Raw genomic sequence first — 55,039 nt, forward strand, 5'->3', positions numbered from 1 at the left:
CGCCCATGTTGAAGGTTCGCTCCAGCTCGGCGCGCTCGATGCGGCCGCGCTGGCCGATCAGCGCGAACACCGGCGCCGGCGTCCACGTGCCCCGATCGAGCTGCGCGGTCAGCCCGCGCGGCATCACGCGCTCCAGGTTCGCCGCGAGCCCGCCGCCGGTGACGTGCGCGAACGTCCGCACGTCGGCCTCCGCGGCCAGTGCGAGGCAGTCCTTCGCGTAGATCCGGGTCGGCTCCAGCAGCTCCTCTCCGAGCGTGCGGCCGAACTCCTCGACGTGCCCGCCGAGCGGCATCCGCGCGATGTCGAGCAGCACGTGTCGCGCGAGCGAGTAACCGTTGGAGTGCAGGCCCGTGGAACCCATGGCGATCACGACGTCACCCGGACGGACCAGGTCGGGGCCGAGGACGTCGGCTGCCTCGACCACGCCGATGCCGGTCGCGGAGATGTCGTAGTCGTGCTCGCCCATCATGCCCGGGTGCTCGGCGGTCTCCCCGCCGAGCAGCGCGCAGCCCGCCTGCACGCAGCCCTCGGCGATGCCGGAGACGATCGAGGCGACCTTCTCGGGCACGACCTTGCCGACCGCGATGTAGTCCTGCAGGAACAGCGGCTCCGCACCGGTCACCACCAGGTCGTCGACGACCATCGCCACGAGGTCGATGCCGACGGTGTCGTGCTTGTCCAGCGCCTGCGCGACCGCGATCTTGGTGCCGACGCCGTCGGTGGACGACGCGAGCAGCGGCTCCTTCCAGCGGCCCGGCTTCAACGAGAACAGGCCGGCGAACCCACCGACACCGCCCACCACCTCGGGCCTCGTGGCGCGGGCAGCGTGCGGCTTGAGCAGCTCGACGGCGTGGTCACCGGCGTCGATGTCGACCCCGGCGGCGGCGTACGTAGCGCTCGTGGACTCGCTCACGGAAGCGGACTCCATCCCTGATCCTGAAAGCTCGAAACGACTAGGGCAGCGCCCTAGGGACGCCGAACGGCATCCTCGGCACCGTACCCCGCCGGACTGACGGTCAGGGAGGAAGCGGTGGTTCCAGGAGCAGCACCGTTTCCGGAGAGGCCCTCCAGGAGGTGCTTGCCGATGAGCGCGTCGTCGGGCAGCTCGATGGGGTACTCGCCGTCGAAGCACGCGGCGCACAGTCGCGACCTGGGCTGTTCCGACGCGGCGACGAGCCCGTCGAGCGACACGTAGCCGAGCGAGTCGGCGCCGATGGAGCGCCGGATGCCGTCGAGGTCGGCTCCGTTGGCGACGAGCTCGGCCCTCGACGCGAAGTCGATGCCGTAGAAGCACGGCCAGCGCACCGGCGGCGAGGCGATGCGCACGTGGACCTCCAGCGCGCCGGACTCTCGCAGCATCCGCACCAGCGCGCGCTGGGTGTTTCCGCGCACGATGGAGTCGTCCACGACCACGAGCCGCTTGCCGCGGATCACCTCGCGCAGGGGGTTCAGCTTGAGGCGGATGCCGAGCTGGCGGATCGTCTGCGACGGCTGGATGAAGGTGCGGCCGACGTAGCCGTTCTTCACCAGGCCCGAGCCGTACGGGATGCCGGAGGCCTGCGCGTAGCCGATCGCGGCGGGCGTGCCGGACTCGGGGACCGGGATCACCAGGTCGGCGTCCGCGGGGTGCTCCTCCGCGAGCCGCCTGCCGATCTCCACGCGGGTGGCGTGCACGCTGCGGCCCGCGATCGTGGTGTCGGGCCTTGCCAGGTAGACGTACTCGAAGACGCAGCCCTTCGGCTCCGGGTTGGCGAAGCGCGAGGACCGCAGTCCGCCGGCGTCGATGGCGATCAGCTCGCCCGGCTCGACCTCCCGGACGAACGACGCGCCGACGATGTCGAGCGCCGCGGTCTCGCTCGCGACCACCCAGCCGCGCTCGAGCCTGCCGAGCACGAGTGGGCGCACCCCGTGCGGGTCGCGCGCCGCGTAGAGCGTGTTCTCGTCGGCGAACGTGAGGCAGAAGGCGCCGCGCAGCGTGGGCAGCAGTTCTATCGCGGCCGCCTCGATGCCCTTGTCGGCGGCCGCCTCGGCGAGCAGGCCGCTCACCAGGTCGGAGTCGGTGGTGGCGCCGTTCTTGCCGACGACGCCGAGCTCACGGGCGCGCTCGAGCAGCTCGTGGGTGTTGACGAGGTTGCCGTTGTGCCCGAGCGCGAGCCCGGAACCGGTCGGCGTGGTGCGGAACGTTGGCTGGGCGTTCTCCCAGCTACCGCCGCCGGTGGTGGAGTAGCGGCAGTGTCCGACGGCGATGTGCCCCTGCAGCGAGGAGAGCACCTGCTCGTCGAAGACCTGGCTCACCAGGCCGAGGTCCTTGAACACGACTATCTGGTTGCCGTCCGAGACGGAGATCCCGGCGGCCTCCTGCCCGCGGTGCTGCAGTGCGTACAGGCCGTAGTAGGTCAGCTTCGCGACGTCCTCACCTGGCGCCCAGACACCGAACACGCCGCATTCCTCGCGCGGTTCGGTTTCGAGCTGATCGCCGGTGGCTTCCCCAGTGGACGACTGGTCGGTGTGCACCGAAAGGCTCCCTGCGTACGAGAACGGGCCGCCTCCAGTGTAGGTCGCCGGAGGCGGCCCGACTCGGTGATGTAGCGCTCAACGAGCGAGCGTCACGCGGTGGCCACGAGCCACTTCGCGCGACCTTCGCGGCCGCTGGGCACCCAGCAGCCACGGGTCTCGGGCTTGGCTCGCGGCGCGAAGTCGTCGTCCGCGAGGCACAGCAGGTCGGCGACCACGGTGTGCATGGCGCCCGACCGCTTCCATAGAACGGTCTCGGGGGCGAGGATGTTCTGCTCGTCACCGGGCATGCGCATGGCGAGGACGTCGTCCTCGGCGTCGAGCCGGACGATGTCGATCACTGTGCCGTGCGCGCGGACGCCGACGACGGTGATGATCTCGCCGCGCTCATCACGCGGGTGCACGAACCGGTAGCCCCGCTCGATCAGCTCGCCGAGGACGTCCTCGACCGTCGTCTCACGCGACCATGTCATCGAACTCGCCGTCCTTGGCTCCCGCGAGGAACGCCTCGATCTCGGCGCGCGTGTAGATCAGCGCAGGGCCGTGGGGGTCCCGGGAGTTGCGCATCGCGACCTGCCCGTTGCCCAGCGGCGCCACCTCGACGCAGTTGCCCATGGCACCGCTGTACTTGCTCTTTCGCCAAGCCGCCTCGGTCAGCAGCTCCGAAGAGATCCCGTTCCGGATCGCCTCCGCCATGATCCTCACCTTCCCGACTTACACCTGGAGGATGCATCTGCACGTGCATTCACTTGTGCACCGACCGTAGCACGCGCCGATGCAGGTGTGAATGCACGTGCATCAGCAAGTTCGCCGATTGAACGACGCCCCGCTTTCGGGTGAATTCGGAGGGAGGGAACTACGCCGCTGCGTGTGCCTTGAGCAGCATCTGCCGTGACCGATCGGGTGTCTCGGCGTCGACCGCGAGCCGGTCCAGTGACCGGCCGATGAGCTCGATCTCGTCAGGGCGGTCCAGATAGAGGCCGCCCGCGATGTGCTCGATGTAGGCGATGTTCGGCAGCTCCGGCTCGGAGAACCGCAGGAGCGTGAACGCACCCTCGGCCGCATAACCACTGCGCTCGTACGGCACGACCTGGAGCGTGATGTGCGGCATCTTGGTCAGTTCGAGGAGCTGGTCGAGCTGTCTGCGCAGCACGTCGCGGCCGCCGATGGGCCGGTGCAGCACCGACTCGTCGATGACCGCCCACAGCCGCGGAGCGTTCGGCCGGAACAGCAGCCGCTGGCGGCGCATGCGCAGCGCGAGTCTGCCCTCGGCGGCGGCGTTCGCCGTCTCGGGGAGACCGTGGGTGACGATCGCCCGCGCGTAGTCCTCTGTCTGGAGCAGACCCGGCACGAACTGCAGCTCGTAGGTCTGGATCCGGCTGGCGGCCTCCTCGAGTCCGACATAGTCGTCGAACCACTTCGGCATGTACTCGTTGAACTTCTGCCACCAGCCGGGACTGTTGGACTGCTTGACCATGGTGAGGAAGCTGGAGCGCTCCTCGGGGTCGCCGATGCCGTACATGGTCAGCAGGTCGGTGACGTCGCGTTCCTTGAAGCCGACCCGGCCGAGTTCGAGCCTGGAGATCTTCGATTCGGACGCGCGGATGTGGTAGCCGGCTTCGGCCCTGCTGATGCCGGCCTGCTCGCGCAGCCTGCGCAGCTGGGCGCCCAGGATCATGCGACGAGCGGTAGGACCGGCGGATTGCTCGCCGGCGGCACCCTCAATCGCAGCCATCACCCGGACCCAATCCTCTCATCGCCGCCCCTGCTCAAGACCCGCCATCGTACCGGAGGAAGTCGCCCGACCACTCAAAGTACCGCTCACCGCCGGTCAGTCAAGACACCCCCGTTTACCGCGGGGGCACGAGCCCCTACTCTACGTTCAGCCCCGCGACCACCCAACCCTGCGCTGTGAGGTTCCCCATGGCAGGCCCAGTGCCCCAGTCCGAGCGTGCCCCTGTCGGCGTCGACCCCACGAGGGCGAGCATCGCGCGCGTCTACGACGCGTTCCTCGGCGGCAAGGACAACTACGAGATCGACCGGGAGGTCTTCCGCGGGGTGCAGAAGGCCGCGCCCGAAGCGCAGGACCTCGCCGTCGAGAACCGGAACTTCCTGATCCGCTGCTGCCGGTTCCTGGCGCTGCAGACCGACATCCAGCAGTTCCTCGACTGCGGGTCGGGGCTGCCCACCGCGGAGAACATCCACCAGGTCGTCCAGCGCATCAAGCCCGAGGCCAGGGTTGTCTACATCGACAACGACCCGGTGGTGCTCGCGCACGGCAGGGCGCTGCTGGAGGAGAACGACAACACCCACTTCGCCGCGGCCGACATCTTCCAGCCGAAGGAGATCCTCTCCAACGAGACGGTGCGCAAGCACATCGACTTCTCGGAGCCTGTGGCGTTCCTCCAGCTCGGCACCCTGCACCACTACGAGGGTCCAGCGGAGAAGCCCGCCGAGATCATGAAGGAGTACATCGACGCGCTGCCGTCCGGCTCCTACGTCGCGATCAGCCACTTCCTCGATCCGGAGAACGAGCACAGCGCCGTCGCAAGGAAGATGGAGGGCGTCTTCCGGCACAGCCCGATGGGATCCGGCACCTTCCGCACCCTCGCCGAGATCGAGCAGCTGTTCGACGGGCTCGAGATGATGACCCCGGGCGTGATCCGCTGTGCCGACTGGTACCCGGATGGTCCGCGGCTCAAGCCGCTGAACCAGGTGCAGCACTGCATCGCGGGCGGTGTCGGCCGCAAGCCCTAGCGCCCGCGCCTGCCTGCGTTCAACGCAGTGAAGGCCACCTTCACTGCGTTGAACGCAGGCAGGGTGGCCTTCACTGCAGAGGGGGTCGGGCTAGAGGCGGGCGATCGGGAGCCAGTGCGACAGGTCGGCGCGCGTGCCGGAGGCGGTGACCCTGCCGTCGGCGAGCGCGTCGCTCCACTGTAGACGCCCGGTGGCGAGCTCCAGCCAGGTTCGCGGGTCCGTCTCGACCACGTTCGGCGGCGTGCCGCGCGTGTGCCGGGGACCCTCGACGCACTGCACCGCCGCGAACGGCGGCACTCGCACCTCCACGCTGCGGCCCGGGGCCACGGAGGCGAGCGTGCGCAGGCTCAGCCGCACCGCGGCGGCCAGTTTCGGCCTCGCCGGTTCGGCGCCGGATCGGGTCAGCCAATCCGCGATCTCCGCGAGCGCGGCTCGTAACTCAGCGGGGTCGACCGTACGCGAACTGGACATGCATCAACAGTAGAGTGAACGCCGAGAACGAAACACGGCACGGCAGGAACGTGGGGATCGCACATGACGCAGCGGGATGAGGCAGACCGGCTGGTACCCAACGAATCCGCGCTGAAGAAGAAGCCCAAGATCACCAGGGAGATGCGCGCCAACGCCAGGGCCAACCCGAACAGCTGGCTCTACGTGATCGACGAGGCCTTCGACCCCAACGGAAGCGTGCCGTCCTGGGCGGTCGTCGGTGCCTACCCGGTGAACGCGTCCGGCGAGATCGTCGAGGACTTCCACCCCAACGACCGGTACCGGCCCTCGCCGAAGGCGCTCGGCTACCCGGAGCCGGCCAACGAGCTCGAACGGCTGCTGCAGCTCGTACGGACCAAGCACCGGCCCGCGGAGGACCTGCCGCCGCTGGTGCTCGACTCGACGTTGTTCGTCTACGCCATCTCACCGGTGCAGCGCACCGTGATCGGTTTCCACAACACCGACGGCCGTGTGATGGTGCCCGCCTACACCACGAAGTCGCTCGTGCCCTCGGAATGGCCGCACGCCCGCGCCGTGCTCGGCAGGGACATCGTCGAGCTGCTCGGCGGCCACGCACTGGTGATCAATCCGCACGACGTCGTCACCGCCGTCGTGCCTGCTGAGCACCTCGAGCACGCACTTTCGCAGGAGCGCTGAGTCCACTCTGGCGGGTGACACCGGTTCGCGCACACCGCCTTGTCAGGGCAAGGTGACGCCTGAACGGGGAGTCGCACGAAGGGGCGGGGTGTCGGTGTGAAGCGTCGCAGTTCTCACAGGTGCCGCAATACGCTGGCGGGTTCGGTCGTCGCGGTGCTCGCGGCGAGCACGTTGACCTTCGGGGGCCCTGCCGTCCCCGCGGAGGAGAAGGCGGACTACCGCGGCGCCGAGCAGCGCCACGCCGGCTCGCAGATCGCGAAGCACGAGGGAGTGCACGGCGCCCCTTCCCCCGACGCCTACACGTCGGGGACCAATGTGCTGGGCCACGACGTGAGCGGTTGGCAGGGCGACGTCGACTGGCCCGCGGCGACCAAGGCCGGGGCCAAGTTCGTGTACGTCAAGGCCACCGAGGGCACCGGGTTCACGAGCGACCACTTCAAGCAGCAGTACAACGGCTCCTACGCGGCGGGCATGATTCGTGGTGCATACCATTTCGCCAGGCCGGACATCTCAACGGGAGCGAAGCAGGCGCACTACTTCGTCGACCACGGCGGCGGCTGGACCAGGGACGGCCGGACGCTGCCCGGCGCGCTCGACATGGAATACAACCCCTACGGCGAGGCGTGCTACAACCGCTCGCCCAAGGTGATCGTCGCCTGGATCAGGGACTTCTCCAACGCCTACAAGGCCCGCACCGGCCGCACGCCGGTGATCTACACGTCGACGAGCTGGTGGAAGAAGTGCACGGGCAACAGCCCCGCGTTCGGCAGGACCAACCCGCTGTGGCTCGCCCGCTACGCGCCCCAGATCGGCGAGCTGCCCGCGGGCTGGGACTTCCAGAGCATCTGGCAGTTCTCCGACTCGGGCAAGCTGCCGGGCGACCAGAACTTCTTCAACGGCGGCCCCGGACAGCTCACGGCGCTGGCCACCGGGTGACCCACCGCAAGGCAGCGAACGGGGCATTAAACATCACCCAGGGCCCGCAATTTCACCCGTAAATCACCCACTTGTAGCGGGTATTTCATGCCAACTAGTGACAAAGCAGGCATCCTGCGATAACAATCAACGCCCGGGCGGCTACCTGCAGTGAGCCGTCCGGCAGCGAGGGCAATTGTTAATCGTGAAGGGATGCTTCTCATGTCCACTGCACGAAGAATCTGGCGGCGGGCCGTCACCGCCGCCGCCGTCGGTTCGGCCGGCGCGCTCCTGCTCGGCGCGCTGACCCCGGCCGGCGCCGCTCCGTCCAAGAGCGACGCCGTGCCGAGCCGGATCGACGGAATGCCGGTCGCGGAGTACGTCGAGAAGTACGACCACCCGATGGGCTCCCAGATCGCCAAGGCGGAAGGAGATCGGTCGACGGAGGCGAGCAAGCGGGCGGCCCTGCGGCCGCAGGGCCTCAACTCCGACGGCGCGGAGGCGCAGGCGACGGTGCCCGGCATCGACGTCAGCGGGCACCAGCAGAACGTCGACTGGAACTACTGGTGGGGGCAGGGCAAGCGGTTCGCCTTCGTGAAGGCGACCGAGGGGACGGGCTACAAGAACCCCTACTTCGCGCAGCAGTACAACGGCTCGTACAACGTCGGCATGATCCGCGGCGCGTACCACTTCGCGCTGCCGGACCGTTCCTCCGGCGCGGCACAGGCCAACTACTTCGTGGACAACGGCGGCGGCTGGTCGGCCGACGGCAAGACCCTGCCCGGCGCGCTGGACATGGAGTACAACCCCTACGGCTCCACGTGCTACGGCAAGAGCCAGTCGGCCATGGCGGCGTGGATCCGCGACTTCCACGACACCTACCACGCCCGCACCGGGCGCTGGCCCGTGATCTACACGTCCACGAGCTGGTGGAACCAGTGCGTCGGGACCGCGCAGAGCTTCGGCGACACCGTTCCGCTCTGGGTGGCGCGGTACGCCTCGTCGGTCGGAACACTGCCCAATGGCTGGGGATTCCACACGTTCTGGCAGTACACGTCGAGCCCGATCGACCAGAACTCGTTCAACGGCGCCTACGACCGCCTGAAGGTGCTGGCGACCGGCTGAGCGGGGCTCGGTGACACCGGTGAGGCTCCCGATCCCGCGACGGATCGGGAGCCTCCTGGTGCGCGGAGAAGGATCACCAGGCACAATGCGCTCTGATCGAACGCATGACCTGGGGGAACCACACCTTCCGGCAGCGCGTCCGAGAACCGGAGCGCACCACTGGGGGCGCCGCAGCGACGGAAGGTTTGGCCCATGACGTATCCACCTCAGCCCGGGCAGCCCTATGGCCAGCAGCCCGATCCGTACGGGCAGGGCGGCTACCAGCAGCAGGGCGGTTACCCACAGAGCGGCGGCTACCCCCAGCAAGGCGGCTATCCGCAGTCGGGCTCGTTCCCGCAGCAGGGCTACCCGCAGCAGGGTGGGTACCAGCAGCAGGGCTACCCCCAGCAGGGATACGGCTACCCGGGTGGCGGCGGCTACGGCCCGCAGCCGCCGAAGAAGAAGACCGGCCTGATCGTCGGGCTCTCCGCGGCGGCCGTGGTGGTGATCGCGTTCGTGATCACGGCGTTCGTCGCGCCGGGCTTCCTGCTGAGTGACGACGAGGAGGGCGGCAACACCAACGCCTCCGGCAACAGCCAGCAGGAAGACGGCGGCGCCCGCGCGTTCGCGCAGCAGATCATCGACGGCCTGAACAACCAGGACAGCGCGGCGCTCTCCGGCATGAAGTGCGCCGACGCCGAGGCCGACATCGACGAGGTCATCAGCTACGTCAGCCAGGTGGAGAGCGCCAAGCTGGGCGACGTGACCGAGAACGGCAACTCGGCGACGGCGACGGCGACGATCACCGCGGCCGGGTCGACCTACCCCGCGAGCGCCGAGCTCACCAAGAACGGCGACAAGTGGTGCTGGGCGAGCGTCTCGATGGACGAGGGCGGCTCGTCGTCGGACTCCACCGGCTCCACTGACTCCACCGACTCGACCGGCATCGCGAGCGGGGACAGCGCGGTCGCCGACGCCGACCCCGTGATCGGCGAGTTCGTCGACGCGCTCAACAACGGTGACAAGGCCGGCGCCGAGGCCGTGATGTGCGCCGACTCGATGAGCCTCAACGAGTACGACATCGAGAGGGCCACCCAGGGCGACACCAACCTGAGCGCGGGCCCGGCCGAGGGGTCGCAGTACTACGTCGAGTCCAAGCTCACCGGCACGATCGACGGGGAGACGATCGACGGCTCGATCAACGCAGACAACTTCGACGGCACCGGCTGGTGCGTGAGCCTGATCTTCCTCTGACGAACGGCTCCGAAGAGGCCGGTCCCCGCGCGGGGACCGGCCTCTTTCACGTCGTGAAGCGGGTGCCGGCGTCACGCGGGCGCATGATCAGGGCGGCGACGTAGTAGGTGCACGGTTCGGCGGAGCGATTCGCGTACTCGAGTGTCACGTCGGCGGCCAGGTAGATCGAGTCGCCCTCGCTGAGTGCGACCGTGCGCTCGCCGTCGATCGTCAGTTCGACGGAGCCCGACTCCACGAAGATGAACTCGTGCGAGCCCGGCGCGTAGGCCGGGTAGCTCCCGGGTGTGCAGCCCGGCGGCAGCGTGGATCGGATCCACTCGAAGTTCACACCGGGCACCACCGGGGTGAGGATGGTGCGCTGCCATCCGCCCGGCTCGTCGACCACGTCCTGCTCGGCGGCCCTGCGCACGATCACGCGCTCGGCCTCGGGTTCGGAGACGAGCACCGAGAGCCGCACGCCGAGCCCGCCCGCGATGCGGTCGAGCACCACCACGGTGGGCGCCTTGTCACCCCGCTCGACCGCGGACAGCATGCTGACGCTGACACCGGAGTGCTCGGCGAGTTCCTGCAGCGTCATGCTCCGCTCGCGGCGAAGCCCTTGAATGCGCTGGCCAAGTGCGCCCAAATCCACCTACACTATAGTAGTGACCAATTCTTCTATAGTGCAATCCAGGGTGGTCCGGGACGCGGTCACAACCGATCTGGCCGCGATCGCCGAGATCTACGCCCACTACGTCACCGGCAGCGTCGCCACCTTCGAGCTCGAGGCGCCGGACGCCGAGGAGTGGCAGCGGCGCTTCACCTCGGTCACCACCGCGGGCCTGCCGTTCCTGGTCGCCGAGCACGAGGGCGCGGTCGCCGGGTACGCGTACTGCACGCCGTGGAAGACCCGGCCCGCCTACCGGCAGACCGTGGAGGACTCGATCTATCTCGCGCCGTGGGCCCACGGCCGCGGCATCGGCGGCGCACTGCTGGACGAGCTGCTGGCCCGCTGCGCGGCGGCGGACATCCGCGAGGTCATCGCCGTGGTCGCCGACTCTGGCGAGGAGGCATCGCTCGCCCTGCACGGCAAACGCGGCTTCACCGAGGCGGGCAGGCTGCGGCGCGTCGGCCACAAGCACGGGAAGTGGCTGGACACCGTGCTGCTGCAACGAAGCCTTGGCCCCCTCTGATGGATCTTTCCGTCGCGAGCGGGGATCGGCGCGGTGTCTGACAAGGCGGAGCGCGGGCGTCGTGGCGGGCGCAGGCCGTTCTACGGGTGGGTCCAGGTCGGTGGGCTGAGTGCCACCGAGCTGGTGTCGTGGGGCGTGCTCGTGTACGCGTTCTCGGTGTTCGTGGTTCCGATGCGCGAGGAGCTGGGCTGGTCGGTGGGCTGGCTCAACGCGGTCTACGCGACGGGCGTGGTGGTGTCGGGCCTGCTCGCGATGCCGGTAGGGCGGGTGCTGCAGACGCGGGGGCCGAGGGGCGTGATGACCGTGGGCAGCGCGGGCGCGGTGCTCATGCTCCTCGGCTGGTCGCAGGTGGACTCTCTGCCGATGTTCTTCGTCGTCTTCGTGCTCGGCGGATTCGCGATGGCGACGACCCTGTACGAACCCGCGTTCGCGGTGACGGCGGTGTGGTTCGCGCGAGATCGTGCCCGCGCGGTGCTGGTGCTCACGATCTTCGGCGGGCTCGCCAGCGCCGTGTTCGTTCCGCTCACGGGCGTGCTCGTCTCGTGGCTCGGCTGGCGCGACGCACTGCTGGCGCTCGCGGTGATCACCGCCGTGGTGACGCTGCCGGTCCACGGCCTCCTGCTGCGCAGGCATCCCGCCGACCTCGGCCTGCACCCCGACGGCTCCGACGAACCGCCGCCGCCGAGGGAGGCCGCGCCGGCACCGCCCCGGCAAGCGGTGCTGCGCAGCGCGTCGTTCCGCAGGCTGACCGTGTGCTTCGTGTGCGGCACCTCAGCGAAGCTGGCCGTGACAGTGGTGCTGGTCGCCTACCTGACCGAGCGCGGCTACCCGCTGGGACTCGCGACGCTCGCGGCCGGTGGCGTGGGGCTGTTCCAGGTGACCGGCCGGGTGCTGGTGACCGCGCTACGGCGCTGGGTTCCCGAGCACAGGGCGGGCGCGGCGCTCTTCGCCGCGCAGGGCGTCGCCATAGCGCTGCCGCTGACCACCTCCGGGCACGGAACCGCGGCGACCGTGTCGATCATCGTGTTCGTGGTGCTCTTCGGGCTCGGTTACGGGCTGGCCGAGCTGTTGCGCGGCACGCTCGTCGCCGACTACTACGGGCCAGGAGAGTACGCCCGGATCAACGGCGTGCTGGCCGCCTTCGTCGTCGGTGCGCGGGCGGCGGGACCCGCGCTGGCCGGGGTCGCGGTCGCCGGCTTCGGCTACACCCCGGTGTTCGTGGGCTCGGCGCTGCTCGCCGCGGTGAGCGCCGGTGCGTTGCTGTTGGCCCATCGTGCCCACGGCGAGGAGCTTGATCGCCTAGATTCCTTGCCATGAAACGGCTGCGCTCGGCGTTCCGGTCTCCCTTGTTCGGCACCATCGCGATCGCGGTCGCGCTGCTGCTCGGCATCAGCCTGTGGCTGCTCACCGACAGCAGGACGTCCCGCAGCGACGCGCTCCGCACCGGCGGGCTGGCCGGTGCGTCGGTGGTGGCGCTCTATGCGCTGTGGCTCAACGACCGGCGCCGCCGCGTCGAGGAGGCACGCCAGGACATCGAACGACGCCGTCACGACCTGGAGACCAACCGCATCTCCGACGAGCGCTTCGCCCGCTCCGTCGAGCTGCTCGGCAACGAGGCCGACCAGGTCAGGGTCGGTGCGATGCACGCGCTCGCGGGGCTCGCGCGCAGCCGGGCGGGTTACACGCAGACGGTGCTCGACGTGCTGTGCGCCTATCTGCGCAGGCCGTTCACGCACCCACGCTTCGGCAAGACTCCGAACCCCGAGGATCCCGAGGCCGAGCGCGAGCTGCAGGTCCGGCTCACCGCGCAACGGCTGATCCACGACCTCCTGCCGGTGCGCGACGACACCGAGCGCCCCAGCTACGACCTCGACCTCACCGGTGCCGCGCTGGAGTACCTCGACCTCTCCGGCCGCCGCATGGGCAGCGTGATCCTGCGCTACACGTACCTGCACAGCAGCACGAACCTCAGCGACTGCGTGTTCACCGGGCCCGTGTGGTTCACCGCCGCGGCCACGGGCACCGGCAGGCTCTCCGGCCGCTTCCGCTGCGCGGGCACGACGTTCCGCGACCGGGCGTGGTTCAGCGGCACGACCTTCAACTCGCTGGCCGACTTCACCGGCACCGTGTTCGACGGCGAGGCGAACTTCAAGGACGCCGCCTTCCGAGGCGAGGCGCGGTTCCGCGACGCCACGTTCGGCGACGCGTTCACGCTGCGCGGCACCACGTTCCACGACGACGTCGAGCCGCCGGAGGGCTGGGTCGCCGAGGAGCAGCGCGACGACACCACGAAGCTGCGCCCAGTGGGCTAGTCGAACAGGGCGGGCAGCGTGCCTTCCCAGGCGGTGCTCAGCTCGTCGAGGCCGAACGTCGCGACGTCCTGGATCTCCAGCGCACCCGCCTCGGGGTCCACGACACCGGCCCGGCGCCACGGCAGCCCGCGCGCGTCGCACATCTCCGTGAACCGCAGCTCCTCGCTGCGCGGCACGGCCACCAGCACGCGGCCCGCCGACTCGGAGAACAGCTGCACGAACGGGTCCTGGTCGTCGGCCAGGATCGCCCTGGCGCCGCACTGTCCGATGAGGACCATCTCGACGAGCGCCTGCGCGAGCCCGCCGTCGGAGAGGTCGTGCGCCGCGGAGATCATGCCGTCGCGAGAGCCCGCGACCAGGATCTCGGCCAGCAACCGCTCCCGCTCCAGGTCGACCTTCGGCGGCAGCCCGCCGAGGTGCCCGTGGATGACGTGTGCCCACGCGGAACCGCCGAACTCGTCGTGGGTGTCGCCGAGCAGCAGGAGCGTCTCGCCCGCCTCGTTGCCGATGCCGGTGGGGATGCGCCGCGTCACGTCGTCGATCACGCCGAGGACGCCGACCACCGGCGTCGGCAGGATCGCCGTGTCACCGGTCTGGTTGTAGAAGCTCACGTTGCCGCCGGTCACCGGCACACCGAGCTGCGCGCAGCCGTCGGCGAGGCCGTGCACGGCGCGCTCGAACTGCCACATCACACCGGGATCGCGGGGGGAGCCGAAGTTGAGGCAGTTGGTGACCGCCACCGGCATGGCACCGCTCGTGGCGACGTTGCGGTACGCCTCGGCGAGCGCGAGCTGCGTGCCCGCGTACGGGTCGAGGTAGACGAAGCGGCTGTTGCAGTCGGTCGCGACGGCGACGCCGCGTCCGGTCGACTCGTCGATCCGGATCACGCCGGAGTCGGAGGGCTGCGCGAGCACGGTGTTGCCACGCACGTACCGGTCGTACTGCTGGGTGACCCATTCCTTCGAGGCCAGGTTCGGCGAGGAGACGAGCTTCAGCAGCGTGTCGCGCAGCTCGTCCGGAGTGGACGGACGCGCGAGCGAGTCGGTGGTGTTCGCCTGCACGGTGTCCTGCCCGGCGGGGCGCGCGTACGGTCGGTCGTACACCGGGCCCTGGTGGGCGACGGTGCGCGGCGGCACGTCGACCACGGTCTCGCCACGCCACGTGATGACGAGGTGGTCGCCGTCGGTGACCTCGCCGATCTCCGTGGCGATCACGTCCCACTTCTCGCACACCGCCATGAAGGCGTCCACATCGGACGGAGCGACCACCGCGCACATCCGCTCCTGCGACTCGCTGGAGAGGATCTCGGCGGGGGTCATGTTCTTGGCCCGCAGCGGAACGCGGTCGAGGTCGATGTACATGCCGCCGTCACCGGCGGCGGCGAGCTCGGACGTGGCGCAGGACAGCCCGGCGCCGCCGAGGTCCTGGATGCCGACGACGAGCTTCTTCGCGAACAGCTCGAGGCAGCACTCGATGAGCACCTTCTCGGTGAACGGGTCACCCACCTGCACGCTCGGCAGCTTCTTGCGACCCCCGGCCGTCTCGTCACCGGAGAACGTGTCGCTCGCCAGCACGGACACGCCGCCGATGCCGTCGAGCCCGGTGCGCGCGCCGAACAGGATGATCTTGTTGCCCTTGCCGGAGGCGTGCGCCAGGTGCAGGTCCTCGACCCGCATCGCGCCGACGCACAGCGCGTTCACCAGCGGGTTGCCCGCGTAGCTCTCGTCGAACACCACCTCGCCGCCGATGTTCGGCAGGCCGAGGCAGTTGCCGTACCCGGCGATCCCGGCCACGACGCCCGGCAGCACGCGGCGGGTGTCGGGCGCGTCGGCCGGGCCGAAACGCAGTGGGTCCGCGACCGCGAGCGGGCGCGCGCCCATCGCGAGGATGTCGCGCACGATGCCGCCGACGCCCGTCGCCGCGCCCTGGTAGGGCTCCACATAGGACGGGTGGTTGTGGCTCTCGACCTTGAACGTGACCGCCCAGCCGTCGCCGACGTCGACCACACCGGCGTTCTCGCCGATGCCGGCGAGCATCTTCTCGCGCATCTCGGGCGTGGTGGTCTTGCCGAAGTAGGACAGGTGCTTCTTCGACGACTTGTACGAGCAGTGCTCGCTCCACATCACCGAGTACATGGCCAGCTCGGCCTCGGTGGGCCTGCGGCCGAGGATCTCCTTGATCCGCGCGTACTCGTCGTCGGCGAGGCCGAGTTCGACGTACGGCTGCGGAAGGTCCGGGGTCTCGACGGCGCGGGCGGTGGTGTCGATGACGGGCGTGTCGACGTTTGGTGAGGCCACGACGTCAAGAGTAACCGCGGCGCGAAGCGCCTCCGTCTGGGTGGTGGTGGGAGACGGGTGGGCGTAACCGCGGCGCGAAGCGCCTCCGTCTGGGTGGTGGTGGGCGTGCGTGGCTGGGTGGTGGTGGGCGTGCGTGGCGAAACTGCGTGGCGAAATTCGGTCGCCATCGCCGCAGGTCGTTCGTAACGTTGAGCGACGTGTCCGAAACGCCGTATCCGGCACCGCCCATCCGGCTCCCCTCGCGGTTGACGCCGGGCAGGCTGCTGCGCGCGATGCTGCGCAGCCGCCCGTGGCTGGCCGTCGGGGCCATGGTGTTCGGTGCGCTGTGGCTGGTGCCCGGCGCGCTGCTGCCGCTCGCGGTCGGAGCGGCGATCGACGACGGCATCGCGGGCGGTGACACCGCCACACTGGTCTGGCTCGCGGTGCTCGTGGTCGGCATCGGCGTGGCACAGGCCGTCTTCGGCGGCACGCTGGACTTCCTCGGCGCCGGAATGTGGATGCACGGCGCCTCGGCGACACAGCGGCTGGTGTCCACGCACGCGACCCGGCTCGGCTCCTCGCTGCGCGAGCAGGCGAGCTCTGGTGAGGTGCTGGCCATCACGTCCGCCGACATCGACAAGATCGGTTACGGCTTCGAGGTCGTCGGCCGCGTCGTCGGCTCGATCGTGGCGTTCCTCACGGTCGGCATCGTGCTGCTGACGTACTCGCCGCTGCTCGGCGGTGTCGCGCTCGTCGGCGTGCCGCTGGCGGTGGCGGGGATCGGGCCGTTGATCGCGCCGTTGCAGCGCAAGCTCGAAACGCAGCGCGAGGAGCTGTCGGCGGTCAACGCGCTCGGCTCCGACATCGTCTCCGGCCTGCGGATCCTGCGTGGCATCGGCGGCGAGCGGCAGTTCCTCGGCCGCTTCCGCGCGGCGAGCCAGCGCGTGCGCAGGGCGGGCGTCGACGTGGCGCGCAGCGAGTCGTGGCTCACCGGGGCGGAAGTCCTGCTGCCCGGGCTGGTCACCGTGGTGATCACCTGGCTCGGCGCTCGGCTGGCCGTCGCGGGAACGATCAGCGTCGGCGAGCTCGTGGCGTTCTACGGGGCCTCGGCGTTCCTGGTGATCCCGGTCAGCACCACCACCGAGAGCACGGGCGTATGGGCCTCGGCCTACGTCTCCGCGCGCAAGGCGTGCCGGATCCTGAGCCTGCGCCCGCTGCTGGCCGAGCCGTCGGCGCCGCTGCGGTTGCCGGAGGGCCCGCTCGAACCGCACGACGCCGAGAGCGGGTTCACGGCGGTCGCGGGCAAGCTCACCGTTGTCGACGTCGGAGCGGAGGCCGAGGGCCTCGCGGCGCGGCTGGCGCGGTTCACCGACGCCCGGCAGCCCGTGCTGCTGTCCGGCGTGCCCGTCGAGCGCGTCGCGCTGGCCGAGCTGCGCGGGCGCGTGGTGTACGCGCACAACCAGGACCTGTGGTTCTCCGGCGTACTCGCCGACGAGGTCGCCCCGGACACCCCGAGCGCCGTCTCCGTCGAGACGGCGCTGTGGGCGGCGGACGCGGACGACATCGTGGCCGCGCTGCCGGACGGCCTCGCGGAACGCATCGGCGAGCGGGGCCGGGAGGTCTCCGGAGGGCAGCGGCAGCGGCTCAGCCTCGCGCGGGCGCTCGCGACCGACGCCGACGTGCTGATCCTCGACGAGCCGACGTCGGCCGTCGACGCGCACACCGAGGCGCGGATCAGCGAGCGCGTCGCGACGCTGCGGCGGGGCAGGACGACCGTGGTGTTCAGCCAGAGCCCGCTCTGGGCCGCGGTCGCGGACGAGGTGGTGACGAGGTGCAGCTGAGGCTTCCCCTCGCGTCGAGGGCGGACGCGAGGAGCTGGGCGCGGACGACGTTCCGCGAGAACAGGGCCGACTTCCTGTGGGCGATCGGCCTGTTCGGCCTGGCGACGATGGCCGGGCTCGCGGGGCCGCAACTGCTCGGCTACCTCGTGGACGAGGTCGCACGCGGCTCGGACACGATCGGTATCGACCTGCTGGCGCTCGCGTTCCTGGCGGTGCTGCTGGTGCAGGCCGTGCTCAAGCGGGCGGCGCGTGTGCGCACCGGGGTGCTGGGCGAGCGGGTGCTGGCCTCGACGCGGGAGGAGTTCGTCGCCGCGTCGCTGCGCCTGCCGCTCGGCACCGTCGAGGCCGCCGGCACTGGCGACCTGCTGAGCCGGGCCACTTCGGACATCGAGCGCATCGACAACGCCACCCGCAATGCGATCCCCGAGATCACGATCGCGGCGATCACCGTGGTGCTCACGGTGACGGCGATGATCGTCACCTCGCCGCTGCTGGCGCTTGGCCTGCTGGTGTCGGTGCCCGTGCTGTTCTTCCCGACGCGGTGGTACTGGCGCCGCTCACCGAAGGCGATCGAACGGATGCTGGAGGCGTGGTCAGGTGTGCAGTCGGGCACGCACGAGTCCGTCGAGGGCGCGCGCACGGCCGAGGCGCTCGGGCTGATCGGGCGCAGGGTCCGGCTCGGAGAGCGGGCGCTGCAGGGCGCGCTGAGCGGTGAGCGCGAGCTGCGAAGGCTCCAACTGCGGTGGGTGCCGTTCCTGGAGCTGTCGCACGCGCTGCCCGTCGCGGCGATGCTGCTGCTGGGCGGCTGGGCGTACTCGCAGGACCTGGTCGCGCTGGGCACGATCACCACGATGGTGCTCTACGTGCAGGCGCTGGCGTCCCCTTTGGACGAACTGCTGTGGTGGGTCGAGGACTTCGCCGTCGCGGGCACCGCGCTGCGGCGGGTGCTCGGCGTGCGTACGCGGCCGGAGCCGAAGCAGGGGACGCCGCCGCGCGGCAGGGACATCGAGCTGCGCGGCGTGCGGTTCGCCTACGGGACGGGTCGCGAGGTGCTGCACGGTATCGACCTGCGCATCCCGCGTGGACAACGGCTCGCGGTCGTGGGCCCTTCCGGCGCGGGCAAGTCGACGCTGGGCAGGCTTCTCGCCGGTGTCGCGGCGCCGACGGCCGGTTCGGTGACGATCGGCGGCGTCGAGGTGTCGACCCTGCCGGACGACGTGCTGCGCGGCGAGGTGCTGTTGCTGACGCAGGAGCAGCACGTGTTCAGCGGGACCCTGCGGGAGAACCTGGCGCTGCCCGGCGACGGCGGAAGGCACAGCGGCGCGAAGCGCCTCGATGGGGGGTGGCGGCCGGGCGACGGGTGGGCCGACGAGGAGCTGCTCGACGCGCTCGCCTCGGTTGGTGCGCGGGAGTGGGCGGCGGCGTTGCCGGACGGGCTGGACACGAAGCTCGGCACGGGAGCGCACGCGGTGCCCCCTGCGATGGCGCAGCAGCTCGCGCTGGCGCGCGTGGTGCTGGCCGACCCGCACACACTGGTGCTCGACGAGGCGACGTCGCTGCTGGACACGTCGTCGGCCAGGGAGCTGGAGCGGACACTCGCGAACGTGCTGGCGGGGCGGACCGTGATCGCGATCGCCCACCGCCTCCACACGGCCGCCGCTGCCGACCGGGTGGCCGTGGTGGAGGACGGCCGCGTCACCGAGCTCGGCAGCCATGCCGAACTGCTCGCCGCCGAAGGCCCCTACGCCCGCCTGGTCCACGCCGCCCACGCGGAGTGACCAACTGCACCCAAGGCCACCTTTGGTGCGCTCAACGCAACAAAGGTGGCCTTGGGGAGCGTCGGTCAGGCTCCGATGCGGCGGCGGATCAGGGCTGAGAGCTGGTCCACCACGATCACGAGGACGAGCACCACCAGGATGTGGGTCACCATCTCGTCGAAGCGGAACAGCTTGATCGACTGGTTGATCAGGAAGCCGATGCCGCCCGCGCCGACGAGGCCCAGCACGAGCGACGAGCGCACGTTCACGTCGAAGCGGTAGAGCAGCAGCCCGACCAGCTGCGGCAACGCCGTCGGCAACACGGCGTGCGCGGCGACCTGCACGCGGCTCGCGCCGTGCACCCGCAACGCGTCGCGCGGGCCGAGGTCGGTCTCCTCCATGGCCTCGGCCCACAGCTTGCCCAGCACGCCGGTGTTGTGGAACACGAGGGCGAGCACCCCGGCGAACGGCCCGAGGCCAACGGCCGTCACGAAGATCAACGCGAACACCACGTCCGGCACCGACCGCAGGAACGACAGCACGGAGCGCGCCACCTGGTACGCGGCCGGGCCGCTCGTGGTCGCGCGCGCGGCGAGCAGCGCGAGCACCAGCGCGAATGGCACCGAGAACGTCGTGCCCAGCAGCCCGATCCCGAGCGTCACCAGCGCGGCCTCCAGGCTCGGCCGCAGCACCGTGTCCCACGTGAGGTCCGGCGGCAGCGCCTCGGCGGAGAAGCCCGCGATGCCGTCGGCGCCCTGCACGAGCGCGGCCGGGGAGAAGCCCGTGGCGTTCCACGCGAACACGTGCAGGGCGACCACGGCGGCCGCGATCCCGAGCGCGAGCGGCGACGGCCAGCGCCGCCGAGGCGGAGCGGGGGTCGTTACTGTCATGCGGCCGCCCTCTCCGGGAGGTAGAGCGCGTCGACGTCCGAACCGGACACGATCTCGGGCGGCCCGTCGACCGCCACGCGCCCGCCGAGCAAACCGACGATCCGGTCGGCCGAGCGCGCGAGCTGCGGCTGGTGCAGCACCGCCGCCACGGCAAGGCCCTCGTTCGCGAGGTCGGCGAGCAGCGTGATCACCTGGTCGGCCGCGCTCGGGTCCAATGCGGACACGGGCTCGTCGGCCAGCAGGACCCGGGGCCGCTGGCACAGCGCTCTGGCGATCGCGACGCGCTGCTGCTGTCCGCCGGAAAGGCGCGCCGCCCGCTCACCGGCGCGGTCGGCGAGGCCGACGCGGTCGAGGCAGCGCATCGCCTCCTCCCGCAGCTCGCGCGGGAACAACAGCGGCGACGCCGACCTGTGCAGCGGCAGCCTGCCCAGCGCGCCCGCGCATACGTTGTCGAGTGCGGTGCGCCTCCCGACCAGGTGGATCCTCTGGAACACCATGGCGGGCCTGCCGTCCGTGTGGATCTCGCCCGCGTCCGGTGTCTCCAAGCCGACCACGCAGCGCAGCGCCGTGGACTTGCCAGACCCGTTCGCGCCGAGCACCGCCACGAATTCGCCCGCTCGCACATCGAGGTCGAAACCGGTGAGCACGGGCCGTCCCGCGAACGACTTCGTGAGGCTTCTGATCTCCAGCGCCGCCATGGCTCAGACGTCCCCTTCGGACAGGCCGAGCGTGGAGGCCAGCTCGAACAGCGGCTGGTAGGTCTGCTCGTCGACCCGCGCGAGCGGACCGGGCGGGTCGACGTCGAGAAACGCGCCGACCTTCGCGACGTCGGCAGGGCTCAGCTCCAGCAGCGCCTTGCGCACCCGCTCCTTGAACGCCGGGTCGAGGTTGCCGCGCACGGTGATCGGGTCGTTCGGGATCGGCTCGGACCTCCAGACCTGCCGGAACTCCGACTCGTCGAACGAGCCCTCCGCCTTGGCGGTCGCCAGCTGCTGGCTGTTGATCTGCGCCGCCTCCACCTTGCCGTTGGTGAGCGCGAGCAGCGCCTCGGGATGCCCGCCGGCGTAGTCGATCTTGACGTCGGAGTCCTTCAGGCCCGCTTCGCGCAGGGCGTAGCGCGGCAGCGCGTCACCCGAGGTGGAGCCGACACCGCCGAGCGCGAGGGAGCGGCCGCGCAGGTCGGCGACGGTCCTGATCGGCGAGTCCTTCGGTACCCAGATGCCCGCGGTGTAGGTGGTGAGCTCCCCGTTCGCGTCGGCGAAGGACACCATCGGCTCGGCGCCGGCCTGCTGGCTCGCGAAGACGTACCCGAGCGGACCGAACTGCGCGATCTCCAGCTGGTCGTTGCGCATCGCCAGCACCTCGGCGGAGTAGTCGTCGACCACCTTCAGCTCCACCGGGCAGTCCAAAGTGGTCTGCAACGCTCGCGCCAGCACCTGGTATGCGGGGGTGAGCTTGGCCGGGTCCTCGTAGGGCTCGACGCCGAACCGGATCGTGCCGCCGGGGCACGTCGCGGCGTCGGCGGACTCGGAGTCCGAACCGCAGGCCGTGAGCGACAGGGTGAGCAGGGCCGCCGCGCCGAGCGCGACGAAGCGGGAACGGGAGGACATGGGAATTCTCCTTGGGGATCAGGAAACGAGGTCGTCCAGCACCGTGGGCGCGAGGCCGAGTGCCGTGGTCATGCCGATGCCGGAGGTGACCGCGACGACGCGCACACCCTCGGCCGGGCTATCGACGAGGAAGGGTTCGGGCGCCGAGGCGTAAACGCCGCGCCAGCGCTCGCGCACGGTCAGGGCGCCGACGCCGAGCAGGCGCGCCGTCTCGGCGAGCACGCGATCGTCGAGTTCCTCGCGCCGGTAGGGGTCGACGGTCCGCTGGTAGCTGTGGGTGTCGCCGATGGTCAGGTCACCGCCGGGTAGCTGCGTGAGCATGAGGTTCATGCCGATGGCGAGCAGGTCGGGGTGCTCGGCCTCGAAGCGCGCGCGGACGGCGGCGAGGCTCGGGCACGCCTCGAACCCGGAGTAGCGAAGCAGCGAGAGCCCCGTGAGCACCGCGTGCTCGATCTCGCGGCCGTGCGGGTCGGCCACCCGCAGCATCCGCAGCGAGCAGCGCTGGACCTCCCTGCGCTCGGTCAGCTCCGGGAAGTGCCGGTCGACGTCGTGCCCGACGGCGACCACGACGTGCCCGGCCCGTACGCGACCCCTGCTCGTGGCGACCTCTCCTGGCTCGATGACGTGGGCCGTGGTGCCCCAGTGGAAGCGCACGCCCCGCTCGGCGAGCAGCCTCGCGATCGCGTGCACGGCCTCGCGCGGGTCGACGCGGAGGTCAAGCGGCAGGACGGCGCCCCCGACCACTCCGTCGCCGACCGGCACCCGGCTCGCCACGCCCGCCGGGTCGAGCAGCTTCACCTGCCCGCCCCGCAGCCCGGCGAACTCGTTCAGCACCGCGTACTCGTCGTCGGCGCGGGCGACCACCACCGTGCCGCTCTCGCAGAGCCAGAACCCGGCGTCCTTGGCCAGGCGCAGCCAGTGCTCGCGGGCGGAGAGCGCGTAGCCGAGCGCGGGGCCGTCCTGCGCGGTGACGCAGCCGTGCCCGAAGTTGCGCACCGACGCGCCGGTCGCCCGCTCGTCGCGCTCGAGCACCACCACCGAGAGCCCGCGTTCCGAGGCCGCGTAGGCGTGCGCGAGGCCGACGATCCCGGCCCCGATCACGACGACGTCGGCGGAGCCGAGCAAGCGAGCAGAACTTGTCATGACAAGAACGCTCGAACAAGCCGCCATCGTCCGTCAATACGAGCAGGGAGAACGTCTGTGGCTGTTCATCTAGGCTTAACGGTTGACGCTAGCTGTATAGTCAAGTCTCGTGGATGTTCCCCTGCACGAGCAGATCGCCGCCGACCTGCGTCGCCGCATCTCCTCCGGTGAGCTCCCAGTGGGAGCCGCAGTGCCCTCCGAATCGCAGTTGTGCGCGCAATGGAACGCCTCGCGCGGGCCGATCCGGCAGGCGCTCACGGCGCTGCGAGCCGAGGGCATGATCGGCGGCGGGAGGGGCAAGCCACCGGTGGTGCGCAGGCAGGCGCTGAGCCAGCCGTTCGAGACTTTTCTGTCGTTCTCGCGCTGGGTCCACGGGCTCGGCCGCACGCCGGGGCAGCGGACGCTGGAGGTCGCGCGCAGGCCGGCGACGGTCGAGCTCGCCGACGAGCTCGACCTCGACGAGGGCGACCCGGTGGTGCAGGTGCTGCGCCTGCGGCTGATCGACGAGACGCCGACGATGATCGAGCGCACGACGTTCGTCGAACCCGTCGGGCGCCTGCTGTTCGACTACGACTGCGACTCCGGCTCCATCTACGCCTACCTCGGCGAGCACGGCGTCGACATGAGCAACGCCCGCCACCTCATGGACGCGGTCGCCGCGGACGCCACCGACAGCGAGCTGCTCGGCATCGACGTCGGCGCGCCACTGCTGCGGGAGCGGCGCAGGGCCAGCGGGCTCGACGGCAGGCCCGTCGAGTACTCCGACGACCGCTACCGGCCCGACCTGGTCAGCTTCGCCATCGAGAACTCACAGCGCGCGCAGCCCGCGTTCGCCAGGAACTGGAGGTCAGCCTCGTGATCGAACTCGCCGTCTTCGACATCGCCGGCACCACCGTCGAGGAACGCAACGCGGTGTACACCGCGCTTGAAGAGGCCGTGGTCGCGGCGGGAGGAGCGCCGTCGAAGGACGACATCCAGCGGTGGATGGGCGCCGGCAAGCGCGAGGCCATCACCGCGATGCTCACCGAGTCCACGGGCCGCGTGCCGTCGGCGGACGTGGTGGACCAGGGCCTCGCCGACTTCCGCGCGCGGCTGGCCGCAGCCTACTCGGAGACGCCGCCCGTGCCGCTGCCCGGCGTACCCGAGGCAATCGCCTCGCTGCGGGCCGCCGGAGTGAAGGTGGCGTTGACGACGGGGTTTGAACGCGAGGTGGTGGACGCCCTGCTCAAGACGGTGGGCTGGGACGAAACGGTGATCGACGCGGTGGTGTGCGTTGACGATGTGCCCGCGGGACGCCCGGCGCCGTACATGATCTTCCGGGCCATGGAACGCACCGGCGTGCGGGACGTGCGCAAGGTGCTGGCCGCGGGCGACACGGCGCGTGACCTCGAGGCGGGCACCAACGCCGGGGCGGCGTACGTGGTGGGCGTGCTGACGGGCGGCTACACCGCCGCCGACCTGGGCCGGGTCAACCACACGCACCTACTGCCGAGCGTCGCCGAAGTCCCCACCCTCCTGGCCCTCTGACCAACTGCAGTGAAGGCCACCATGCCTGCGTTGAACGCAGTGATGGTGGCCTTCACTGCAGACGGGTCAGGCTGTGGTGGCGAGGGGCTTCAGGGCGTCGAGGGCCGAGAAGAAGACGCCGAGGCCGTCGTCGGAGGGGCCGGTGAGCGCGTCGATGGCGTGCTCCGGGTGCGGCATGAGGCCGACGACACGGCCGTTCTCGCTGGTGATGCCCGCGATGTCGTTGCGGGAGCCGTTGGGGTTACCGCCGACGTAGCGGAACACCACGCGGCCGTCGCCCTCCAGCCGGTCGAGGGTCTCCTGGCTCGCCATGTACCCGCCCTCACCGGACTTGAGCGGGATGAGCACCTCGGCGCCCTGGTCGTACCTGGTGCTCCACGCCGTCGCGTTGTTCTCCACGCGCAGCCACTGGTCCCGGCACACGAAGTGCAGCTTCTCGTTGCGCACGAGCGCGCCGGGCAGCAGACCGGCCTCGCACAGGATCTGGAAGCCGTTGCAGATGCCCAGCACCGGCATGCCCTTCGCGGCGGCCTCGACCACGGACGCCATCACCGGCGCGAACCGGGCGATGGCGCCGCAGCGCAGGTAGTCGCCGTAGGAGAACCCGCCCGGCACGATCACCGCGTCGACGCCCTTGAGGTCGGCGTCGGCGTGCCACAGCGACACGGCCTCGCCGTCGGCGTAGCGCACCGCGCGCGCGGCGTCGACGTCGTCGAGGGTTCCGGGGAAGGTGATGACGCCGATGCGGGGGCTCACGCCTCCAACCTCCGCACGGTCCAGTCCTCGATCACCGGGTTGGCGAGGAAACCCTCCGCGATCTTCGCGAGGGTCTCGTCGTCGACGGAGTCGTCGACCTCCAGCTCGAAGTGCTTACCCTGGCGAACCTCGGTGACACCCTGGAAGCCGAGGCGCGGGAGCGCTCCGGCCACCGCCTGGCCTTGCGGGTCGAGGATCTCGGGTTTGGGCATGACGTCGACGACTACTCGGGCCACGACAGGATGCTCCTAGATTTTCGCAGGTCGATGCCCATTCAGCGTAGCTCAGGGGCCGAGAGGCCCCCGACACCCCTCGGCCCCGTGCCGACATACCGCTACTTCACCTGGGTAATACATACGTAGGACGTACAACTATTCCCCGGCGTTGCGTCTCGAAGACCGATTCGCCGGTTTGGCCCAGTGCCGGTCAGCTCCAGTGACCGTGCGCGACCGGCGGGCCCTGCCGCGCGCCGCGCATGGCCCGGCCTGTCACGGGCAGCACGGCCCCGACGAGCGGGATCACCCACAGCAGCAACGCCACGATCGGCATGCCGACGTAGTCGCCGCCGTCGTTGCTGAGCAGGTCGATGATCGCGTAGATGTAGTACAGCACGGCGATGCCGGTGAGCACAGCGACTACCCAGCGCACGAAACCGAGCCGGAAGCACAGCAGCACGGCGAACAAGGCCATGGTCGACGCGAAGCTGATGCTGAACGAGATCGCGAAGTCGACGTTGCCGGTGATGTCGTCGGAGAAGGCCACGCCGAGGGTCGCGACGAGCGCGTCGACGTTGTCCTCGCTGGGCCCGCTCCACGACAGCGCGGCGACGATGTAGGTGAACGCGATCGCGGGAACGCAGAACGCGGCCGCCACGTACGCCATCGCGGTGCTCGGCCGCTGGGGACCGTAGCCGGGTGGGTAGCCGTAGCCGGGCGGAGGCTGCTGGGGGTAGCCGTACGGCTGCTGTGGATAAGGCTGTTGTTGCTGGTACGGCTGCTGCTGGTACCACCCGGGATTCGGCTGGTTCATCGGGCTCCCCCCCTGCTGAGCGACGCGGACGCGCGCCGCGTCGTTCATAGCACGGGAGCCTCGCCGGCGGGCAGTGATTCGCGCGAACGGCCGTGGTGTCGCGGTCCGTGCTCGCCCCTGGTCTGCTCGTAGACCTTCTCCAGCAGCGTCTGGAGTGTGGCCTGCTCCGCCTCGGTGAGGCAGGCGAAGAGGTCCTCGGCGGCGCCGGCCCGGGCTTGGTGGAGCCGGGTGCGCATGCGCTTGCCCGAGCCGGTGAGCACGAGCAGGGTGGCGCGCCGGTTGCCGGGGTCGACCTGGCGCGTGACGAGCCCGGCCTCCTCGAGCGCGTCGACGATCGGCGTCACCGCGCGGGGCACGACGCCGAGCAGCTCGGCCAGCTCGGCCATCCTCGGCGGTTGCTCGAAGCGCCCGATCGCCCCGAGCGCACGGGCCTGCGCCGGGGTGAGACCCAGCGGCGCGAGGCGGCCAACCTGCCGCACCCTTGCCCGTTTGGCCAGCCGCAGCAGAAGCTCACCGAGGCGGTTCTCGCCGTCGTCCACATGCACGCGCCCAGGATAACAGAGTCTCGGTAACTGTGAACTTAGGTAATTAAGAGCTATGCTCGGTATATGCCGTCTACCGAGGAAGAGCACGCGCCGGTGCGCCGGATACTGAACCTGTTCCGGCCGTACCGGGGCAGGCTCGCCGTCGTCGGCCTGCTCGTCGCACTCTCGTCGCTGGTGTCCGTGGCGTCGCCGTTCCTGCTCCGCGAGGTGCTCGACGTCGCCATCCCGCAGCAGCGCGTCGACCTGCTGACCCTGCTCGTGGCGGGCATGCTCGGCGTCGCCGTCGCGACCAGCGTCTTCAACGTGCTGCAGACCTACCTCTCCACCACGGTCGGCCAGCAGGTGATGCACGGCCTGCGCTCGCGGGTCTACGCCCGTCTGCAGCGCATGTCGCTCGCGTTCTTCACCCGCACCCGCACCGGCGAGGTCCAGTCCCGGATCGCCAACGACATCGGCGGCATGCAGGCGACGGTCACCTCCACCGCCACGTCGCTGGTCTCCAACGTCACGACCGTGGTGGCCACCGTGGTCGCGATGCTCGCGCTCGACTGGCGGCTCACGGTGTTCTCGCTCGCGCTAATGCCCGCGTTCGTCTGGATCAGCCGGCGCGTCGGCTCCGAACGCAAGAAGATCACCGCGCGCAGGCAGCAGCAGCTCGCGGCGATGTCGTCGAGCGTGCAGGAGTCGCTGTCGGTGAGCGGCATCCTGCTCGGCCGCACGATGGGCCGCTCGGCGTCGCTGACCGACGAGTTCGCCGACGAGTCGCGGCGGCTCGCGAGGCTGGAGGTCGAGTCGAGCATGGCGGGCCGCTGGCGGATGTCGACCATCCAGATCGTGATGGCGGCGCTGCCCGCGCTGCTCTACTGGGCCGCGGGGCTGAGCACCGCGTTCGGCGCGCCGATGGCGTCACTGGGCACCCTCGTCGCTTTCGTGACGCTCCAGCAGGCCCTGTTCCGGCCCACCATGTCGCTGCTGCAGACGGGCGTGGAGCTGCAGAGCTCGCTCGCGCTCTTCCAGCGGATCTTCGAGTACCTCGACCTGCCCGTCGACGTCGCCGAGCCGGAGCGCCCCGTCGCACTCGGCCAGGTGCGTGGCGAGGTCGCGTTCCACGACGCCGGGTTCTCCTACGACGGCACGCACGCGGCCCTCGCCGGTGTCGACCTCGCCGTTCCCCCCGGCGGCAGCCTCGCGATCGTCGGCGAGACGGGCTCCGGCAAGACGACGCTGAGCTACCTCGTGCCACGGCTCTACGACGTCACCCAGGGCAGCGTGACGATCGACGGCGTCGACGTGCGGGAACTGAGCTTCGAAACGCTCGCCAGCGCGGTGGGTGTGGTGTCGCAGGAGACCTACCTGCTGCACGCCTCCGTCGCCGACAACCTCCGCTTCGCCAAACCGGACGCGACCGACGAGGAGCTGCACGAGGCGGCGAGGGCCGCGCAGATCCACGACCACATCGCGGCGCTGCCCGACGGCTACGACACCCTCGTCGGCGAGCGCGGCTACCGGTTCTCCGGCGGCGAGAAACAGCGCCTCGCGATCGCCCGCACGATCCTGCGTGACCCGCCGATCCTCGTGCTCGACGAGGCCACCAGCGCGCTCGACACCCAGACCGAGCAGGCCGTGCAGGCGGCCATCACCGCGCTGTCGGCGGGCCGCACGACGATCACGATCGCGCACCGGCTCTCGACCATCCGCGACGCAGGCCAGATCGTGGTGCTCGACGGCGGCCGGGTGGCCGAGCAGGGCACCCACGACGAACTGCTGGCCGAGGACGGGCGCTACGCCGCCCTCGTCCGGCGCGACGGCTCGCTGGTGGAGGCCGCCGCGTGAGCGTCAGCGCCTGCCGTGCAGCCTGCCGATGAGCTTGCCTACCAGCGCCTCGGTCTTGGCGGACCGGGCGAACGTCGTGAGCGCGATCGGAGCCGTGAAGCGCTGCCGCGCGATCGCCTTCGGCCGCGCGAACTCGCGCAGGCCCTCGGGACCGTGGATGCGCCCGAACCCGGAGTCGCCGAGCCCGCCGAACGGCAGCGACGCGATGCCGGCGAACGACAGCGGCGCGTTGATCGCCGTCTGCCCCGTGCGCAGCCGCCGCGCCAGCTCAAGGCCCCTTCGCTTGGAGAACACGGTGGAGCCGAGGCCGTAGACCGAGTCGTTGGCCTTCTCGATCGCCTCGTCCATGTCGCGGACCTTGGCGATGGTCACCGTGGGCCCGAACGTCTCCTCACGCACGGCGGCGGAATCCTCGGGCACGTCCACGAGCACGGTCGGCTTCACGAAACGGTCGCCGACGGCGTCCTTGCCGCCGACCAGCGCCCTCCCGCCGCGCGCGAGCGCGTCGGCGATGTGCCTGCGCACCACGTCGAGCTGCGACGGCATGGTCATCGGGCCGTAGTGCGTGCCGGCGTCGACCTTCTTCGCCTTGTCGACCACCTTGGCCACGAACTCGTCGTAGACCCGCTCGTGCACGTAGACGCGCTCGACCCCGGCGCACGTCTGGCCGGCGTTGGAGAAGGCGCCCCACACCGTCGCGTCGGCGGCGGCCTCGAGGTCGGCGTCGGCGTCGACGATCAGCGGGTCCTTGCCGCCCGCCTCGATCACGACCGGGGTGAGCGTCTCGGCCGCGGCGGCCATCACCTTCTTGCCGGTGGCCGCGGAGCCGGTGAAGGCGATCTTGTCGACGCCGGAGCTCGCGAGCGCGGCCCCGGTGGCCCCGAAGCCGGTGACGAGCTGCAACACCGGGTGCTCGGGCACGGCCTCGGCGAACGTGTCGACGAGCCATTTGCCGACGCCGGGCGTGTATTCGCTCGGCTTGAACACCACCGCGTTGCCCGCCGCGAGCGCGTAGCTGACGGAGCCGAGCGGCGTGTACACCGGGTAGTTCCACGGCCCGATCACGCCGACCACGCCGAGCGGGTGGTACTCGACGGTCGCCGCCTGGTTGGAGAGCAGGAGGCCGGGCGCGCGGCGCTGCGAGCCGAGCACCTTGCGCGCGTTCTTGGCCGCCCACGCGAGGTGCTCGATCGCGAGCACGATCTCCAGCTGGGCGTCACCGGCCGGCTTGCCGGTCTCCTTGCTGACCACGTCGCACAGCTCGCCCATCCTGCGCGCCATGCTGCCGCGCCACCTGGCGAGGCGCTCGGCACGGCCGGAGAAGCCGAGCGTGTTCCACCAGAGGGCGGCGCCCCGCGCCTTCGCGACCGCCGCCTCGACCTGCTCGGCGGTGTGCACCGGGTAGGTCCCCATTACCTCGTCCGTTGCCGGGTTGAGCGAGTCGAACGTTTCGACTGCCTGCGCTGTGGTCATGGCCACAGCGTACGACGCACCACCCTTACTGGCAATCTGCCAACTAGACCGCCGCGTAGTGTGAGAGCCGACTGGAGGGAGAACCATGCGAATCGTCCACTTCGGACACTCCTGCGTGTTGCTGGAGACCGACGGCGCCCGCATCCTCATCGACCCCGGCGCCTTCTCCTCCGGCTTCGAGAACGAGCGGGAGCTGGACGCCGTGCTGATCACGCACCAGCACTTCGACCACATCGACACCGAAAAACTGCCCGCGCTGCTGGAGGCGAACCCGGACGCGGAGCTGATCACCGATCCCGGCTCGCGGGAGACCGTCGAGAAGCTCGGCCTGCCGGCCAGGACGGCGCAGCCCGGCGACGCCTTCGAGCTCGGCGGCGCGGCCGTGCACGTGGTCGGCGGGCAGCACGCGACGATCCACGCCGACATCCCGGTGATCCCGAACGTCGGCTTCATCGTCGACCACGGCGCCTTCTACCACCCCGGCGACTCGTTCTTCGTGCCCGAGCAGAAGATCGACGTGCTCGGCCTGCCGACCGCCGCGCCATGGCTCAAGGCAGGCGAGGCCGTCGACTACCTGCGGGCGGTCGCACCGCGCCTCGCCGTGCCGATCCACGAGGCCGTGCTCGCCAACCCGGCCATGCACTACGGCCTGTTCACCAACCTCGCGCCGGACGGCACCGAGGTCAGGGTGCTGCCGCGAGCCGAGCGGGCAACGCTGTGACATAGGTGCGGCTCGCCGCACCGTTCTCCAGCGCCACGTCCACGGCGTCGAGGAACGCCTGCCGCCTGCCCGGCCTGCGCAGGTCCCTCGCGTCGACGCCGAGCCGCACCAGCCCGCCGCGCCGGGCCGCCCTGGCCGCACTCAGCACCAGCGCGAAGCAACGCACGGTCTCGGTGCGCTGGTGCTGACTGCCGAAGCCCTGCACCCGCGCGCGGGCCACCTCTCCGGTCGTCAGGTCACGCACGGTCGAGAGGTCCGCGCACAGCCGGAAACCGTGGTTGCGGAGTGCCTCCAGCGTGCCGCGGGAGACCCGCCAGCGCGGTGGGGCGAATGCCGTGGTGCGCAGCCCGGCCCTGTCGAGCGCCGCGCCTGCCGCGATCAGCCGCAGCCGCGCCTCGTGCGCGGGCAGCGACGCGAACTCGGCCCTGATCCGGTGGTCGTAGCCGTGCAGCAGCACGGCGTCGCCCCCGCCGACGCGCTCGCGCATCCACTCGGCGACCCTGGGAGACCCATCCTCGGCGCTCGGGGTGAACAGCATCGAAAGGGCCACCCCGCGCGCATCCAGTTGCTCGGCCAGCTCGGCACAGCGGTGCAGCGTCCGCGGTCCGGCACCGGACAGCGACACCAGAAGGGTTGCGTCCACGCACCTCATTAGGCATGACGGGCATGAAGACCCGTTGGCTGAGAGGTGAGATGCGGATGAAGCCGCCACCAAGAGCGGCTCAGCGGTTGGCGGTCTCGCGGATGTCGTCCTCGCCTGCCAGCGCGTTGATGCGCTTCTCCTCCCGCATCGACCGCACGGCGTTGACCAGCGCGGCGACGATCAGTGCGACCAGGCCCAGGTAGACGACCACGATCGCGGCGGGCGAGGCGCCGAGCGTGGAGAGCAGCAGCCAGCCGTTGGTGAGAATGATGAGCCCGCCCGCCGCGGTCCCGAGCACCCTCGGCGGCAGGTGGCGGGCGAGCCAGGCGCCCAGCGGCGCTGCGATCACGCCGCCGACCAGCAGCCCACCGACGACCACCCAGTTCATCTCCTCGTGGGAGAGGGCGATGAGGAACGCAGCGCACGCCGACACCGTCACGGCGAACTCGGCGGCCCCGACCGAGCCGACGACCTTGCGCGGCTCGAGCCTGCCGCTGGAGAGCAGCGTCGTGGTGGCGACCGGACCCCAGCCGCCACCGCCGGTGGAGTCGATGAAACCGGCGATCAGACCCAGCGGCGCGAGGAACTTCGCGCCGGGCCGCTTGTCGGTGATGAGCTTGCCGAGCTTGAGGAACGCGAACCTGATCAGCACGTAGAGGCCAAGCGCGAAGAGGATCGTGCTGATCCACGCGCTCGCGAAGTCCGTGGACAGCGACACCAGCACGAACGCGCCGACCGCTGCGCCGATCGCACCGGGCACGGCGAGGATGCCGACCGTGCGCCAGTCGATGTTGCGGAACTTCCAGTGCGAGACACCCGACGCCAGCGACGTGCCGACCTGGGCGAAATGGGCGGAGGCCGACGCGACCGCGGGTGCGGTGCCGAACGCGACCAGGGCCGTCGTGGAGGTCATGCCGTAGCCCATGCCGAGCATGCCGGACACCAGTTGAGCCAGGAATCCGGCGACTCCGAACACCATGAGGGCGAGCATGCTGACCTCAGCTTCGCGTGCGGCCGGGCGCGCGGAGCGCGGCCACGGCAGGGGCAGGGACGGGTGTCAGCGGAGCCGGCAGAGCGCGGAGTCGACGCGCACCAGATCGACGTGCCTGCGCTGAATCAGCGCGATCGATCGCTTGCCCATGGCCTCGATCCTGACAGACGCCCACGATGTGGTCCACGTCTCCCAGATCACAGGATTGGCTGTGGCCGGTAGTCGGCGGCCTCGGGGAACCGCTTCGCGATCTCCTCGACGCGGCCGACGATCGCCTCGACCTGGGCACCCGCCGTGCCGGTGAAGGAGAGCCGGTCGGCGAGCAGCGCGTCGAGCGCGGCGCGGTCCAGCGGGAGGCGCTTGTCGGCGGCGAGCCGGTCGAGCAGGTCGTTCCCGGCCTGGCCCTCCCGCATGGCGAGCGCGACGGCCACCGCGTTCTCCTTGATCGCCTCGTGCGCGGTCTCCCTGCCGACCCCGGCGCGCACCGCCGCCATGAGCACCTTCGTCGTCGCGAGGAAAGGCAGGTACCGGTCGAGCTCGCGGTCGACGACAGCGGGGAAGGCGCCGAACTCGCCGAGCACCGTGAGAAACGTCTCCAGCAGCCCGTCGAGCGCGAAGAAGGCGTCCGGCAGAGCGACCCGGCGCACCACCGAGTCGGAGACGTCGCCCTCGTTCCACTGGTCACCCGCCAGCTCGCCGATCATCGACAGATACCCGCGCAGCACCACGGCGAGGCCGTTGACCCGCTCGCACGAACGCGTGTTCATCTTGTGCGGCATGGCCGACGAGCCGACCTGACCGGGCTGGAAGCCCTCCGTGACCAGCTCGTGCCCTGCCATGAGCCGGATGGTCTTCGCCAGGCTCGACGGCGCCGCCGCCACCTGCACCAGCGTGGAGAGCACGTCGAAGTCGAGCGAGCGCGGGTAGACCTGCCCAACGCTCGTGAACGCCCGCGAGAAGCCGAGGTGGGCCGCTACGCGCGACTCCAGCTCGGCGAGCTTCCCCTCGTCGCCGAGCAGGTCCAGCATGTCCTGTGCGGTGCCGACCGGGCCCTTGATGCCGCGCAGCGGGTAGCGGGCGATCAGCTCGTCCAGCCGCTCGAAGGCTACGAGCAGCTCGTCGGCGGCAGTGGCGAACCGCTTGCCCAGCGTGGTGGCCTGCGCGGCGACATTGTGCGAACGCCCGGCCATGACCAGCGCCGAGTGGTCGGCGGCCAGCCCGGCGAGCCTCGTCAGCACGGCCACCGTGCGAGCCCGGACCAGCTCCAGCGAGCGCCGCAGCTGCAACTGCTCGACGTTCTCGGTGAGGTCGCGCGAGGTCATGCCCTTGTGCACGTGCTCGTGCCCGGCGAGCGCGTTGAACTCCTCGATGCGGGCCTTCACGTCGTGCCTGGTCACCCGCTCGCGCGCGGCGATCGAGGGAAGGTCCACCCGCTCCAGCACCCGCTCGTAGTCGGCGACGACGCCGTCCGGCACCTCGATGCCGAGCTCGGCCTGCGCCTTGAGCACGGCCAGCCACAGCTCGCGCTCCAACCGCACCTTGTTGTCCGGCGACCACAGTGCCACCAGCTCGGGCGAGGCGTAGCGACCGGCGAGAACGTTGGGGATGCTGGGCTTGTCCGTCACGCAGCCAGGCTAACCGGCGGCCCAGGTCACAGGTGCAGCGCCGGGTTGCCTGCTCAGCTCAACGCGTCGCGGAGCATTCTCGCGGCCGCGGCTCGCGGGTCCGGGTTCACCTCGATCAGCGCGTTCACGACCGCGCCGTCGACCAGCGCGACCAACTGTTCCAGCCGCCGCGGGTCGATGGGCACCCCTGACTTCACGAAGATCTCGGTGAGCAGCTCCCGCAGCTCGACCGCGAGCGTGCGCATGAGCGGACGCAGGTAGGGCCTGCGCCCGGTGGCGACGAGCCGCTCGTAGCGCAGCAGCACGGCCTCGTAGTCGGGGTCCTCGCCGAGCAGTTGGTCGAGCACCAGCTCGACGAGGGTGTCCACTCCGCGGTGCTCGATGCTCAGCCGCGCCAGCTGTTCGCGACCCCTGGCCAGCTCGGAGCGGCCGTAGTGCTCCATCGCCGCGGCGATCAGGTCGTCGAGCGAGTCGAAGTAGTAGGTCGTCGACGCGAGCGGCAGCCCGGCGCGGTCGGCGACGGCCCGATGCCGGATGGCCTCGAACCCGCCCTCGGTCAGCAGCTCGGCGGCGGCGCTGACCAGTGCGGCGCGCCGCCGCTCGCCCTTTGGCGTGCTCGCGGTGCTGCTGCTCTCGGACGTCATGGCGAGCTAGTTTGCCATCCCCGACCTGGTCAGAAGTGACGCGCCAACGCGTCGGCGATGCGTCCCAGCTCGGTGCTGAGCGGTGGCGTGCGCGACGCGGAGTCCGGGGTGGCGAGCACGTACACGGTGCCCCCGCTCGCGGTCGGACGCTGTTCGAACTCGGCGCCTTCCGGCTGCTCGGGCAACTGGAACGCGAGACCCCGCGGCGCGAACACAGCGGTGATCGTCCCGCCCTCGACCGAGTATGTCGCCGAGTGGGGGCCGTCGGGGCAATCCCCGCCCCCAGCGTCGGCGTCGGCGCCGGCCGGGAGCTCGCCAGCGAGGGCGGTGGCGAGCTCCCGGTCGACTGTGTCGCACCCGAGGGTGCTCTCCCCTTCCACCGCTCCGCCCTGCTTCGGCACGGTGTTCGGGAAGACCTGTGCCTGGGGAGGACGCCCGGAGGACGCTCCCGGTTGCTCGTCGGCGCCCTCCTGGCCGGGGGCCGACGCGGCCGTCGTGTTCGATTCGCTGCCGTTACCCAGCAATACACCCACCGCGCCCGCGCCGCCTCCCAGCAACACGACCGCGCAGGCCACCCCCGCGATCGTGTTCCGGCGACGCCGGGTGACACGGCGTGACTCGGCGGCGACGTCGGACGCGCTGAACGTGGGCGGCGGAGCCTCGCCTGCCGCCTCCCGGAACAGCTCCTTCAACTCCCGCTCATCCACGCGTCTCCACCTCCTCACCGAGCACGTCCCGCAGGTTCGCGAGCCCCCGCGCGGTCTGGCTCTTCACGTTGCCCTCACTGCACCCGAGCGCCTTCGCGACGCCGCCGACGTCGAGGCCCTCCAGGTAGCGCAGGACCAGCACCGCCCGCTGTCGTGGCGGCACCTTCCGCAGACCGGCGAGCAGGTCCTCCCTCGTCGCGACGCGCTCGGCGAGCGGCTCGCCCGCCGGTGGCGGCTCGGGCAACTCGTCGGACTGCCGCTCGCGACGCCACGGCCTGCGCGACTCGTCGATGGCGGCCCTGACCAGCGTCTTTCGCACGTAAGCGTCGATCGCCGCCCGGTCGCGGATCTTGCGCCACCGCCGGTGCAGCGCGACGAAGGCCGTCTGCGCCAGGTCGTCCGCGCGGTGCCAGTCGCCACAGAGCATGTACGCGGTCCGGCGCACGGAGTCCCGCTTGGCAGCGAAGTACTCCGCGAACTCCTGCTCGTCGCGGTGGTCCACGCGGATGGCTCTCCGGTCCCGTTGTGTTGTCGATGGCAGAGACGGAAGTGCAGGCGTCCACGGTTGCACGTCCAGCCGGATTTTTCCCTCGGAAGAGACCTTGTTGTGAGATCAACTAACGATGTGATGTGATCGGACTGTGACCTCCGAAGCGACGCCAGCTCTCCTCGACTTCCGTTCGGACACGATCACCCGGCCCGATGAGCAGATGCGCGTGGCGATGGCGAGAGCGGAGGTCGGCGACAACGTCATCGACGTCGATCCCACGGTCCGCGAGCTGGAGCGCCGGGCAGCCGAGACGCTCGGCATGGACGCCGCGCTCTGGACCCCGAGCGGCACGATGGCCAACCTCATCGCTCTGTCAGTGCACCTCGGCCGGGGCGATCGGTTCCTGGCGACCCGCAACGCGCACGTGCTGACCAACGAGCTCGGCTCGGCCGCGTGGCTGGCCGGGGGGATGCCGGACGTGCTGGAGCACGACGCGGGCCCCGGCAGGCCGACGCCGCGGGCGGTGCACGTCGCGGCGGGCACCCGCAGCGGGCCGTACTACGCGCTGCGCACGACGTTGCTGTGCCTGGAGAACACGCACAACGCCGCGGGCGGGGCGATCACGCCGCCCGACGAGCACGCGCTGCTGGTCTCCGCCGCGCGGGACGAGGGCCTGCTCGTGCACCTCGACGGTGCTCGGCTGTGGAACGCGGCGGCCGCGCTCGGCCTGCCGCCCGCGGCACTGACGGTGGGCGTCGACACGGTGTCGGCGTGCTTCAGCAAGGGCCTCGGTGCCCCGGTCGGCTCGGTGGTCGCGGGCAGCGAGGAGTTCGTCGAGCAGGCGCGGCGGATGCGGCAGATGCTCGGCGGCGGCGTTCGCCAGGGCGGCGTGCTTGCGGCGGCGTGCCTGGTCGCGCTGGACCGGGTGGGCGAGCTGACGCGGGACCACGCCAACGCCAAGGCGCTCGCGGACGGGCTGCGTGACCTCGGCTGGGACGTGTCCGAGCCGCAGACCAACATCGTGCTGGCAGCCGTGCCCGACGTGCGGCTCACGCTCGAGTCGCTGCGCTCGCTGGGGATCCTCACGCTGCCGATGGCGGGCAAGGTGCGGTTCGTGCTGCACCGCGACGTGTCCGCCGACGACGTGGCCGAGGCGCTGGACCGGATCAAGGCGAGCGCCAAGTGACGCGCCGCTGGCTGGTGTTCGACTACGGCGAGGTGATCTGCACCAGGACGACGGCGTTGCCGGCCTTGGCCGACCGCATGGGCGTGCCGCTCGCCGAGTTCGAGGCCGCGTACTGGGCTGGGCGCGATGCCTACGACCGGGGCGCGAGCGACCTGGAGTTCTGGCGCACGGTGGGCGACGCGACCGGCGTGGACGTGAGCGAGCCGTTGTCGGCCGAGCTGACGGAGCTGGACATCGCGGGCTGGGCGCAGGTCTCGCCGGCGACCCTGGAGCTGCTGCAGTCGCTCGCGGAGGCGGGAACGGCGCTGGCCCTGCTGTCGAACGCGCCGGTGTCGTTCGCGCGGTTCGCCGAGCGCCAGCCGTGGACGCGGCACTTCCGGGAGCTGCTGTTCTCCGGTGACGTGGGGCTGGCGAAGCCGGACGCGGAGATCTTCGAGCTGCTGGTCTCGCGGCTGGACGCCGAGCCGGGAGACTGCCTGTTCCTCGACGACCGGCAGGTCAACGTGGACGGAGCCCGCGCGGCGGGCCTGCGCGCCCAACTCTGGCAGGGCATCCCCGCCGAGCTGCCCGCGTGACTTGACCGCCCCCAAGGCCACCTTTGTTGCGCTCAACGCAACAAAGGTGGCCTTGGGGGCACGTCAGGCGAGGCCGAGGAGGACGGCGTTGGCGACCGCGAGCAGGCCGAGGCTCGCGCCCGGTGCCGCGACGGCGGGCGGGTCCTTGGCGCGGAGGTGCCGCAGCACCGTGCCGACCATCAGCACGACGAGGCCGATCGACGCCACGAGCGCGGCGGGACGGAACCAGAAGCCGACGATGAGCCCCGCCGCCGCGGCCAGCTCCAGCGCACCGATCGCGCGGTTGACCTGGGTGGACAACCCGAGGTGCCCGGCGTAGGACCGCAGCGGCTCCACCCCGGCGAGCCGGGCGCCGCCCGCGCTGAGGAAGGCCGCCGTCAGCAGGAGTGAGAGCACCCCGATGACGATCGACATGTGCGGGCTTGGCTCAGGGCCGGATCTGCTTCTTCTTGCCGCCGCCCTTGATCGCGCTGTACGCAGCGGTGCCGAGGAACGCGGCGCCGCCGATGAGGACGATCCAGAACGCCGCCTCCACCAGGAAACCCACCACGGAGCCGATCACCATGAACGCGACCCAGACGAGGAGCAGGCCCCCGACGATCTTCCAGAACATGATCTTCCTCCGCTGCGCTCCGATTGGACATCCGGTCCATCCCAGGTTGGCATGCCATCGGCCCGGATGACCCTTCACGAGTCCAACGTTCAGGGAAAACTCCGGGTTCCCCCTTACGCACAGGCCCCACTGCTGCGCGGGGGCCCCACTGCAGGGAAGGTGGCCTTCACTGCGGTCGGGTCACAGCCAGGCGCCGAGCCGCCGGACGCCCTCGGCGACCTCGGCCTCGGCTCCGGCGAACGAGAACCGGACGAACCGGCCGCCGTCCACCGGGTCGAAGTCGATGCCGGGCGTGATGGCGACGCCGGTGTCGGCGAGCAGCCGCTGGCACCAGCTGAGGCTGTCGCCCGTGTGCGCCGACACGTCGACGTAGGCGTAGAACGCGCCGTCGACGGGCGCCACGCGCTCGAAGCCGAGCTCGCGCAGGCCCGCCAGCAGCAGGTCGCGGTTGGACCGGTAGTGCGCGACGTGCCCGTCCAGCTCCGCGTACGACTCGGGGGTGAACGCCGCTACCGCCGCCTGCTGGGCGAGCGCGGGCGGGCAGATGTTGAAGTTGCCGGTGAGCACGTCCACCGCGCGGTGCAGCCGCTGCGGCACCAGCATCCAGCCGAGCCGCCAGCCCGTCATCGCGAAGTACTTCGAGAACGAGCCGAGCACCAGCGCCTCGCCGGACGTCTGCCAAGCGCAGCCGAGCTCGGTCTCGTACGAGATGCCGTGGTAGATCTCGTCGCTGATCAGCTGCACGCCACGCGAGGAGCACCAGCCCGCGATCGCGGCGAGCTCGCCGGGCGCGAGAACGGTGCCGGTGGGGTTGCTCGGGCTCGCGACCACGAGTCCCTTGATCGGACCCAGCCCGTCGAGCAGCTCGGTGGTCGGCTGGAACCGCGTGTGCTCGTCGGTGGTGAACTCCACGACCTCGCAGCCCAGCGCCGAGAGCAGGTTGCGGTAGGCGGGGTAGCCGGGCCGGGCCATCGCCACCCGGTCGCCCGCCTCGAACGCCGAGAGGAACGACAGCAGGAACCCACCGGAGGAGCCGGTGGTGACGATGACGTCCTGCGGGCTGACGTCGAGTGAGTACGTGCGCTCGTAGTGCCCGGCGATGGCCTCGCGCAGCTCGGGGATGCCGAGCTGGACCGTATAGCCGAGGTCGCCATCGCGCAGTGCCTTCTCGGCAGCCGCGAGCACGGGCTTCGGCGCGCCCGCCGTGGGCTGGCCAGCGCAGAGTGCGATCACGTCGCCATGGCTGCGCTGCCTTGCCTGTGCCGCGGAGAGCACCTCCATGACGTGGAACGGCGCCACGTCGGCGCGCCGCGAGGGGCCGGGGAAGGGTGCGAACTCGACCATGCCGCCGAGCGTAAGGCGGCGCGCTACCGGCTCTTGCGGTAGGCCAGCGAGATACCGCCGTCCCGGCGGCCGATCGACAGTGCCAGCCCGGCCGCGGCCATCAGCAGCAGCACGCCGACGTTCTCGCCCAGCTCCTCGGCGTGGTAGGTCAGCACGTAGATCGGCCCGCTCTCACCACCCGCGATCAGCAGTCCCTGCAGCAGCTCCATGCCCAGCGCAGAGCCGAGCAGCAACGCACAGCCCGCCACGACGAACCACCTCGGCCTGCCCCGCAGCCTGCTCGCCAGCAGCAACAGCGCCGCCGCCACGAACAGACCGGCCACCAGACCGGGCAGCAGCCAGTAGAACGGGAAGCCGTCGAACGTGACCAGCTGCCGCCCGATGCGGTCGAGCCGTTCGTGCAGTTGAGTGTGGTCGTCGAGGGAGAGTGCGGCCAGCAGTGCCGCGCCGCACCACCAGCCCCACGACTCGGCCCTCGCGGTTCCGTACGCGAGCGCCGCCGTCACCCCGTACAGGACCGCCGCGACCACCAGCAGGCCCACGCTCCACCACGTCGGAAGGTTCCCCTCCACGAAGACGTCGAGGTAGAGCTGGATCTCGCCGCGATCCCTGGTCAGCGGGTGGTGGATCAACGCGGGCACCGCCATGCTCGCCACGTTGAGCACCACCGAGACGCCGAGCAGCGCCCACCACACCCGATGCAGCCGCACCGGAGCGAGCGCGGCGAGATCCCTGCTGGTCACATCTGTCACGGCGATCATCCTTTTGAGAAGAATGCGCGATTCTAGCCCGATGCCCGACTCAGTTGGGGCTGTCCACGCTGTTCACGCTGCTGCCCGTGTTCGGGCTGTTCACGCTGTCGGCCGTGTTCGGGCTGTTGGCGCTGTTCACGCTGTCGGCCGGGTTCGGGCTGTTGACGCTGTCGGCCGTGTTGTCCGCTCGGTCGGCCGGCGAGTCGACGGCGGACGCCGCGGGGGAGTCGGCCGACTCGGGCGAGTCGTCACCGGCCTGCTGCTGCGCGTGGTCGACGAGCTGCACCTGCGCGGGCACCTGCTGGTCGTTGAGCTCCACGTCGGCCGACGCGGTGCCCGCTGCCACCAGTCCGCCGACACCCAGCACCGTCGCGGTAGCCGCCACCACGAACCAGGGACGCCTGTTCTCAGCCATGATCGTTTTCCTTTCCTCGTTAACTTCGGTTTCTCACGCGGCGAGCAGGTGCCCGCCGGTCAGCCAGCGCTGGGCGAGGTCGAGCCGCTGCGCGACCTCGGTGCGCCAGTTCGGTTCCTGCACCCGATGGGAGCCGGTGGCCAGTGACAGCACCACCGCGGCGACCCGGGCACGCAGGACGTCGGTGTCGAAATGGCTGCCGAACTCGCGGAGGCAGTCCGAGGCGAACGCCTCGACCACCGCGGCACGGTCCGGCCGCACCTGTGCCAGCACCGCGAGGTGCCCGAGCAGGCAGGCGGGGTCGTCGTAGCGGTCACCGGCCCCGGCCGTGTCGATGTCGAGCAGCCCGCTGATCTCGCCGTCGCGCACGAGTAGCTGGCTCTCGTAGAAGTCGCCGTGCACGGCGACAGGCGATTCCCCGGAGGGCACCACCGCGTCGGCGATCGCGCGCGCGGCGGGACCCGCCTCGGGCAGCACCGCGGCCACCACGTCGGCGTAGTGCCCGGCCTGTTCACCCCAGCCGGGGCGGGCCGGGCGCTCGGCGAGCTCGGCGGGCAGCGAGTGCAGGACCTCGACGATCCGCGAGGGATCAAGGCGCACAGGCCCCCCGCTCAGGAGCAGCTGCCGCAGCGAGCGTCCCGGAAGGCCCGCGAGCACGAGCAGCCCGTCGCCGGTCCAGCCGAGGCTCTGCGGCACGCGGGCGGCCTCCGCGGCACGGTGGAGCCGGTGCAGTTCCTCCACCTTGTGCGGCCGCAGCACCTTCACGAACAGGCTCGTCCGGCCGGTCCGCACCTCCACCACTGCCCGGCGGCACGGGCGGTAGGCCCGCACGCGCAGGCTCACCGGCCCGTCACCGAGCCCGAGCCGCTCGACGAGCGAACCCATCCGCTCCGGGTCGCACGCGGCGGGCAGGCCGGGCAGCGCGGGGTCGTGTGGAAAGCGCCAGACCCCGACCTCCCGCTCGCCGTCGGACATGCGCATGGCCGCCGAAGAGTGCCCGGAGTCGGTGGCGCCGAGCGTCTCGGTGCTCTGCGCGCCGTCGGCCCACTCGACGTCCACGTGCGCCGCGACCGTCGTGGCGCCCGAGGGCTGCACGTCGAGGTGAGTGGTGCGCCAGCCGAGCATCCGGCCGCCCGCGACCTCGACGGCCGAGGCCCACAGGAGGTCCAGGTCCGGCTGACCGGGTGTCCACCGTGTTTCGCTCATGGACCCCACGATGCTGGCGCACCGTGAATCCGACCTGAGTGGCGAATTAAGGGATCTTCATGAAAGGACGGGTTGGGCACTCCCGGCGCGACGTGGCACGATTTCGCAGGTGAGCAGTAGTCCGAACGCGGAGCACCAGCTGCGCGACCTCGTGCTCCTCCGCCGCGTGCGCGACCGGATCGACCGTGAGTACGCCCAGCCGCTGGACGTGGAGGCCCTCGCCCGCGGCGTGCACATGTCGGCGGGGCACCTCAGCCGCGCGTTCCGGCGCGCCTACGGCGAATCGCCGTACTCCTACCTGATGACGCGGCGCATCGAGCGCGCTATGGCACTGCTGCGCCGGGGCGACCTCAGCGTCACGGAGGTGTGTTTCACGGTCGGTTGCTCGTCGCTGGGCACGTTCAGCACCCGCTTCACCGAGCTGGTCGGGATGCCGCCCAGCACGTACCGCAGCCACGCCAAGGCGACGGCGGGGATTCCGTCCTGCGTGGCGAAGCAGGTGACGAGGCCGATCAGGAACCGGGCGACCGCTACCTAGCGGTCCTCAGTAGCCCTGGTAACCGCCGCCGCTGGCCATTGAGGCGAGGCCGGGGTGCCCTTCGAAGCCACCGTAGCGGTCGAACGTGTACCGGACGCCCGCGATGATGTTGTCCACCGGGTTGTAGATGTCGTCGTGGCCCGGCAGCTTGTACGCCTCGAACGTCGGGTCGATGCACTGCATGAGGCCCTTGGACGGGGTGCCCTTGGCTGCGTTGGAGTCCCAGTTGTTGATGGCGTGCGGGTCGCCGCCGGACTCCTTCTCGATGATCGTCCAGATCTCGTCGATGTTCTCCTCGGTCACCGGGATGCCGTTGGCCTGCAGGATCTTGATGGCCTCGCGGATCCACTGGTCGACGTTGCCGGGTGGCGGGCCGCTGGTCGGCGGGCCTCCGCTCGGGCCGAGCCCGCCGCCGCCCGAGGCGCCGCCGCCGGAGCTGCCGCCACCCCCGGAACCGCCTCCGCCGGAGCCGTCGCTGATACCGCCGGTGGCCTGAACCTGCGAACCGGACGAACCCGGCGGCGGCACGGAGGCGAACCCTCCGTCCACTTCGGTCTTCATGAGCTCCTGTGCCCTGCTGATCGCCTGGTTGGACTGGGCGAGCAGCTCGTCGATGCGCGTCGCGGCGTCGGAGGCCGTGCGCTTGTTCTGCTCGTCCGTGGTCTGGAGGATCTCCTCCGCCGTTGGCGACGGCGCCGCGTCGCGCTCCCCGTTCTGGAACGCCTGCATCGCGCTGCGCGCAGCCTGGATCCGGCCCTCCGCCTCGTTGTTGCGGTTGTCGATGGCCGTGCGCGCGTCTTCCTTCGTGCTCTGGATCTGCCGCTTGAGGTTGGAGAGCGTCTCCTGCAACGACGTCAGCTCACGCGCCACCTCGTCGAGCTTGTCCTTGACCTTGTTGCCGGCCGCGGCGACCTTGGCGACGTAGTCGAAGAACGCGTCGGCGGCGGGACCGTCCCAGACACCGCCGTCCTGCAACGGAGCCGCGGCGCTCGTGAGCCCGGCGGTGTGGTCCCCCGCGTTGCGCGACGCCTCGTCGAACTGCCGGGCGACCTCCTGGATCTCCCCGGGGTTGACCTTGTCGACCCTCGCGGCCCGAGTCTCCACATCGGACCAGTTGGCCGGAGTCCCCGCGCCCGCCATCAGACCTCCCTGACGGTGAGGTTGTCGGCCGCGGTCGCGTCGGCCTCACCCATCGCCGCGACGGCGTCACGCAGGGCGGTGCTCGCGGCCGTCATCAGCCCGGCGGCTGTTTCGAACTCGCTCTGCATGCCGGAGGTGAACGAGCCGAGCGTGCCCGAGACCTTGTCGGGGTTCTCGGGATCCTCGACGTCCCCGAACGGGCTCTCGCCCTCGACACCCTTCATCTTGGCCTTGGCCGAACGGAACTCCTCGGCCAGCCGGTCGAGGCTGCCCGCGGTGATGTTCATCGACTCGGCGTCGTATACAGGCACGGCTGCGTCATCTCCCCTTCACACACCCGATCTGTGTCCGCCGGTTTCGACGCGTCGATCCCCACGGCGGTTCCGCTCAACCCTACGATGCGGCACCGGTTCTCGCGCGACCTTCGACCGGGTCAGACCTCGCCGAGCAGCTCCCAGATCCGGCCGGCGAGCAGCGAATTGTCCGCTGGTGTCACGGTTGCCCAGTTCCGCCCGTCGCGCTCGGGCCGCGCCTGGAAGAGGTAGCGCCCGGCGTCGGTGTCGTAGAAGGCGATCACGCGCCTGGCCCTGCTGATCCGGCCGTCCCGGCCGTGCCGCTGCGCGCCGAACTGACCACGCGCGGCCATGCCCATCATCATCCCGGCGAGCTCCTGCGCCTGCCACAGCTCGACGCCACGGTCCTCCAGCGCGGTCACCATCGCCTTCGCGTCTCCGCGGGCGTCGGCGTCGGCGGCCACGAGCACCTCGTGCGGCAGGCTCACCGAGCGGCCCACCCCGGGGCCCAGCTCACCGGCCACCGACACCGCGGCCTCGGGCAGGGTCGCATCGGACGCGGGGATCAGCCACACCTCCTCGCCGTCGACGACCCCCAGCAGCGCCTGGCCGCCGGTGCTGACTGCGAGCCCGGAGATCTGCCGGTCGGCCCACACCCACAGGTCGATGCTCACCTTCGGCTGCACGAAGAGGTTGAGCATGTCCACGACGTCGGGGGACGCCTTGTGCCCCCTGGCGAGCCGTCGCCGCGCGAGCGACTCCCACGCCTGCTCGACCAGCACGGCCCGCTCGGTGTAGGTGACGCCGGGGCTCGGGACGTCCAGCGCGACATGCCGCTGCGGCAAGCGCTCGGCCTCCCAGAGCATGTCGAACTCCAGCGCGGACAACACCACGCTGCCATTGACGCCGCGGTCGGGTGTGCTCACCGGCGCCCGTCCGCGTCGTCGCCGATGACGTCCGGCGAGACCATCCGCTGGTCGGTGAACAGGTCCTGGTCGTCGACGCCGTACCGCCGCACGTGCGAGGCGTCCTCCTCGCCGTCCTGCGGCGCCGCCTTCTCCAGGTAACCGCCACGCTGCTTCTCCGAGCGCGGGCTGAGGCGCTCGGAGTTGCGTTGCGCCCTCTCCTCCTCCTCGGGCAGGTCGCCGATGGCGAGCTGGTGCGGCGAGCGCGTGGCGCCGGGTGCGCTGCGACCGACGCCTCTGCCCTTGCGGTCGTTGTCACCGCTCAGGGCGCCCGCGACACCACCGGCGCCGAGGGCCGCCGCTCCCGCGCCGAGGTCGTTGAGCGACGCGCCGCCACGCGGGGTGCCGGTGAAGCCGCCGCTGCTGACCGTTCCGGCCGGGGTACCCGGCTGGGGCGCCGAGCCGAACGACTTGCCCTTCGCGAGAGGCTGCTCGTCGGAACCACCGGCCCCTGGCGTCGCCGGCTTGCCGACCACGCCGCCCGCGGCTGCCGCGGGCGGCGGAACGCTCGCGCCGGGCCCGCCCGTTGCGGGGGTGCCGGGGTTCTTGGTGCCGACGACGCCGGCCGCGGGCGGAACGGTGCCGGTCGATCCGGGCACGCCCGTTGTCTGCCCTCCGGGGGTTGCCGGTGTGCTCGTGCTCGGCGGCAGGGTGCCGCTGCCGCTCTGGTGCTGCTGGGGCTGCCGTGTGCCGCCGACGTAGCCGGTGGCCGAAGGCGTCGGCGCCGGGCTCGTGGCGGCGCTGCTCGCCGTCGTGGACTGGGCGACGGGACGCGGAGCGGGGCTGCCGCTGCCGGTGCTGCGGGCAGGCGGGGCCTGCGCGGCGATGCCGTAGGCGGGTGTGGGCGCGGTGGCGGCGCTCACCCCGCTCACCCCGCTCGCGACCGGGCCCGGAGTGGGAGCCGGGGCGTGCACCTGACCGACCGCACCGGCGGTGGTCGTGACGTCGCCTGGGCCGCCGCCCGCGTCGATCTCCCCGGGCAGCCTCGGCCCGGTGTCGGCGCGCACAGCCTGCGGAGAGTCGAGCGACGGCGTGTACGCGAGGTACTCGCCGCTGTCCCTGGCGTAGGCGTTGAGCGCCTCCAGCGCCTGCTGCCGGGCCTCCCTGGCCTGCGCGACCTTGCGGGCGTTGTCGGTCTCGAAGCCGAGCAGGCTGCCGATCGAGTCGAGCAGGCCGTAGCCGCCGGACTGCCGCAGCGCCGCTGAGTCGGGGAGTTTGTGCAGGGTGCGGTTGAACGCCTCGCCCTGCGCGAAGATCTGCTTCGCCGAGTGGCTGACCCGGTCGCCTGCCTGCGCGGAGAAGTCGGCGTTTCGCGCGACGGCGGCCCCCGCCTGTGTCGCGGCGGCGCTCTGCCACTCGACGCCGAGCTTGCCGAGTTCGGTGCGCAGCGCCTGGTCGGTCTCCGCGAGCGCCTCGCCGACAGCCTCGAGCGCGTCGACGGCGTCGCTGATGCCGCTGATGCCAGGACCGGAGCGGAACCGGTCGATCTCGTCGGCCAGCATGTTGTCGGTGTAGCCGTCGAAGCGGTGGTCGCCGATCTTCTTGACGAGCACCGAGATGTCGAGGTTGTCCATTGCCGGGTCCTTACCTCGTGGCCTGCAACGTCTGGACGGCGAGCGTGGCGGCCTGTGCGGCCAGGTCGCACATCCGCGCCTGGGTGAACTCGCTCGGGTCGGTGGGGTAGAGCTGCGTGCGCAGGGTCTGGCCCTGCGCCACGCCGACGAGCGTCTCGCAGTCGCTCGGGCTGGAAGAGTTCGCGTAGTGCGTGAGCGCGGGGAAGCCCTCGATGTCGGTCCGCTCGGTGATCATGCTGCTGTTCTCGCGCTCGCCGTCCACCCACTCCTGTACGTCGGCGTCGGTGATCGCCTCCACGTAGAAGCTGTAGTACGGCGCGGTGAGGTCCACGTCGAGCGAGCACGTGGGCCCGTCGCGGCCCTCGGGATCCGTGCGCGGTTCGCTGTTGACCTTCAGCTGGTCGAGCTGGGCGTCGGTGAACAGGGCGCAGGGATCGACGCCGTCGAGTGGCAGCTCGGCGGGGCGCTGCGCGGAGGACTGGGTCGGCGTGACCGTACCGACCGCACTGGCCTCGCCGTCGCGCACGCTCGCGCAGCCCGCCAGCACGAGCGCGGCCAGCACCCCGCCCAGAACGAGAAGGCTAGGCCGGGTAGACACGCCTGTCCCCGAAGCTCGCCGCCTTCTGCTCGTCGTCGAGCTGATAGGTACCGCTGGCCTTGCGGAGCTGCTCGGCCAGCGAGCGCAGCTGGAGCACATACGAGCGGACCTTGCGCTCGTAGGAGCCCTCGTCGCCCGCGATGACCTCGTTCCACACCTGGACCACGTTGGTGGACACGACGTCCTCGGAGGGCGCGTTGATCCGCAGCGCGGCGAGGTGCTGCGCGAGCTTGCCCTGCAGTGCGGCCGCCTGCTCCTCGATGATCCGCGCGACGTCCAGGATCTTGTCGGGAGCGATCTGGATGTCCCTGGCGCTGGGGACACCCGGCACCGAGGCGTTGAGCTGCTCGCCACCGGTGAACTCGGTGGTGAAGGGCATCAACGACCCCGGCAGCGCCTCGCGGTTCTCTGACATGCGCGCACCCCCTGCTACGGTCCGTAGCCGGACAGTTTCCCACCGCAGGCTACCAATCCGGATGTGACGGCGACCTGAACTTTGACGCACGGCACCGGCAGGTGGTTCCCGCGCGTTCGGATCAGCGGGTGGGCAGCGCGATCTCGCCGCGTACGGCGCGCAGCGCGATGTCGGTGCGGTGGTGGGCGCCGGGCAGGTGGACCCTGCCGACCCGCTCGTACGCCTGCGCCCGCGCGGCCTCCAGGTCGCTGCCGGTGCCGACCACGGCGAGCACGCGGCCGCCGCTGGACACCACGGCCCCGTCGTCGCGGCGGCGGGTGCCTGCGTGCAGCACGCCCTCGGCCTCGCCGCCGGTGATGACGTCACCGGTGCGGGGCTTGCCGGGGTAGCCGTCGGCGGCGAGCACAACCGTGACGGCGGCGCCCTCTGCCCATTCCAGCGGCGGGTGCTCCGCGAGCCTGCCGCTGGCGGTGGCGTGCAGCAGCCCGCTGATCGGGGTGCGCAGCAGCGCGAGCACGGCCTGGGTCTCCGGGTCGCCGAACCGGCAGTTGAACTCGATCACCTGCGGGCCGTCGCTGGTGAGCGCGAGCCCGGCGTAGAGCAGACCGGAGAACGGGGTGCCCCGCGCGGCGAGCTCGTCCACGACGGGCTGGACGATCGAGGCCACGACGTCGTCCACCAGGCCAGGGGGCGCCCACGGCAGCGGCGCGTAGGCGCCCATGCCGCCGGTGTTGGGACCCGCGTCGCCGTCGCCGACGCGCTTGAAGTCCTGCGCGGGCAGCAGCGGCACCACGGTGCGGCCGTCGACCAGGCAGAACAGCGAGGCCTCCGGACCGTCGAGGAACGACTCCAGCACCACCGGGTGGCCGCCGTCGAGCAGCATCAGCGCGTGCTTGCGGGCCTGCTCGACGTCGGGCGTGACCACCACGCCCTTGCCCGCGGCGAGCCCGTCGTCCTTGACCACCCACGTTGGGCCGAAGCGGGCCAGCGCCGCGTCGAGGTGCGCGGGGTTGTCCACCACCTCGGCGCGCGCGGTCGGCACCTTCGCGGCGGCCATGATCTCCTTGGCGAACGCCTTCGAGCCCTCGATGCGGGCGGCCTCGGCCGAGGGGCCGAAGCAGGCGATGCCCGCCTTGCGCACAGCATCGGCCGCACCGGCGACGAGCGGCACCTCGGGGCCGATCACCACGAGGTCGGCCTTCCACTGCCCGGCGAGCACCGCGATGGCGGACGGGTCGGTCAGGTCCACGCCGAGCGGCTCGGCGAGCGCGGCGATTCCGGCGTTGCCGGGCGCGCAGGCCAGCGCCGTGACCGCCGGGTCGTGCGACGCGGCAAGGACGATGGCATGCTCTCGGGCTCCGGAACCGATAACCAGGACTCGCACGGGTGTTGAGGGTAATCGCGGGGGTCTCCTGCCGTTCACCGGCATGTCTCCTCGGTGCCGCCGAGGTGTCGCCCGTCCGTCGCGCCGGGCGGCGAATGTTGCGACGGAAACCCCGATTTCCCCCAGAAAGGGCTTCAGATGCTTCGACAGCGACTGGCGCTGGTCGCACTGAGCGCGCTCGCCGTGTTCGGCACCACCAGTGTGGCGAGCACCGCACAGGCCGCATCGGACGGCGCAGTGAGGGCGGGCAAGGGGCAGGACGAGCCGGTGGTCGTGGCCCACCGGGGCGCGTCCGGCTACCGGCCGGAACACACGCTCGCCGCGTACGAGCTCGGTGCGCGCATGGGGGCCGACTTCATCGAGCCGGACCTGGTGATCACCAAGGACGGCGTGCTCGTCGCCAGGCACGAGCCGGAGATCGGCGGCACCACCGACGTGGCCGAGCGCCCGGAGTTCGCCGACCGCAAGACCACCAAGGTGCTCGACGGCACGCCCGTGACGGGCTGGTTCGCCGAGGACTTCACGCTCGCCGAGCTCAAGACGCTGCGGGCGAAGGAGCGCATCCCGGACCTGCGGCCGAACAACACGATCTACGACGGCCGCTTCGAGGTGCCGACGCTCCAGGAGGTCATCGACCTCGCCAAGCGCCTGTCGCGAGAGCTGGGCCGCGAGATCGGCGTGTACCCGGAGACCAAGCACCCGACGTACTTCCAGCAGGCCGGGCTCCCGCTGGAGCCGCCGCTGGTGAGGACGCTGGAGCGCAACGGCCTCAACCGCAAGAGCGCCAAGGTGATCGTGCAGTCGTTCGAGGTCGCCAACCTCAAGCAGCTGTCGAAGCAGCTGCGCGTGCCGCTGGTGCAGCTGGTCGACTCCTCGGGTGCGCCGTACGACTTCGTCGCCTCAGGTGACCCGCGCACCTACGACGACCTGCTGACGCCGAAGGGGCTGCGGGAGGTCGCGACCTACGCCGACGGCCTCGGGCCCGCCAAGGACCGGGTGATCCCGAGGGACGAGAACGGGTACCTGCTCGAGCCGACCACGCTCGTCGGCGACGCGCACCGCGCCGGGCTCGCCGTGCACCCCTTCACGTTCCGCGCGGAGAACAACTTCCTGCCCGCCGACTTCCGCTCGTCGGACAACCCGGCGGAGTGGGGCGACATCTTCGCCGAGTACAAGGCGTTCCTGGCGACCGGCATCGACGGCCTGTTCGCCGACCACCCGGACATCGCCGTCGAGGCGGCCAGGGCGGTCAGCAGCGGCAGGTGACCCGTCAGCTCGCGGGCGCCGCGGACACCTCCTCCGCGGCGCACGCGGGCGCGGGCGCCGAGTACACGTCGATCTTGTGCCGGATGAGCCGCTGGTGCTCGCGCAGCTGCGCCAACTGCTCCTCGACGCGGCGGTCGTGCGCGCGCAGCACCGCGAGCCGCTCCTCCCGGCACGCCTCGCCGCCCCGCAGCAGCCGCACGAAACGGAGCATGTCGGCGATCGGCATGTCGGTGTCGCGCAGGCAGCGCAGCAGGTGGAGCAGCCCGAGGTCGGCGTCGGAGTAGCGGCGACGGCCTCCCGGCGTGCGCTCGATGGCCTCCAGCAGCCCGATCTTCTCGTAGTAGCGCAGCGTGTCGATACTGAAGCCGGTCTTCTCGGTGACCTGCGCCGGAGAGTAGAAGCTCACGCGTTCCAGAGTGACACCTGGAGTGCGCTCGAGGTCAAGACCGCTGGCAGACGCCGACGCCCGGACGTCCCCTGGTGACCACGCCGGCGCCGGTCACGCGCACCTGCAGCGAGCCGCACGCACATCGCGTCCACACGGTCTCACCCTCGGGCGTGCGGTGTCGCGAGACGACCTCGTAGACATCCGTGTCGGGCCAGCCGCAGAAGGGGCAAATGCTCATGAATCCAGCATGGGACCACGCGAGTGTGCAGGTCCAGGTTGGATTCGTGGACGTGATTGTGAAGAATGGGCTTCATGATTGACCTTCGCAGGCTGAGCGTCCTGCGGGCGGTCGCCCACTACGGCACGGTCACCGCCGCCGCGCACGCGCTGCACCTGACCCCGTCCGCGGCGTCCCAGCAGATCCGCCAGCTCGGCCGTGAGCTGGGCGTCGCGCTGCTCGAACCGAATGGCCGCAGGGTGCGGCTCACCGGCGCCGCCCTCGGCCTGCTCTCCCACGCCGACGCGATCGAGGCGCGCTGGCGGCAGGCCGAGTCGGAGCTGCACGCCACCGGCGCCGAGCCGTCCGGTGTGCTACGGATGGCCGGTTTCCCCACCGCGATGTGCCGCTTCCTCGGCCCGCTCACGGTCCGGCTCCGCGAGCGGTATCCCGCGCTGACCGTGCGGCTGCGCGAGAGCGAGACCCCGCGCTGCTTCGATCTGCTGTTCAACGGCGACGTCGATCTCGCCGTCGTCGAGGCCATCCCCGGCAACCCGGCCGCCGGCGACCAGCGTTTCGACCAGCGGCCCCTGCTCGACGACCCGTTCGACCTGCTGCTGCCCGGTGATCACCCGCTCGCCGGGCGGCGCTGCGTGGAGCTGTCCGAGGTCGCCGGTGAGCCGTGGATCATCGGGGCCGATGGCGACGCGTGGCGCGCCCACGTGCTCGCGGCGTGTTCCGCGGCCGGGTTCAGCCCGAACATCGCGCACGAGGCATGCGACGCGAGCCTGGTGGCGAGCCTGGTCGACCTGGGACTCGGCGTCGCGCTCTTTCCCCGGCTGGCCCAGTTCCAGCCCGACGTGGATGTCCGCCGTGTCGAAGTGAGTGGCACGGCCCCGTCGCGCCGGTTTCTCACGTGCACGCGCCGCGGCGGCAGGGACGCCCCCGCCGTCGCGGCCGCGCTGGAACTACTTCACGAGGTCACGGCTCGCTGAGCAGGGCTGGCCGCTTCTTTCGCGGCTAGCCGACGAGTTCGACGGCGAGGGCGACGATCATGCCGCCGCCGAAGAGAACGAGGAAGCCGCCCGAGAGCCTCGTGAGCCACGGGAGGATGCGGTCCATGCGGGCGAGAGCGCGTCTTGAGCCGAGGACGACGGCGACGAACACATCCCAGGCCAGCACGATGGAGAACATCCAGGTGCCGTAGAGCAGCAGCGTGAACGGTGCGGCGGCCCTGACTGCGGCGGCGAGGCTGACGTAGAACAGCGCGTTCTTCGGGTTCAGCAACCCGGAGGCGATGCCGAGTCCGAAGTTCCTCAGCCACGTCGTGCGCTGGGCGCCCGAGGCTTGATCGAGGTCGATCCGCGCACGTGAGCTGAGGAACGCGAGACCGACGAAGATCAGGAAACCACCGCCGGCGAGCTGGAGCGCGTCGAGCAGCGCCGGGTGCGAGATGAGTGAGACGCCGGAGAACGCGGCAGCGATGAAAATCCCGTTCGCGGTGGCGATGCCGAGGCATACTCCGGTGGCGTTGCGCCAGCCGCTGGTCATCGCGGTGCGGGCGATGAGGAAGAAGTCGACGCCGGGGATCAGCAGTGCCAGGAAGTGCGCGATGGCGACGGCGACGAACTGCTCCATTTCTCCCCTCGATGCGTGACGATGAACCCGTCAAGCATCAAGGGCGGCCCCGCCGGGGTCTTGTACGATCTTGCAGTCAGCCCCGGTACGTGCCGGGTGAGGCGGCGACGTGTGCGCGGAAGACACGGTGGAAGTGGCTCTGGTCGGTGAATCCCAGAGCGTGAGCGGTCTCGGCGATGGGCCGACCCCCTCGGAGCATGCGCCGAGCCTGCACGATGCGGGCATTCTGCCGCCAGGCCAGCGGGGAGAGTCCGGTGGCACGTCGCATCGCACGGACGAGCTGGTACTTCGTCATGCCGACCATGCCGGCCAGTTCGCCCAGCGCTGGATTCGACTCGGCGTGGCGAAGCCGACGCATGACCGGGGCGAGCCGGGCGAGCAGCTCGGGGTCGGCGTCACTCGTTGCCAGATGCGCCGGTGACGCGGCTTCGAGCTCGGCGAACAGGGCGGCGAACTGCGCCTCGATCGGTTCGCGGGCCTCGTCGGTGAAGATTGCGTCGTTCAGCACGCTGACCCGCCGGTGCAGGTCGGGGCGGCGCAGCACTCTGATCCCGTCGAACTGGCGACTCGCGCCCTTGCACGGTGCGAGTGAGACCGCCCAGTTCTGGTCCATGTGGACCATCTGGTACAGCCAACGGCCCGCGTCCGGATTGCAGGCATGAACCTGACCGGCCGGGATGACCACGACGTCACCGGGTTCCAGGCGGATCGTGCCGTCGAGCGGACCGGTCAGCACCGACGTTCCCGCGTCGATCACGCCGATCGAGAACGAGTCGTGGGTATGCGGCCGATAGCAGGTGTTTTCCTGGCACGATCGCCGGGCCTCCAGATGAGGCAGCGCGGTACTGCGCCAGAACTCCGCCACGCGACCTCCTCCGCTGGCTCGCCACACCGTGTGCACCTGGTGCCTGTCGCATGCCAGGTTACGCCGAGACGTCGGCCTTCCCCGAGCCGCTCGCCCTCCCAGTACGCCGCGTGCGCGCGGCTCGCCTCGTACTGGGCTGCTCCAGCGAATCGGCGAACACGATCGCGATCGGCTCACCCTCGCGGTGGATCTGTCCGAAATGGACTGCGGGTGCTGATGCGGCGCCTGGTCGCCGCCGGACTCGATGGCACATTCAGTCCGACTCGGGCGCGGCCAGCATCGCCTTGGCGACGGCGTTCAGCAGTGGCGCCAGCTCCTCGGGTGAGCTGCGTGGCGCGCCGAGCGCGGCGTGCACCGCGGCCCCGTAGATCAGTGTCTCGAACAGGGTGGTGAACGCCGCCGGGGTCACGTTCTCGGCCAGCCGGCCGGTGGCGCGTAGCCGCTCCGCCTGGCGGATGGTCGATTCGTGTGCCTTGCCCGTGGTCGCGGCGAGTTCGGGGGCGCTGTCCGGATGCAGCGCCATCGCGAACGATTCCACCAGCAGTTCGGCGCTCTGCTCAGGTTCGCGGGTCAATGCCCTGGTCAGCAGCTCGCCGAGGTGTTCGGCGGTCGGCACGGTTTCGAGCAGGAACGTCTCGTCGGTGAACAACTGGTGGGCGCTCGCGACGGGTGTGGGCGCGACCAGTCCGGCGATGAAATCGGTCTGCGCCGAGTGGACGGCGGCGGCCATCAGGTCCTGCTTGTCCCGGAAATGGGCGTACAGGGCGCCGGTGGTGAGTCCGGCGCGGCGGGCCACGTCCTGCACACGTAGCCGGGCGGGGCCGATCTCGCGCAGGAGTTCCTTGGCGGCCGTCACGAGCCGCTCCCGGGTGCGCTGGCTGCCGGTCGCCTCACCGGTGTCGGGCTCGTCCGTCACGGCACCACCCTAAACCGGGTCGATCTGTGCCTCTTGACCTGCCGTGTAGTGTGAAAATAAATTTATTACGATCTTGGGAGGACGACATGACGACACCCACGCACGTGCAACGGGGCACCCTGCCGCGGGGCGTGTACCAGAACCTCGACGGGCTCAAGGACGATCTGCTCGGCCGCAACGGTTTCCTCGGCCGACAGACCCATCTCTACCGACACGGCGACCCGTGCGAGTACCGGCCGGCAGCGGACCCGCAGACCCGCAGCGCGCTGCAGCGGCAGCTGTCCCCCACAGATGCGACAGACCCGTCGGGCACGCCGATCCGCTTGGCACACAACGAAAGTTGCCAGCTGTGGTTGAGCAGGCGAGCCGCCGCGATGCCGTTCTACCGACGCAATCTCGACGGTGACGAGGCCGTGTTCGTGCATCGCGGCCAGGGCGTGTTCGAAACGGAGTTCGGGCCGATCCCGTTCGAACCCGGCGATGTGGTCGTCATCCCGAAGTCGGTGACCCACCGGCTGGTGCCCGACGGCGCCGACAACGTCTTCCTGATCACCGAGACCACCGAGGAACTGGTGGTGCCCGACTACGGGCTGATCGGCCATTACACGCCGGTGGACCCGTCGATGATCTTCATCCCGGAACCCGAGGTGCTGCCCTCGACGGAGCCGGAGTACGAGGTGCGCCTGAAGCACGGCGGTGACCACGCCTCGATCGGTTACGACCACAACCCCTGCGATGTCGCCGGGTGGCGTGGCGACTATTTCCCGTGGAAGTACAACATCCGGGACTTCAAGACGTTGAACGCCGACGCCGCGCACATCCTGCCTTCGGCCCGGACCCTGCTGGCCACCCCGAGCATGGATGTGCTTCTCGCCGTCTTCGGACCGCATCGCGCCCCGATGGTGCCCGGGGTGGAGAAAACGCCGCCGTCGCACCGCAATGCCGACTACGACGAGGTGTTGTTCAGCCATGACGGCCAGGCGTTCGGCAATCCGATGCCCACCGGGGTGCTGATGCATGTGCCGCAGGGGCTGCACCACGGCGTGCCGGAGGCGGAGAAACAACGGATCCGCGAG

At 70.8% G+C, this 55,039-nt stretch carries 61 protein-coding genes (2 of these 61 running past the window's edge); 20 read left to right on the plus strand and 41 right to left on the minus strand.

Going from position 1 to position 55,039, the window contains the following annotated elements:
* The 5 genes from purM to FCN18_RS00305 form a co-directional block, all read right to left on the minus strand.
* Positions 1–913, minus strand: partial view of a phosphoribosylformylglycinamidine cyclo-ligase gene (gene purM, locus FCN18_RS00285; RefSeq protein ID WP_112266669.1) — the 5' portion only. The gene continues 158 nt to the left of window position 1, outside the view; the window shows 913 of its 1,071 coding nt (coding positions 1–913); it begins with the start codon at positions 911–913; its stop codon lies beyond the left edge, outside the window.
* A gap of 53 nt (positions 914–966) precedes the next feature.
* Positions 967–2,514, minus strand: coding sequence for an amidophosphoribosyltransferase (gene purF, locus FCN18_RS00290; RefSeq protein WP_113644548.1), 1,548 nt, complete (start codon positions 2,512–2,514; stop codon positions 967–969).
* 92 nt (positions 2,515–2,606) lie between these two features.
* A complete protein-coding gene (locus FCN18_RS00295; protein WP_112265385.1) occupies positions 2,607–2,987 on the minus strand; it encodes a hypothetical protein in 381 nt (126 codons plus the stop codon).
* Positions 2,971–3,210 (minus strand): DUF397 domain-containing protein, encoded by a 240-nt coding sequence (locus FCN18_RS00300; protein ID WP_112265387.1) that lies wholly within the window; start codon positions 3,208–3,210, stop codon positions 2,971–2,973. Before FCN18_RS00300 ends, FCN18_RS00295 begins: the two co-directional genes overlap by 17 nt.
* Positions 3,211–3,370: 160 nt before the next feature.
* Complete coding sequence (locus FCN18_RS00305; RefSeq protein ID WP_112265389.1) at positions 3,371–4,249, minus strand: helix-turn-helix domain-containing protein; 879 nt, start codon at positions 4,247–4,249, stop codon at positions 3,371–3,373.
* 188 nt (positions 4,250–4,437) lie between these two features.
* Here FCN18_RS00305 and FCN18_RS00310 point away from each other — a divergent pair, with 188 nt between their 5' ends.
* Positions 4,438–5,271 (plus strand): SAM-dependent methyltransferase, encoded by an 834-nt coding sequence (locus FCN18_RS00310; protein WP_137092738.1) that lies wholly within the window; start codon positions 4,438–4,440, stop codon positions 5,269–5,271.
* Positions 5,272–5,361: 90 nt separating this feature from the next.
* Here FCN18_RS00310 and FCN18_RS00315 read toward each other — a convergent pair whose 3' ends face one another.
* On the minus strand, positions 5,362–5,742 hold the full coding sequence (locus FCN18_RS00315) for a sterol carrier family protein (RefSeq protein ID WP_112265393.1): 381 nt from the start codon (positions 5,740–5,742) through the stop codon (positions 5,362–5,364).
* Between the two features lie 63 nt (positions 5,743–5,805).
* On the opposite strand from FCN18_RS00315, the gene FCN18_RS00320 reads away from it, so the two are divergent.
* The 4 genes from FCN18_RS00320 to FCN18_RS39425 all read left to right on the plus strand — a co-directional run bounded on the left by FCN18_RS00320 (position 5,806) and on the right by FCN18_RS39425 (position 9,690).
* The gene (locus FCN18_RS00320) at positions 5,806–6,417 is read left to right on the plus strand and encodes a type VII secretion system-associated protein (RefSeq protein WP_112265395.1); all 612 of its coding nucleotides are present in this window, start codon (positions 5,806–5,808) and stop codon (positions 6,415–6,417) included.
* 153 nt (positions 6,418–6,570) lie between these two features.
* Complete coding sequence (locus FCN18_RS00325; RefSeq protein ID WP_228713529.1) at positions 6,571–7,353, plus strand: lysozyme; 783 nt, start codon at positions 6,571–6,573, stop codon at positions 7,351–7,353.
* A 201-nt stretch (positions 7,354–7,554) separates the two neighbouring features.
* On the plus strand, positions 7,555–8,457 hold the full coding sequence (locus FCN18_RS00330; protein WP_112265397.1) for a lysozyme: 903 nt from the start codon (positions 7,555–7,557) through the stop codon (positions 8,455–8,457).
* Between the two features lie 192 nt (positions 8,458–8,649).
* Positions 8,650–9,690, plus strand: coding sequence for a hypothetical protein (locus FCN18_RS39425; RefSeq protein ID WP_170200487.1), 1,041 nt, complete (start codon positions 8,650–8,652; stop codon positions 9,688–9,690).
* A gap of 46 nt (positions 9,691–9,736) precedes the next feature.
* Here the strand turns inward: FCN18_RS39425 and FCN18_RS00340 are convergent, their stop codons facing one another.
* Positions 9,737–10,321: a helix-turn-helix domain-containing protein gene (locus tag FCN18_RS00340; RefSeq protein ID WP_112265398.1), complete on the minus strand. Its 585-nt coding sequence runs from the start codon at positions 10,319–10,321 to the stop codon at positions 9,737–9,739.
* 43 nt (positions 10,322–10,364) lie between these two features.
* Here FCN18_RS00340 and FCN18_RS00345 point away from each other — a divergent pair, with 43 nt between their 5' ends.
* Genes FCN18_RS00345 through FCN18_RS00355 form a run of 3 tightly spaced genes read left to right on the plus strand, consistent with a single transcriptional unit; the run spans position 10,365 to position 13,174 of the window.
* Positions 10,365–10,862 (plus strand): GNAT family N-acetyltransferase, encoded by a 498-nt coding sequence (locus tag FCN18_RS00345; protein ID WP_228713531.1) that lies wholly within the window; start codon positions 10,365–10,367, stop codon positions 10,860–10,862.
* 33 nt (positions 10,863–10,895) lie between these two features.
* Positions 10,896–12,179, plus strand: coding sequence for an MFS transporter (locus tag FCN18_RS00350; RefSeq protein WP_137092739.1), 1,284 nt, complete (start codon positions 10,896–10,898; stop codon positions 12,177–12,179).
* The gene (locus FCN18_RS00355) at positions 12,176–13,174 is read left to right on the plus strand and encodes a pentapeptide repeat-containing protein (RefSeq protein WP_112265404.1); all 999 of its coding nucleotides are present in this window, start codon (positions 12,176–12,178) and stop codon (positions 13,172–13,174) included. The genes FCN18_RS00350 and FCN18_RS00355 overlap by 4 nt, the downstream gene beginning before the upstream one ends.
* On the opposite strand, the gene purL is transcribed toward FCN18_RS00355, so the two are convergent.
* Positions 13,171–15,471, minus strand: a complete 2,301-nt coding sequence (gene purL / locus FCN18_RS00360) for a phosphoribosylformylglycinamidine synthase subunit PurL (RefSeq protein ID WP_113644544.1) — start codon at positions 15,469–15,471, stop codon at positions 13,171–13,173. The two genes, FCN18_RS00355 and purL, sit on opposite strands and share 4 nt — an antisense overlap.
* Before the next feature lie 272 nt (positions 15,472–15,743).
* Here purL and FCN18_RS00365 point away from each other — a divergent pair, with 272 nt between their 5' ends.
* Both FCN18_RS00365 and FCN18_RS00370 read left to right on the plus strand, forming a co-directional pair.
* Positions 15,744–17,291, plus strand: coding sequence for an ABC transporter ATP-binding protein (locus FCN18_RS00365; RefSeq protein WP_113644608.1), 1,548 nt, complete (start codon positions 15,744–15,746; stop codon positions 17,289–17,291).
* Entirely contained in the window at positions 17,282–19,069 is a 1,788-nt protein-coding gene (locus FCN18_RS00370; protein ID WP_137092740.1) for an ABC transporter ATP-binding protein, read from the plus strand. Before FCN18_RS00365 ends, FCN18_RS00370 begins: the two co-directional genes overlap by 10 nt.
* Before the next feature lie 65 nt (positions 19,070–19,134).
* Here FCN18_RS00370 and phnE read toward each other — a convergent pair whose 3' ends face one another.
* The 4 genes from phnE to FCN18_RS00390 are packed head-to-tail and all read right to left on the minus strand — an operon-like array spanning position 19,135 to position 22,691.
* Complete coding sequence (gene phnE, locus FCN18_RS00375) at positions 19,135–19,938, minus strand: phosphonate ABC transporter, permease protein PhnE (protein WP_137092741.1); 804 nt, start codon at positions 19,936–19,938, stop codon at positions 19,135–19,137.
* Entirely contained in the window at positions 19,935–20,636 is a 702-nt protein-coding gene (locus tag FCN18_RS00380; protein ID WP_112265412.1) for a phosphonate ABC transporter ATP-binding protein, read from the minus strand. The genes phnE and FCN18_RS00380 overlap by 4 nt, the downstream gene beginning before the upstream one ends.
* A 3-nt stretch (positions 20,637–20,639) precedes the next feature.
* On the minus strand, positions 20,640–21,548 hold the full coding sequence (locus FCN18_RS00385; protein WP_137092742.1) for a phosphate/phosphite/phosphonate ABC transporter substrate-binding protein: 909 nt from the start codon (positions 21,546–21,548) through the stop codon (positions 20,640–20,642).
* A gap of 18 nt (positions 21,549–21,566) precedes the next feature.
* Complete coding sequence (locus FCN18_RS00390; protein WP_112265416.1) at positions 21,567–22,691, minus strand: TIGR03364 family FAD-dependent oxidoreductase; 1,125 nt, start codon at positions 22,689–22,691, stop codon at positions 21,567–21,569.
* Between the two features lie 109 nt (positions 22,692–22,800).
* On the opposite strand from FCN18_RS00390, the gene FCN18_RS39625 reads away from it, so the two are divergent.
* Entirely contained in the window at positions 22,801–23,550 is a 750-nt protein-coding gene (locus FCN18_RS39625) for a GntR family transcriptional regulator (protein ID WP_112265417.1), read from the plus strand.
* Complete coding sequence (locus tag FCN18_RS39630; RefSeq protein WP_206077776.1) at positions 23,547–24,218, plus strand: phosphonatase-like hydrolase; 672 nt, start codon at positions 23,547–23,549, stop codon at positions 24,216–24,218. Before FCN18_RS39625 ends, FCN18_RS39630 begins: the two co-directional genes overlap by 4 nt.
* A 66-nt stretch (positions 24,219–24,284) precedes the next feature.
* Here FCN18_RS39630 and purQ read toward each other — a convergent pair whose 3' ends face one another.
* The 4 genes from purQ to FCN18_RS00420 all read right to left on the minus strand — a co-directional run bounded on the left by purQ (position 24,285) and on the right by FCN18_RS00420 (position 26,548).
* Positions 24,285–24,974, minus strand: coding sequence for a phosphoribosylformylglycinamidine synthase subunit PurQ (gene purQ / locus FCN18_RS00405; protein ID WP_137092744.1), 690 nt, complete (start codon positions 24,972–24,974; stop codon positions 24,285–24,287).
* Entirely contained in the window at positions 24,971–25,210 is a 240-nt protein-coding gene (gene purS, locus FCN18_RS00410; RefSeq protein WP_112265422.1) for a phosphoribosylformylglycinamidine synthase subunit PurS, read from the minus strand. The genes purQ and purS overlap by 4 nt, the downstream gene beginning before the upstream one ends.
* A 190-nt stretch (positions 25,211–25,400) precedes the next feature.
* On the minus strand, positions 25,401–26,003 hold the full coding sequence (locus FCN18_RS00415; RefSeq protein ID WP_112265424.1) for a hypothetical protein: 603 nt from the start codon (positions 26,001–26,003) through the stop codon (positions 25,401–25,403).
* Positions 26,004–26,047: 44 nt separating this feature from the next.
* On the minus strand, positions 26,048–26,548 hold the full coding sequence (locus FCN18_RS00420) for a MarR family winged helix-turn-helix transcriptional regulator (RefSeq protein WP_228713533.1): 501 nt from the start codon (positions 26,546–26,548) through the stop codon (positions 26,048–26,050).
* A gap of 63 nt (positions 26,549–26,611) precedes the next feature.
* Between FCN18_RS00420 and FCN18_RS00425 the strand changes: the two genes are divergently transcribed.
* Positions 26,612–28,381, plus strand: a complete 1,770-nt coding sequence (locus tag FCN18_RS00425) for an ABC transporter ATP-binding protein (protein WP_137092745.1) — start codon at positions 26,612–26,614, stop codon at positions 28,379–28,381.
* Between the two features lie 3 nt (positions 28,382–28,384).
* Here FCN18_RS00425 and FCN18_RS00430 read toward each other — a convergent pair whose 3' ends face one another.
* The gene (locus FCN18_RS00430; RefSeq protein WP_112265430.1) at positions 28,385–29,854 is read right to left on the minus strand and encodes an aldehyde dehydrogenase family protein; all 1,470 of its coding nucleotides are present in this window, start codon (positions 29,852–29,854) and stop codon (positions 28,385–28,387) included.
* An 85-nt stretch (positions 29,855–29,939) separates the two neighbouring features.
* Here FCN18_RS00430 and FCN18_RS00435 point away from each other — a divergent pair, with 85 nt between their 5' ends.
* Positions 29,940–30,575 carry an MBL fold metallo-hydrolase gene (locus FCN18_RS00435; RefSeq protein ID WP_112265432.1) on the plus strand — a complete coding sequence of 212 codons (636 nt, stop codon included), beginning with the start codon at positions 29,940–29,942 and terminating at the stop codon, positions 30,573–30,575.
* On the opposite strand, the gene FCN18_RS00440 is transcribed toward FCN18_RS00435, so the two are convergent.
* The 6 genes from FCN18_RS00440 to FCN18_RS00465 form a co-directional block, all read right to left on the minus strand.
* Positions 30,538–31,227, minus strand: coding sequence for a DUF2334 domain-containing protein (locus FCN18_RS00440; protein WP_137092746.1), 690 nt, complete (start codon positions 31,225–31,227; stop codon positions 30,538–30,540). The genes FCN18_RS00435 and FCN18_RS00440 overlap by 38 nt on opposite strands.
* Before the next feature lie 70 nt (positions 31,228–31,297).
* Entirely contained in the window at positions 31,298–32,209 is a 912-nt protein-coding gene (locus FCN18_RS00445) for a sulfite exporter TauE/SafE family protein (protein WP_112265436.1), read from the minus strand.
* A gap of 197 nt (positions 32,210–32,406) precedes the next feature.
* Positions 32,407–33,834, minus strand: a complete 1,428-nt coding sequence (gene purB / locus FCN18_RS00450) for an adenylosuccinate lyase (protein ID WP_113644534.1) — start codon at positions 33,832–33,834, stop codon at positions 32,407–32,409.
* 53 nt (positions 33,835–33,887) lie between these two features.
* Positions 33,888–34,478 carry a TetR/AcrR family transcriptional regulator gene (locus FCN18_RS00455; RefSeq protein WP_112265440.1) on the minus strand — a complete coding sequence of 197 codons (591 nt, stop codon included), beginning with the start codon at positions 34,476–34,478 and terminating at the stop codon, positions 33,888–33,890.
* Positions 34,479–34,507: 29 nt separating this feature from the next.
* Positions 34,508–35,185, minus strand: coding sequence for a hypothetical protein (locus FCN18_RS00460; protein ID WP_137092747.1), 678 nt, complete (start codon positions 35,183–35,185; stop codon positions 34,508–34,510).
* Positions 35,178–35,687, minus strand: a complete 510-nt coding sequence (locus tag FCN18_RS00465) for a SigE family RNA polymerase sigma factor (protein ID WP_137092748.1) — start codon at positions 35,685–35,687, stop codon at positions 35,178–35,180. Before FCN18_RS00465 ends, FCN18_RS00460 begins: the two co-directional genes overlap by 8 nt.
* 139 nt (positions 35,688–35,826) lie before the next feature.
* Here FCN18_RS00465 and FCN18_RS00470 point away from each other — a divergent pair, with 139 nt between their 5' ends.
* Together FCN18_RS00470 and FCN18_RS00475 are read left to right on the plus strand one after the other, a co-directional pair.
* Positions 35,827–36,861, plus strand: a complete 1,035-nt coding sequence (locus FCN18_RS00470) for a threonine aldolase family protein (protein WP_112265446.1) — start codon at positions 35,827–35,829, stop codon at positions 36,859–36,861.
* Positions 36,858–37,436, plus strand: coding sequence for an HAD family hydrolase (locus FCN18_RS00475; protein ID WP_137092749.1), 579 nt, complete (start codon positions 36,858–36,860; stop codon positions 37,434–37,436). The genes FCN18_RS00470 and FCN18_RS00475 overlap by 4 nt, the downstream gene beginning before the upstream one ends.
* Before the next feature lie 63 nt (positions 37,437–37,499).
* Here the strand turns inward: FCN18_RS00475 and FCN18_RS00480 are convergent, their stop codons facing one another.
* The 6 genes from FCN18_RS00480 to FCN18_RS00505 all read right to left on the minus strand — a co-directional run bounded on the left by FCN18_RS00480 (position 37,500) and on the right by FCN18_RS00505 (position 41,766).
* Positions 37,500–37,850, minus strand: a complete 351-nt coding sequence (locus tag FCN18_RS00480) for a DoxX family protein (RefSeq protein WP_112265450.1) — start codon at positions 37,848–37,850, stop codon at positions 37,500–37,502.
* Positions 37,851–37,863: 13 nt separating this feature from the next.
* The gene (locus FCN18_RS00485; protein WP_110334064.1) at positions 37,864–38,049 is read right to left on the minus strand and encodes a hypothetical protein; all 186 of its coding nucleotides are present in this window, start codon (positions 38,047–38,049) and stop codon (positions 37,864–37,866) included.
* Between the two features lie 180 nt (positions 38,050–38,229).
* Positions 38,230–39,393, minus strand: a complete 1,164-nt coding sequence (locus tag FCN18_RS00490; protein WP_112265452.1) for a pyridoxal phosphate-dependent aminotransferase — start codon at positions 39,391–39,393, stop codon at positions 38,230–38,232.
* Between the two features lie 23 nt (positions 39,394–39,416).
* Positions 39,417–40,145 carry a hypothetical protein gene (locus tag FCN18_RS00495; RefSeq protein ID WP_228713535.1) on the minus strand — a complete coding sequence of 243 codons (729 nt, stop codon included), beginning with the start codon at positions 40,143–40,145 and terminating at the stop codon, positions 39,417–39,419.
* A 49-nt stretch (positions 40,146–40,194) separates the two neighbouring features.
* Positions 40,195–40,560 carry a hypothetical protein gene (locus tag FCN18_RS00500; RefSeq protein ID WP_137092750.1) on the minus strand — a complete coding sequence of 122 codons (366 nt, stop codon included), beginning with the start codon at positions 40,558–40,560 and terminating at the stop codon, positions 40,195–40,197.
* Between the two features lie 33 nt (positions 40,561–40,593).
* Positions 40,594–41,766: an aminoglycoside phosphotransferase family protein gene (locus FCN18_RS00505; RefSeq protein ID WP_137092751.1), complete on the minus strand. Its 1,173-nt coding sequence runs from the start codon at positions 41,764–41,766 to the stop codon at positions 40,594–40,596.
* Between the two features lie 109 nt (positions 41,767–41,875).
* On the opposite strand from FCN18_RS00505, the gene FCN18_RS00510 reads away from it, so the two are divergent.
* Positions 41,876–42,304, plus strand: coding sequence for a helix-turn-helix transcriptional regulator (locus FCN18_RS00510; protein WP_206077777.1), 429 nt, complete (start codon positions 41,876–41,878; stop codon positions 42,302–42,304).
* A 6-nt stretch (positions 42,305–42,310) separates the two neighbouring features.
* On the opposite strand, the gene FCN18_RS00515 is transcribed toward FCN18_RS00510, so the two are convergent.
* The 7 genes from FCN18_RS00515 to purD all read right to left on the minus strand — a co-directional run bounded on the left by FCN18_RS00515 (position 42,311) and on the right by purD (position 48,673).
* Positions 42,311–43,444 (minus strand): transglycosylase SLT domain-containing protein, encoded by a 1,134-nt coding sequence (locus FCN18_RS00515; RefSeq protein ID WP_113644529.1) that lies wholly within the window; start codon positions 43,442–43,444, stop codon positions 42,311–42,313.
* On the minus strand, positions 43,444–43,755 hold the full coding sequence (locus FCN18_RS00520; protein ID WP_112265460.1) for a hypothetical protein: 312 nt from the start codon (positions 43,753–43,755) through the stop codon (positions 43,444–43,446). Before FCN18_RS00520 ends, FCN18_RS00515 begins: the two co-directional genes overlap by 1 nt.
* 122 nt (positions 43,756–43,877) lie before the next feature.
* Positions 43,878–44,663, minus strand: coding sequence for an ESX secretion-associated protein EspG (locus FCN18_RS00525; RefSeq protein ID WP_228713537.1), 786 nt, complete (start codon positions 44,661–44,663; stop codon positions 43,878–43,880).
* On the minus strand, positions 44,660–46,276 hold the full coding sequence (locus FCN18_RS00530; protein ID WP_137092752.1) for a PPE domain-containing protein: 1,617 nt from the start codon (positions 46,274–46,276) through the stop codon (positions 44,660–44,662). Before FCN18_RS00530 ends, FCN18_RS00525 begins: the two co-directional genes overlap by 4 nt.
* A 10-nt stretch (positions 46,277–46,286) precedes the next feature.
* Complete coding sequence (locus FCN18_RS00535; protein WP_228713538.1) at positions 46,287–46,874, minus strand: DUF3558 domain-containing protein; 588 nt, start codon at positions 46,872–46,874, stop codon at positions 46,287–46,289.
* A complete protein-coding gene (locus FCN18_RS00540) occupies positions 46,858–47,289 on the minus strand; it encodes a hypothetical protein (protein WP_137092754.1) in 432 nt (143 codons plus the stop codon). The genes FCN18_RS00535 and FCN18_RS00540 overlap by 17 nt, the downstream gene beginning before the upstream one ends.
* Before the next feature lie 121 nt (positions 47,290–47,410).
* Positions 47,411–48,673, minus strand: a complete 1,263-nt coding sequence (gene purD / locus FCN18_RS00545) for a phosphoribosylamine--glycine ligase (protein ID WP_112265466.1) — start codon at positions 48,671–48,673, stop codon at positions 47,411–47,413.
* A 138-nt stretch (positions 48,674–48,811) separates the two neighbouring features.
* Here purD and FCN18_RS00550 point away from each other — a divergent pair, with 138 nt between their 5' ends.
* On the plus strand, positions 48,812–49,939 hold the full coding sequence (locus FCN18_RS00550) for a glycerophosphodiester phosphodiesterase (protein WP_137092755.1): 1,128 nt from the start codon (positions 48,812–48,814) through the stop codon (positions 49,937–49,939).
* A 4-nt stretch (positions 49,940–49,943) separates the two neighbouring features.
* On the opposite strand, the gene FCN18_RS00555 is transcribed toward FCN18_RS00550, so the two are convergent.
* Both FCN18_RS00555 and FCN18_RS00560 read right to left on the minus strand, forming a co-directional pair.
* Positions 49,944–50,345: a MerR family transcriptional regulator gene (locus tag FCN18_RS00555; protein WP_112265470.1), complete on the minus strand. Its 402-nt coding sequence runs from the start codon at positions 50,343–50,345 to the stop codon at positions 49,944–49,946.
* A 34-nt stretch (positions 50,346–50,379) separates the two neighbouring features.
* Entirely contained in the window at positions 50,380–50,565 is a 186-nt protein-coding gene (locus FCN18_RS00560) for a hypothetical protein (protein WP_112265472.1), read from the minus strand.
* A gap of 74 nt (positions 50,566–50,639) precedes the next feature.
* On the opposite strand from FCN18_RS00560, the gene FCN18_RS00565 reads away from it, so the two are divergent.
* Positions 50,640–51,539 carry a LysR family transcriptional regulator gene (locus FCN18_RS00565; RefSeq protein WP_112266679.1) on the plus strand — a complete coding sequence of 300 codons (900 nt, stop codon included), beginning with the start codon at positions 50,640–50,642 and terminating at the stop codon, positions 51,537–51,539.
* A gap of 25 nt (positions 51,540–51,564) precedes the next feature.
* Here FCN18_RS00565 and FCN18_RS00570 read toward each other — a convergent pair whose 3' ends face one another.
* From FCN18_RS00570 to FCN18_RS00580, 3 genes are all read right to left on the minus strand, one after another.
* Positions 51,565–52,182 carry a LysE family translocator gene (locus FCN18_RS00570; protein WP_137092756.1) on the minus strand — a complete coding sequence of 206 codons (618 nt, stop codon included), beginning with the start codon at positions 52,180–52,182 and terminating at the stop codon, positions 51,565–51,567.
* A 76-nt stretch (positions 52,183–52,258) separates the two neighbouring features.
* Entirely contained in the window at positions 52,259–53,047 is a 789-nt protein-coding gene (locus tag FCN18_RS00575) for an AraC family transcriptional regulator (protein WP_137092757.1), read from the minus strand.
* A gap of 253 nt (positions 53,048–53,300) precedes the next feature.
* A complete protein-coding gene (locus tag FCN18_RS00580; protein WP_112265478.1) occupies positions 53,301–53,963 on the minus strand; it encodes a TetR/AcrR family transcriptional regulator in 663 nt (220 codons plus the stop codon).
* Positions 53,964–53,989: 26 nt separating this feature from the next.
* Between FCN18_RS00580 and FCN18_RS00585 the strand changes: the two genes are divergently transcribed.
* A protein-coding gene (locus tag FCN18_RS00585; protein WP_137092758.1) for a homogentisate 1,2-dioxygenase crosses the window boundary here: on the plus strand, positions 53,990–55,039 show its 5' portion. The gene runs 168 nt beyond the window's last position; the window shows 1,050 of its 1,218 coding nt (coding positions 1–1,050); the start codon lies at positions 53,990–53,992; its stop codon lies beyond the right edge, outside the window.

Source organism: Prauserella endophytica (assembly GCF_005146945.1).
GTDB lineage: Bacteria > Actinomycetota > Actinomycetes > Mycobacteriales > Pseudonocardiaceae > Prauserella_A > Prauserella_A endophytica.

Coding starts and splice junctions, on each gene's coding strand:
- FCN18_RS00540 (WP_137092754.1), bottom strand. CDS start 47,289: ATGTCAGAGAACCGCGAGGCGCTGCCGGGGTCGTTGATGCCCTTCACC.
- phnE (WP_137092741.1), bottom strand. CDS start 19,938: ATGACAGTAACGACCCCCGCTCCGCCTCGGCGGCGCTGGCCGTCGCCG.
- FCN18_RS00440 (WP_137092746.1), bottom strand. CDS start 31,227: ATGAGGTGCGTGGACGCAACCCTTCTGGTGTCGCTGTCCGGTGCCGGA.
- FCN18_RS00500 (WP_137092750.1), bottom strand. CDS start 40,560: ATGGCTGAGAACAGGCGTCCCTGGTTCGTGGTGGCGGCTACCGCGACG.
- FCN18_RS00330 (WP_112265397.1), top strand. CDS start 7,555: ATGTCCACTGCACGAAGAATCTGGCGGCGGGCCGTCACCGCCGCCGCC.
- FCN18_RS00425 (WP_137092745.1), top strand. CDS start 26,612: ATGCCGTCTACCGAGGAAGAGCACGCGCCGGTGCGCCGGATACTGAAC.
- FCN18_RS00505 (WP_137092751.1), bottom strand. CDS start 41,766: ATGAGCGAAACACGGTGGACACCCGGTCAGCCGGACCTGGACCTCCTG.
- FCN18_RS00385 (WP_137092742.1), bottom strand. CDS start 21,548: ATGTCCTCCCGTTCCCGCTTCGTCGCGCTCGGCGCGGCGGCCCTGCTC.
- FCN18_RS00435 (WP_112265432.1), top strand. CDS start 29,940: ATGCGAATCGTCCACTTCGGACACTCCTGCGTGTTGCTGGAGACCGAC.
- FCN18_RS00310 (WP_137092738.1), top strand. CDS start 4,438: ATGGCAGGCCCAGTGCCCCAGTCCGAGCGTGCCCCTGTCGGCGTCGAC.
- FCN18_RS39425 (WP_170200487.1), top strand. CDS start 8,650: ATGACGTATCCACCTCAGCCCGGGCAGCCCTATGGCCAGCAGCCCGAT.
- FCN18_RS00295 (WP_112265385.1), bottom strand. CDS start 2,987: ATGACATGGTCGCGTGAGACGACGGTCGAGGACGTCCTCGGCGAGCTG.
- FCN18_RS00455 (WP_112265440.1), bottom strand. CDS start 34,478: ATGACGTCCGAGAGCAGCAGCACCGCGAGCACGCCAAAGGGCGAGCGG.
- FCN18_RS00315 (WP_112265393.1), bottom strand. CDS start 5,742: ATGTCCAGTTCGCGTACGGTCGACCCCGCTGAGTTACGAGCCGCGCTC.
- FCN18_RS00445 (WP_112265436.1), bottom strand. CDS start 32,209: ATGCTCGCCCTCATGGTGTTCGGAGTCGCCGGATTCCTGGCTCAACTG.
- FCN18_RS00550 (WP_137092755.1), top strand. CDS start 48,812: ATGCTTCGACAGCGACTGGCGCTGGTCGCACTGAGCGCGCTCGCCGTG.
- FCN18_RS00380 (WP_112265412.1), bottom strand. CDS start 20,636: ATGGCGGCGCTGGAGATCAGAAGCCTCACGAAGTCGTTCGCGGGACGG.
- FCN18_RS00530 (WP_137092752.1), bottom strand. CDS start 46,276: ATGGACAACCTCGACATCTCGGTGCTCGTCAAGAAGATCGGCGACCAC.
- FCN18_RS00320 (WP_112265395.1), top strand. CDS start 5,806: ATGACGCAGCGGGATGAGGCAGACCGGCTGGTACCCAACGAATCCGCG.
- FCN18_RS00515 (WP_113644529.1), bottom strand. CDS start 43,444: ATGGCGGGCGCGGGGACTCCGGCCAACTGGTCCGATGTGGAGACTCGG.
- FCN18_RS00485 (WP_110334064.1), bottom strand. CDS start 38,049: ATGTTCTGGAAGATCGTCGGGGGCCTGCTCCTCGTCTGGGTCGCGTTC.
- FCN18_RS00565 (WP_112266679.1), top strand. CDS start 50,640: ATGATTGACCTTCGCAGGCTGAGCGTCCTGCGGGCGGTCGCCCACTAC.
- FCN18_RS00365 (WP_113644608.1), top strand. CDS start 15,744: ATGCTGCGCAGCCGCCCGTGGCTGGCCGTCGGGGCCATGGTGTTCGGT.
- FCN18_RS00390 (WP_112265416.1), bottom strand. CDS start 22,691: ATGACAAGTTCTGCTCGCTTGCTCGGCTCCGCCGACGTCGTCGTGATC.
- FCN18_RS00570 (WP_137092756.1), bottom strand. CDS start 52,182: ATGGAGCAGTTCGTCGCCGTCGCCATCGCGCACTTCCTGGCACTGCTG.
- FCN18_RS00300 (WP_112265387.1), bottom strand. CDS start 3,210: ATGGCGGAGGCGATCCGGAACGGGATCTCTTCGGAGCTGCTGACCGAG.
- FCN18_RS00430 (WP_112265430.1), bottom strand. CDS start 29,854: ATGACCACAGCGCAGGCAGTCGAAACGTTCGACTCGCTCAACCCGGCA.
- FCN18_RS00490 (WP_112265452.1), bottom strand. CDS start 39,393: ATGGTCGAGTTCGCACCCTTCCCCGGCCCCTCGCGGCGCGCCGACGTG.
- FCN18_RS00355 (WP_112265404.1), top strand. CDS start 12,176: ATGAAACGGCTGCGCTCGGCGTTCCGGTCTCCCTTGTTCGGCACCATC.
- FCN18_RS00560 (WP_112265472.1), bottom strand. CDS start 50,565: ATGAGCATTTGCCCCTTCTGCGGCTGGCCCGACACGGATGTCTACGAG.
- FCN18_RS00305 (WP_112265389.1), bottom strand. CDS start 4,249: ATGGCTGCGATTGAGGGTGCCGCCGGCGAGCAATCCGCCGGTCCTACC.
- FCN18_RS00480 (WP_112265450.1), bottom strand. CDS start 37,850: ATGTCGATCGTCATCGGGGTGCTCTCACTCCTGCTGACGGCGGCCTTC.
- FCN18_RS00415 (WP_112265424.1), bottom strand. CDS start 26,003: ATGAACCAGCCGAATCCCGGGTGGTACCAGCAGCAGCCGTACCAGCAA.